This is a genomic window from Pseudoclavibacter sp. RFBI5, from assembly GCF_002931395.1.
Classification (GTDB): Bacteria; Actinomycetota; Actinomycetes; order Actinomycetales; family Microbacteriaceae; genus Pseudoclavibacter.
Genome location: NZ_PSYA01000006.1, coordinates 55,946 through 100,372, shown reverse-complemented (window position 1 = coordinate 100,372; position 44,427 = coordinate 55,946). Strand labels below are relative to the sequence as shown.

General features: G+C 70.3%; 40 protein-coding genes (1 of these 40 running past the window's edge). 24 read left to right on the top strand and 16 right to left on the bottom strand.

Translation table 11 applies throughout. The features are described 5' to 3' along the window. The first annotated feature begins 347 nt into the window (after positions 1-347). Together C5E06_RS19195 and C5E06_RS04970 are read left to right on the top strand one after the other, a co-directional pair. Positions 348-665, top strand: coding sequence for a hypothetical protein (locus C5E06_RS19195; RefSeq protein ID WP_104306183.1), 318 nt, complete (start codon positions 348-350; stop codon positions 663-665). Between the two features lie 6 nt (positions 666-671). After that, positions 672-953 (top strand): hypothetical protein, encoded by a 282-nt coding sequence (locus tag C5E06_RS04970; protein ID WP_104306182.1) that lies wholly within the window; start codon positions 672-674, stop codon positions 951-953. A gap of 115 nt (positions 954-1,068) precedes the next feature. Here C5E06_RS04970 and C5E06_RS19190 read toward each other — a convergent pair whose 3' ends face one another. Both C5E06_RS19190 and C5E06_RS04965 read right to left on the bottom strand, forming a co-directional pair. After that, positions 1,069-1,233: a hypothetical protein gene (locus C5E06_RS19190; protein ID WP_181057766.1), complete on the bottom strand. Its 165-nt coding sequence runs from the start codon at positions 1,231-1,233 to the stop codon at positions 1,069-1,071. 157 nt (positions 1,234-1,390) lie between these two features. After that, a complete protein-coding gene (locus tag C5E06_RS04965) occupies positions 1,391-1,678 on the bottom strand; it encodes a hypothetical protein (protein WP_104240589.1) in 288 nt (95 codons plus the stop codon). Positions 1,679-1,784: 106 nt separating this feature from the next. Between C5E06_RS04965 and C5E06_RS04960 the strand changes: the two genes are divergently transcribed. Next, positions 1,785-3,056 (top strand): DUF445 domain-containing protein, encoded by a 1,272-nt coding sequence (locus C5E06_RS04960; protein WP_104240588.1) that lies wholly within the window; start codon positions 1,785-1,787, stop codon positions 3,054-3,056. 38 nt (positions 3,057-3,094) lie between these two features. On the opposite strand, the gene C5E06_RS04955 is transcribed toward C5E06_RS04960, so the two are convergent. The 3 genes from C5E06_RS04955 to C5E06_RS04945 are packed head-to-tail and all read right to left on the bottom strand — an operon-like array spanning position 3,095 to position 6,191. Next, the gene (locus tag C5E06_RS04955; RefSeq protein ID WP_104306181.1) at positions 3,095-4,033 is read right to left on the bottom strand and encodes a TAXI family TRAP transporter solute-binding subunit; all 939 of its coding nucleotides are present in this window, start codon (positions 4,031-4,033) and stop codon (positions 3,095-3,097) included. Next, the gene (locus C5E06_RS04950; protein ID WP_104306180.1) at positions 4,027-5,532 is read right to left on the bottom strand and encodes a HAMP domain-containing sensor histidine kinase; all 1,506 of its coding nucleotides are present in this window, start codon (positions 5,530-5,532) and stop codon (positions 4,027-4,029) included. Before C5E06_RS04950 ends, C5E06_RS04955 begins: the two co-directional genes overlap by 7 nt. Next, positions 5,529-6,191: a response regulator transcription factor gene (locus tag C5E06_RS04945; protein ID WP_104306179.1), complete on the bottom strand. Its 663-nt coding sequence runs from the start codon at positions 6,189-6,191 to the stop codon at positions 5,529-5,531. The genes C5E06_RS04950 and C5E06_RS04945 overlap by 4 nt, the downstream gene beginning before the upstream one ends. 167 nt (positions 6,192-6,358) lie before the next feature. Here C5E06_RS04945 and C5E06_RS04940 point away from each other — a divergent pair, with 167 nt between their 5' ends. Together C5E06_RS04940 and C5E06_RS04935 are read left to right on the top strand one after the other, a co-directional pair. Beyond that, positions 6,359-7,735: an MFS transporter gene (locus C5E06_RS04940; RefSeq protein ID WP_236558539.1), complete on the top strand. Its 1,377-nt coding sequence runs from the start codon at positions 6,359-6,361 to the stop codon at positions 7,733-7,735. A 287-nt stretch (positions 7,736-8,022) separates the two neighbouring features. Beyond that, the gene (locus C5E06_RS04935; RefSeq protein ID WP_258067502.1) at positions 8,023-8,826 is read left to right on the top strand and encodes an SDR family oxidoreductase; all 804 of its coding nucleotides are present in this window, start codon (positions 8,023-8,025) and stop codon (positions 8,824-8,826) included. A gap of 20 nt (positions 8,827-8,846) precedes the next feature. Here the strand turns inward: C5E06_RS04935 and C5E06_RS04930 are convergent, their stop codons facing one another. Next, positions 8,847-10,205 carry a 6-phospho-beta-glucosidase gene (locus C5E06_RS04930; RefSeq protein WP_104240582.1) on the bottom strand — a complete coding sequence of 453 codons (1,359 nt, stop codon included), beginning with the start codon at positions 10,203-10,205 and terminating at the stop codon, positions 8,847-8,849. Continuing rightward, positions 10,202-10,951, bottom strand: coding sequence for a DeoR/GlpR family DNA-binding transcription regulator (locus C5E06_RS04925; protein WP_104240581.1), 750 nt, complete (start codon positions 10,949-10,951; stop codon positions 10,202-10,204). The genes C5E06_RS04930 and C5E06_RS04925 overlap by 4 nt, the downstream gene beginning before the upstream one ends. Before the next feature lie 123 nt (positions 10,952-11,074). On the opposite strand from C5E06_RS04925, the gene C5E06_RS04920 reads away from it, so the two are divergent. From C5E06_RS04920 to C5E06_RS04905, 4 genes are all read left to right on the top strand, one after another. Then, complete coding sequence (locus C5E06_RS04920; protein WP_104240580.1) at positions 11,075-12,166, top strand: PfkB family carbohydrate kinase; 1,092 nt, start codon at positions 11,075-11,077, stop codon at positions 12,164-12,166. Positions 12,167-12,276: 110 nt separating this feature from the next. Continuing rightward, the gene (locus tag C5E06_RS04915) at positions 12,277-13,635 is read left to right on the top strand and encodes an ABC transporter substrate-binding protein (protein WP_104306177.1); all 1,359 of its coding nucleotides are present in this window, start codon (positions 12,277-12,279) and stop codon (positions 13,633-13,635) included. Positions 13,636-13,677: 42 nt separating this feature from the next. Then, complete coding sequence (locus tag C5E06_RS04910) at positions 13,678-14,592, top strand: carbohydrate ABC transporter permease (RefSeq protein WP_104240578.1); 915 nt, start codon at positions 13,678-13,680, stop codon at positions 14,590-14,592. Further along, positions 14,589-15,407, top strand: a complete 819-nt coding sequence (locus tag C5E06_RS04905) for a carbohydrate ABC transporter permease (RefSeq protein WP_104306176.1) — start codon at positions 14,589-14,591, stop codon at positions 15,405-15,407. The genes C5E06_RS04910 and C5E06_RS04905 overlap by 4 nt, the downstream gene beginning before the upstream one ends. Here C5E06_RS04905 and C5E06_RS04900 read toward each other — a convergent pair. From C5E06_RS04900 to C5E06_RS04880, 5 genes are read right to left on the bottom strand one after another with little or no spacing between them, the layout of a single operon-like run. Further along, complete coding sequence (locus tag C5E06_RS04900; RefSeq protein ID WP_104240576.1) at positions 15,397-16,257, bottom strand: citryl-CoA lyase; 861 nt, start codon at positions 16,255-16,257, stop codon at positions 15,397-15,399. The two genes, C5E06_RS04905 and C5E06_RS04900, sit on opposite strands and share 11 nt — an antisense overlap. Beyond that, positions 16,254-17,468 (bottom strand): CaiB/BaiF CoA-transferase family protein, encoded by a 1,215-nt coding sequence (locus C5E06_RS04895; protein ID WP_258067501.1) that lies wholly within the window; start codon positions 17,466-17,468, stop codon positions 16,254-16,256. Before C5E06_RS04895 ends, C5E06_RS04900 begins: the two co-directional genes overlap by 4 nt. Then, complete coding sequence (locus C5E06_RS04890) at positions 17,465-18,982, bottom strand: tripartite tricarboxylate transporter permease (protein ID WP_104240575.1); 1,518 nt, start codon at positions 18,980-18,982, stop codon at positions 17,465-17,467. The genes C5E06_RS04895 and C5E06_RS04890 overlap by 4 nt, the downstream gene beginning before the upstream one ends. Then, complete coding sequence (locus tag C5E06_RS04885; protein ID WP_104240574.1) at positions 18,982-19,620, bottom strand: tripartite tricarboxylate transporter TctB family protein; 639 nt, start codon at positions 19,618-19,620, stop codon at positions 18,982-18,984. The genes C5E06_RS04890 and C5E06_RS04885 overlap by 1 nt, the downstream gene beginning before the upstream one ends. Next, a complete protein-coding gene (locus tag C5E06_RS04880; protein WP_258063047.1) occupies positions 19,617-20,603 on the bottom strand; it encodes a tripartite tricarboxylate transporter substrate binding protein in 987 nt (328 codons plus the stop codon). The genes C5E06_RS04885 and C5E06_RS04880 overlap by 4 nt, the downstream gene beginning before the upstream one ends. 103 nt (positions 20,604-20,706) lie before the next feature. On the opposite strand from C5E06_RS04880, the gene C5E06_RS04875 reads away from it, so the two are divergent. From C5E06_RS04875 to C5E06_RS04860, 4 genes are all read left to right on the top strand, one after another. After that, positions 20,707-21,507 (top strand): IclR family transcriptional regulator, encoded by an 801-nt coding sequence (locus tag C5E06_RS04875; RefSeq protein ID WP_104240572.1) that lies wholly within the window; start codon positions 20,707-20,709, stop codon positions 21,505-21,507. A 126-nt stretch (positions 21,508-21,633) separates the two neighbouring features. After that, the gene (locus C5E06_RS04870; RefSeq protein ID WP_104306175.1) at positions 21,634-22,623 is read left to right on the top strand and encodes a hydroxyacid dehydrogenase; all 990 of its coding nucleotides are present in this window, start codon (positions 21,634-21,636) and stop codon (positions 22,621-22,623) included. Beyond that, positions 22,620-23,321 carry an RraA family protein gene (locus C5E06_RS04865; RefSeq protein WP_104306174.1) on the top strand — a complete coding sequence of 234 codons (702 nt, stop codon included), beginning with the start codon at positions 22,620-22,622 and terminating at the stop codon, positions 23,319-23,321. Before C5E06_RS04870 ends, C5E06_RS04865 begins: the two co-directional genes overlap by 4 nt. Before the next feature lie 129 nt (positions 23,322-23,450). Continuing rightward, entirely contained in the window at positions 23,451-24,455 is a 1,005-nt protein-coding gene (locus C5E06_RS04860) for a putative zinc-binding metallopeptidase (RefSeq protein ID WP_104306173.1), read from the top strand. Between the two features lie 309 nt (positions 24,456-24,764). On the opposite strand, the gene C5E06_RS04855 is transcribed toward C5E06_RS04860, so the two are convergent. After that, the gene (locus C5E06_RS04855) at positions 24,765-25,427 is read right to left on the bottom strand and encodes a carbonic anhydrase (protein ID WP_104240568.1); all 663 of its coding nucleotides are present in this window, start codon (positions 25,425-25,427) and stop codon (positions 24,765-24,767) included. Positions 25,428-25,662: 235 nt separating this feature from the next. On the opposite strand from C5E06_RS04855, the gene C5E06_RS04850 reads away from it, so the two are divergent. From C5E06_RS04850 to C5E06_RS04825, 6 genes are all read left to right on the top strand, one after another. Further along, positions 25,663-26,898, top strand: coding sequence for an ROK family transcriptional regulator (locus tag C5E06_RS04850; protein WP_104240567.1), 1,236 nt, complete (start codon positions 25,663-25,665; stop codon positions 26,896-26,898). A gap of 252 nt (positions 26,899-27,150) precedes the next feature. Next, positions 27,151-28,512: an extracellular solute-binding protein gene (locus C5E06_RS04845; protein ID WP_104240566.1), complete on the top strand. Its 1,362-nt coding sequence runs from the start codon at positions 27,151-27,153 to the stop codon at positions 28,510-28,512. Next, complete coding sequence (locus C5E06_RS04840) at positions 28,512-29,456, top strand: carbohydrate ABC transporter permease (RefSeq protein ID WP_104306172.1); 945 nt, start codon at positions 28,512-28,514, stop codon at positions 29,454-29,456. The genes C5E06_RS04845 and C5E06_RS04840 overlap by 1 nt, the downstream gene beginning before the upstream one ends. Positions 29,457-29,545: 89 nt before the next feature. Further along, a complete protein-coding gene (locus C5E06_RS04835; RefSeq protein ID WP_104306190.1) occupies positions 29,546-30,376 on the top strand; it encodes a carbohydrate ABC transporter permease in 831 nt (276 codons plus the stop codon). Positions 30,377-30,418: 42 nt separating this feature from the next. Further along, positions 30,419-33,457, top strand: coding sequence for a glycoside hydrolase family 38 C-terminal domain-containing protein (locus C5E06_RS04830; protein WP_104306171.1), 3,039 nt, complete (start codon positions 30,419-30,421; stop codon positions 33,455-33,457). A 722-nt stretch (positions 33,458-34,179) separates the two neighbouring features. Further along, positions 34,180-34,581, top strand: a complete 402-nt coding sequence (locus C5E06_RS04825) for a VOC family protein (RefSeq protein ID WP_104240563.1) — start codon at positions 34,180-34,182, stop codon at positions 34,579-34,581. A gap of 776 nt (positions 34,582-35,357) precedes the next feature. On the opposite strand, the gene C5E06_RS04820 is transcribed toward C5E06_RS04825, so the two are convergent. Continuing rightward, positions 35,358-36,968: an L-lactate permease gene (locus C5E06_RS04820; protein ID WP_104306170.1), complete on the bottom strand. Its 1,611-nt coding sequence runs from the start codon at positions 36,966-36,968 to the stop codon at positions 35,358-35,360. A gap of 233 nt (positions 36,969-37,201) precedes the next feature. Between C5E06_RS04820 and C5E06_RS04815 the strand changes: the two genes are divergently transcribed. Continuing rightward, entirely contained in the window at positions 37,202-37,717 is a 516-nt protein-coding gene (locus C5E06_RS04815; protein ID WP_104306169.1) for an O-acetyl-ADP-ribose deacetylase, read from the top strand. Positions 37,718-37,738: 21 nt separating this feature from the next. On the opposite strand, the gene C5E06_RS04810 is transcribed toward C5E06_RS04815, so the two are convergent. Beyond that, the gene (locus C5E06_RS04810; protein ID WP_104306168.1) at positions 37,739-38,890 is read right to left on the bottom strand and encodes a glycerate kinase; all 1,152 of its coding nucleotides are present in this window, start codon (positions 38,888-38,890) and stop codon (positions 37,739-37,741) included. 101 nt (positions 38,891-38,991) lie between these two features. Between C5E06_RS04810 and C5E06_RS04805 the strand changes: the two genes are divergently transcribed. From C5E06_RS04805 to C5E06_RS04790, 4 genes are all read left to right on the top strand, one after another. Next, positions 38,992-40,029 (top strand): LacI family DNA-binding transcriptional regulator, encoded by a 1,038-nt coding sequence (locus tag C5E06_RS04805; protein ID WP_104298433.1) that lies wholly within the window; start codon positions 38,992-38,994, stop codon positions 40,027-40,029. Positions 40,030-40,227: 198 nt separating this feature from the next. Then, positions 40,228-41,385 carry a Gfo/Idh/MocA family protein gene (locus C5E06_RS04800; protein ID WP_104306167.1) on the top strand — a complete coding sequence of 386 codons (1,158 nt, stop codon included), beginning with the start codon at positions 40,228-40,230 and terminating at the stop codon, positions 41,383-41,385. Continuing rightward, the gene (locus C5E06_RS04795; RefSeq protein ID WP_374953222.1) at positions 41,382-42,605 is read left to right on the top strand and encodes a dihydrodipicolinate synthase family protein; all 1,224 of its coding nucleotides are present in this window, start codon (positions 41,382-41,384) and stop codon (positions 42,603-42,605) included. Before C5E06_RS04800 ends, C5E06_RS04795 begins: the two co-directional genes overlap by 4 nt. Next, the gene (locus C5E06_RS04790; protein WP_104306166.1) at positions 42,602-43,480 is read left to right on the top strand and encodes a sugar phosphate isomerase/epimerase; all 879 of its coding nucleotides are present in this window, start codon (positions 42,602-42,604) and stop codon (positions 43,478-43,480) included. The genes C5E06_RS04795 and C5E06_RS04790 overlap by 4 nt, the downstream gene beginning before the upstream one ends. 237 nt (positions 43,481-43,717) lie before the next feature. Here the strand turns inward: C5E06_RS04790 and C5E06_RS04785 are convergent, their stop codons facing one another. Then, a protein-coding gene (locus C5E06_RS04785) for an ABC transporter ATP-binding protein (protein WP_104240556.1) crosses the window boundary here: on the bottom strand, positions 43,718-44,427 show its 3' portion. 115 nt of this gene lie beyond the right edge of the window; only the last 710 of its 825 coding nucleotides appear in the window; the start codon falls outside the window, past its right edge — the gene reads right to left on this strand; it ends in the stop codon at positions 43,718-43,720.

Genomic DNA, 44,427 nt, shown 5'->3' with positions numbered 1-44,427 from the left:
ACCTCGAGGAGCGCGTCCACGACAGCCGTCTCGCCGGTGGACTGCATTAACGACTGTCCTGACGACTCTCCTGACGACTGACGATGCGCCTCCTGCTCAGCCTGCGATGCCACGATAACCTCCCCCAAGATCACCATCAGACTAGCACTAGACCGCACCAAAATCTATATCAGGACCAGGTTTTCTTCGAGAAAATAGAAGCTAGCTTCGAACGGAAGATCTGCCCCGGAATACCCCAGGTGAGCAGAGGAAATCCACCCGCACTTCGCCACGGGCCCCGCCCGAGCGAGCACGAGCCGCGCCGCTGCCGAGCGAGGAGGAGCACAGCAGCGTCCTACGCTGACGTGATGACCTACCTCCCCCGAGTGGTCGAGCACTCAGCCCTCACACCGGCCGAGCTCACGGCCCTGCGTGCACTCTTCGATCGCGAGTACCGCTCAGTGCACGGCGAGTGGGATCCCGAGCAGCCCTACGGCTACGCCCCGGCCTCCACGCACGCGATCGTCTTCGACGCAGCAGGTTCGGCCGTGGCGCACGTCGGGTTCCAGCGACGCGAGATCACGGTCGGCCGCGCCCAGGTCGTCGTGGCCGGCACGGGTGGCGTGCTCGTCGATGACGGGCTCCGAGGCCAAGGCCTTGGCGAGCTCGCGATGTCGCTCGCTTGAGGTGCGATGCGAGCCACCCACGACCTCGAGTACGGCTATCTGGGATGCCGGGAAGACGTCGTGCCCTTCTACGAGCGGACCGGGTGGCATCGCATCCGCGTCGTCGAGCGAAGCACTCCGCGCTCGCTCCCACCCGAGACGATGATGCCACCCGAGACAGTGATGCGAGCGGAGACGAGCGTCGAGGCAGTCGTCGAAGCGGGGTCTCCGGTGCTCATCTCGCCGATCCGGCAGAGCGTCGATTCCTGGCCTCCGGGTGTCGTCGACCTCCGGGGCAGACCCTGGTAGCGCGGGGCGCGTAGCCGGCAACGACCAGCGGCAGCAAGCAACAGGTAGCCGCGTCGGGCAGCCAGCAACGCGCGACGGACAGTCGGCAGCGAGTAGGAGGCAGCGACCGGCGGCGCTAGAGAGCTGGGGTCGGCCCCTCGCCGGCTCCCCCTGACTCGGGCCGGCCTGCGGCGTACCGCGCCTCGAGCTCGCGGAGGCGCTTGAGTCGCGCCCACGGGACGAATCCGATCCACATGACGGATGCCACTGCCGCTCCCATGATCATCGACGAGATATCCATGCGGCCCACGGTACGAGATCCGCCCCAGCCGGCGCATCGGCTGCACGACGGAGATCGCGGACGCCGACCGCCGGGCCGTGCCCGCGCGTCTGCCCGTCCCGCGGCCCCTGCCCTTGTCCCCTACCCGTGCGCTGTGCCTGTGCCCCTGCCCCTACCCCTACTCCCCGCTCCAGCGCCGGTCGCTGCGGTCGAGCAGCACGTAGATCGTGCGGATGAAGGCGACCAGGGCACCGATCGCGCAGATGCCGCTCACGACGAGGGACACCCAGAAGATCATCGTGAGCGCCTCCTGCTGCTGGGTGCCGACCGCGAGCTGGGCGGACGCCAGCGATGACACGACTCCGCTGAGCGCGCCGACGAGCACGAACACCATCCACCACATGAACGAGGTCGTGGACGCCCCGTCGGCCGCCGACCGGAACGAGCCCCTGGAGTGCGAAGTCATGCGTCCAGTCTGTCGATCTCGGCCCGCCGGGGAATCCCCGGAGACCCGAGGCAGACCTGGGGCACCCCGCAGTCGCCGTCCGGCTCAGGCGTGCAAAGATGACCGCATGTCGCGCACCCCGACCGAGCTTCTGAGCCCCGCAGACCAGGAGCGCCGGCGCAGCCTGCGAGTCATGAAGGCGGTGGCATTGGGGGCCCTCCTCTTCATGGCGGTGGTGTTCGTGGTCGCGTTCGCGCTGCAACGAGATGTGCCGGCGTTCGCGTACGTCCGCGCCGCCGCGGAGGGCGGCATGGTGGGCGCGCTCGCCGACTGGTTCGCCGTGACGGCGCTCTTCCGGCACCCGCTGGGCATCCCGATCCCGCACACGGCGATCATCCCGAAGCGGAAGGACGAGATCGGCCGCACGCTCGGCGAGTTCGTGGAGACCGAGTTCCTGCGCGGCGACGTGGTGCGGACGAAGCTGCAGGCCACCTCGATCGCGGCCCGCCTCGGCGAATGGATCGAGCAGCCGGAGCACGCCGAGCGAATCGCCTCCGAGGCCTCCATCATGGCGACGGGCGTGCTCGAGGCGCTCAGCGACGACGACGTCCAGGGCCTCATCGAGGACCTGGCTCGCGAGCACCTCGTCGAACCGCAGTGGGCTCCCCCGTTGGGCGAGTGGATGTCGCGCGTCGTCGCGACCGGCGCGCATCGGGGCGCCGTGGACCTGGCGGCCGACAGCGCCGCCGCGTGGCTCGCCGCCAACCAGAGCGCCTTCGATGGCCTCGTGTCGAGGCGTCTCCCCTCGTGGGTTCCGTCGGTCGCGACCAAGCTCGTCGACAACACCGCGTACAACGAGGCGGTCAAGTTCGTCGCGGCGGTGCGAGCGGACGACGCGCATCCCGCCAGGGCCGCCATCGACGGCTACCTGGCTCGCCTCTCGGACCAGCTGCAGCACGACCCGGAGCTCATCGCCCGCTTCGAGGGCGCCAAGGGCAACATCTTCGACAGCCCCCGCATGCGCGAGCTCGCCGCGGAGGCCTGGAACGCCGCGAAGACGGGCCTCCTGCGCTCGCTCGCCGACCCGGAGAGCGCGCTCCGCACCCGCGCCACGGCGGCGCTCGTCGACATCGGTCAGCGACTGACGACGGATGCGCAGCTCCAGCAGCGGGTGAACACGTGGGTCATCGACGCGGCGGTGTTCCTCGTCGACCGGTATCGGCACGAGATCTCGTCGATCATCTCGGACACCGTCGCCAGCTGGGACGCCGATGAGACGAGCGAGAAGATCGAGCTCATGGTGGGCCGCGACCTGCAGTACATCCGCCTGAACGGCACGATCGTGGGCGCCCTCGCGGGCGTGACGATCTTCACGGTCGCCCACGCCTTCCTCGGCTGAGGTCCCGCGGCCAGCATCCTTCACTGTCTCGACGGCGCTCAGCCGTAGAGCTCCCGGTAGCGTCTCTGGGCGGCGGGGTGCAGCGCGATGGGGAGGGTGTCGATGAGGTTCGACGCGGTCAGGTACTGCACGCCGAGCGACCCTTCCGGCACGAGCTGCGCGGCGTCTCGGATGAGGACGTCGACGAGCGCCCTCGCCACCTGGTCCGGGAGGTCGGGCCTGGCGAGCAGGTAGTTGGAGACCCCGATCGCGGGAACCGCTTCGGCGCTCCCGTAGGTGCTGGCAGGAACCGCCGTGAGCGTGTAGACGCCGGGATGCTCGAGCTCGAGGGCCGGGAGCGCATCGGTGAGGTCGACGAGCTCCACCGCGGTGTTGAGGTCCTGCACGGCGGGGAGCGGCAGTCCGCCCGACCAGAAGATCGCGTCGACGGTGCCGGCCTCGAGGGCGGAGACGGCCTCGTCGAGGTACAGCTCGGAGATGACGCTCGCGCCCGCGCCCTCGAGGAGGCCCAGCGTGCCGAGGAGCCGCCTGGCGGTGAGCGCCGCACCGGATTGGGGCGCCCCGACCGAGACGCGCCGCCCGGCGAGATCGCCGATGGCGCTGACGGGCCCGTCTGAGCGCACGAAGCACTGCAGGTAGTTCTGGTAGACGCGCCCGATCGCGACCTTGTTCTGCGCGTCGGTCGCCGCCGCGTCGGCGAGCACGATGGCGAGCTCGGCGTCGCGGGCCTGCAGCATGGCCAGGTTCTCGACGCTGCCACCCGTCGTGACCACGTCGAGCCCCGTCGTGCCGTCGCGGCGGAGCGCCTCGCGGAGCAGCTCGCCGAACTGCACGTAGGTGCCGCCCTGCTCGCCGCAGGCCATGCGGATGCGCGGGGACGGCTGCCCGAGAGAGCATCCGGCGAGCGCGAAGGTCGCGGCGGCGGCCGAGGCCGCACCGGCGCCGAACAGCAGGCCGCGCCTCGTGAGGATCACCACGTCCGCACCAAGCTGATGCGGGCGCGGAGCCCTCCTTCTGGGGCGCGGTCGTAGTCGACGGTGGCGCGGTTGGCGCGTGCCAGCTCCCCGACGATCGCGAGGCCGAGCCCGGTCCCCGGCAGGGATCGGTGGCTCGGCGAGCGCCAGAACCGCGTGCCGAGCTGGGCGAGCTCGTCCTCGTCGACGCCTGGTCCGTCATCGCTGATCTCGAGCACCGCGCGTGGGCCGTCGATCTCGAACGCTGCGAACGCCTCGAACGCCTCAGGCGGTTGGCTGCGGCCGTCGAGCGGGCCGTCAGGCTCTCCTTCGCCGGGCACCGCCGCGGACCACCCGGAGCTGGGCGCCGCGGCGAACCGGATCGTGACGCTCGCCCCCTCGCCCGCGTACTTCCGCGCGTTGTCGAGCATGGTCTCGACGATCTCCTCCAGGTCGCTCTTGCGGCACGCGACCCTGATCTCCTCGTCGCCGTCGAACCGCAGACGCATGCCCTCCTCGCGGAAGCGCTCCTCGTGGGGCGCCGTGAGCATGGCCGCCGAGGTGAGGTGCTCTCGCGCGGCGCCGTCGGCGAAGCCCGTGCGCCTGCCGCTCGCCTCTGCCGTGGCGCGGTGCTCGGCGTCGGCGAGCACCAGCATCCGGTCGACGACGTGCTCGAGACGGTCGAGGTCGCCGCCGACGGCCTCAAGCGCCGCCTCCTCCGCCTCGTCGCGCGGGAGGGCGTCGATGCGCAGGCGGATCGCGGCGAGCGGGTTGCGCAGCTGATGCGACGCCTCGGCGACGAACCCCCGCTGCTGCTCGAGCGCGTCCTCGACTCCCCTCGACATGCGCGCGAACGAGGAGGAGAGGCGCCTGAGCTCGAGGGGCCCCGTCGCGGCCGCGAGGTCGGGCTCCCGCTGCTCGGCGAGGGCGTTCGCGGCCGCGTCCAGGGCACGAACGGGACGCAGCACCCAGCTGGTCCAGAACTGCGACGCGGCGAAGAGCAGCAGCAGGAGCAGCAGGCCCGCGAGCGCGACGAGCGCCCACCAGCCGGTGATCTGCGCTTTCGCCTCCGTCTGGTTCACCTCGAGGACGACCGCCCCGGATGCGGCGCTCGCGCCGTTCGCGAACGGCTCGGCCACGAGGTGGGTGTCGTCGCTCCACGGGTAGATCGTCGAGATGGATCGCTGCGGCACCGTGCGCGACGCGGCGAGCACGAGCGACGCGACCTGCGGGTCCAGCTCGAGGCCGCCGACGGAGGACACGACCTGGCCCTCGCTGTCGACGACCATCGCCGCTTCGCCGTACGTCTCGGCGAAGCGCTCGAGGTAGCGCTCGAGCCCGGACGCGTCGTCGGCGGCCACCGCCGTCTCCGCGCGCTGCACGATCTGGTCCATCGAGGTGGCGCGCTGCAGGGTGAGCTGCTGGGTGCGGTTCACGGCGATGCCCTCGCTGGCCGGGACGATGATGGCGATGACCGTGAGCAGTCCGAAGAGCATGAGGGGCAGCAGCACCTGCAGCTTCATCGCGCCGGCTTCGTCTCGAGCCGGTAGCCGAAGCCGCGGATCGTGGTGATGGCGACGGCGGGCAGCTTCTGGCGGAGCTGCGCGAGGTGCACGTCGAAGGAGCGCGAGGTGGCGGCGTAGGCGTCGCCCCACACCTGGTCGAGGAGCTCCTGCCTGCTCACGGCCCTGCCGAGCCGTTTCGCGAGAATCGCGAGCAGCTCGAACTCGGTCGGCGTGAGCGAGACCTCGGCACCGCCGACGATGACTCGCCGCGAGAGCAGCTCGATCCTCGCGTCGCCGAGCTGCACCACCTCGGGCTCCGCGGCGGGCGCGCGACGACGGGCGACGGCGTCGATGCGGGCGAGCAGCTCGTGCATGCGAACGGGCTTCACGAGGTAGTCGTCGGCGCCGAGGCCGAGCGCTCGAACCGTCGAGCGTTCGTCGCCGCGGGCCGTGACGACGATGACGGGAACCTGGCTCACCTGGCGGAGCCGCCTGAGCACCTCCAGGCCGTCCATGTCCTCGAGTCCCAGGTCGAGGAGCACGAGCTCGGCGTCTCGGTGCTGGAGCAGCACGTCGCTGCCGCGGGCGACCTGCACGCAGGCGTGATCGGCGCGGCCGAGCACGGCCGCGAGGGCGGCGGAGACGGACGCGTCATCCTCGGCGACGAGCACACGCATACCCCCAATGGTAGGCGCGGGCAGAGATGCGAGGTCCACGTAAAGGGAATGTAAGGATCCGCTCGCGCCCCTTGCCCGGTGCAGAGAGTTGTCCAGTACACCCACACCGAGGTGGGGCCAGGGCTCCGCCTGCTGGCAGATGAAGATCGACGACGATGGAGAAGTCAATGACGACGACACAAGTGCCGGGCAGCCTGCGCCGCTCGGTTTCCAACACCCTGAAGGGCTCGGCAGGCAACCTCGTCGAGTGGTACGACGTCTACGTCTACTCGGTCTTCGCCTCGTACTTCGAGTTCCAGTTCTTCGACTCCGAGGACAAGAACTCGCAGATCTACATCTGGGCGATCTTCGCCGTCACGTTCCTCATGCGCCCCATCGGGGCCTGGTTCTTCGGCCGCTTCGCGGACCGCCACGGGCGTCGCCTCGCGCTCACCGTGTCGGTGTCGATCATGGCCGGATGCTCGTTTGTCATCGCCCTCACCCCCTCCGCTGCCGTCATCGGCGCCGGAGCAGCCATCATCCTCATCGTCTGCCGCCTCGTGCAGGGCTTCGCGACGGGCGGCGAGTACGGCACGAGCGCGACCTACATGTCGGAGGCGGCCATCCGCGGCCGCCGCGGCTTCCTCTCGTCGTTCCACTACGTGACCCTCGTCGGCGGCCACGTGCTCGCGCAGGCGACGCTCCTCATCATGGTGCTGGCCATGCCGACCGAGGCGATCTCAGAGTGGGGCTGGCGCATCGCGTTCGCGATCGGCGGCGTCGCCGCGATCGTCGTCTTCTACCTGCGACGCACCATGGACGAGTCGCTCAGCGAGTCTGCGCTCGAGTCGGTGAAGGACGGCAAGTCGCGCTCCTCCGGCTCGATGAAGGAGCTCATCCTGCACCAGTGGCGCCCGCTGCTGCTCTGCTTCCTCATCACGATGGGCGGCACCGTCGCCTTCTACACGTACTCGGTCACGGGCCCCGGCATCGTGAAGAAGGCGTTCGCGGGCGACGACGTCGTGTCCGGCACGATCCTGAACCTCATCGCGCTCACCGTGCTCATGCTGCTGCAGCCCATCGGCGGCTGGCTGTCCGACATCGTGGGCCGCAAGACGCTACTCGTGTTCTTCGGCGCAGGCGGCGTGCTCTACACGTGGTTCCTGCTCACCTACCTGCCGCAGCAGACCAACGAGTTCGCGGCGTTCGGCATCCTCGTGGGCGGCTTCGTGATCCTCACCGGCTACACGTCGATCAACGCCGTCGTGAAGGCCGAGCTGTTCCCGACGCACATCCGCGCCCTCGGCGTCGGTTTCGGCTACGCCATGGCGAACTCCATCTTCGGCGGCACGGCGCCGCTCCTCTACACGGCCGCCGGCGAAGCGCAGCAGGTGCCGCTGTTCATCGTCTACGTCACCATCGCGATCGCCGCGTCGCTCGTCGTCTACGTCTTCTTCCTCCACAACAAGGGCGCGAACTGGCTCGACGACGAGAAGGCGATGCGGGCGAGGGACACGGATCGGGACGAGAAGCGCGAGGCGCGTCAGACCGCCGGCGCACGCTGACCCGCGCTGACTCCGCTGCCCCCGCAGTCCGCCGCTGACCGCCGCTGAGGCGGAACGCATCCCCACGGCGAATGCAGGCTCGTTTCCGAACGAGCCTGCATTCCTCGTCTGGCTGCGCGACGCCGGAGAACTGGCCGCGCCGCGGCGGAGGTGGGACGGAGGCGGAGCGGAGCGGAGCGGAGCGGGGCGTGCCCGGGCGGGCAGCCCCCGAACCGCGTCCCGGCAGCTGCGGGGACGGCAGGGCCCACGCGCAGGCTTCCACCGTCACGCACCCGTACATTGACGGCATGACTTCCCGGATGCTCCCCCTTCGTTTCGGATCCCAGACAGTGCTCATCACGGGCGCGAGCTCTGGGCTCGGGGCGGAGTTCGCCCGCCAGCTCGCCTCTCGCGGCAGCGACCTGGTGCTCGTGGCCCGGCGCGAATCGAAGCTGGAGAGCCTCGCCGCCGAGCTGCGCGACCGGTTCGGCGTGACGGTGACGACGATCGCCGCCGACCTCGGTGAGCCGGGCGCCGCGGCCGCACTCGGGACCGAGCTCGAGGGCCGCGGAGTGAGCGTGACGAGCCTCATCAACAACGCGGGGTTCGGCACGAGCGGCGGCTTCCACGAGGAGGACCCCGAGCGGGTGCGCGCCGAGATCGCGCTCAACGTCGCGGCGCTCGTCGACCTCACGCACACCTTCATCGCGCAGCTGCGCGCGGGCGACGGCTTCCTCGTCAACGTCGCGAGCGTCGCCGGCTACCAGCCCACGCCGGGCTTCGCCGTCTACGGCGCGACCAAGGCGTTCGTCCGCAGCTTCACCGAGGCGCTGTGGGCCGAGTCGGCAGGCACCGGGCTGCGCGTTCTCGCGCTCTCCCCCGGCCCCACCGCAACCGAGTTCTTCGAGGTCGCCGGCGAGGACATCGGCTCCGGCCTGCCGAAGATGACGGCCCGCAAGGTCGTCGGCCTGACGCTCCGCGAACTCAAGAAGCCGAACCCTGGACCCTCCGTCGTCCCCGGCCCGATCAACACGTCCCTGACGATCGCCTCGAAACTCGTCCCGCGGAAGCTGCTGCTGCGCGCCATGAGCCGGGCCTCGCGCTCACGCTGACGACACGCGCCACGCTCGGCTTAGCGCAGCAGCGCACCGATCCCGGCGAAGTGCTGGCTGTACCTGTCGACGAGCTTCCGCGCCACCCCGACCGAGTCGACGAGCGGATGCGCCGCGAAGCCGCGCCAGGCGAGCTCGCGGGAGCCGCGCGTCGCGGCCTCGATGACCAGCCGCTCGGCGGACTTCACCTGCACCATCAACCCGAGCATCTCGCCCTCGACGGGCGCGACCGGCCACGGATGCACGCCATCGGCGTCGACGACGCAGCCGACCTCGACAACCGCGTCGTCGGGGAGCGCGGGCACGAGGGAGCCGTTGCGCACGTTCAGGATCATGGTGGCTGGCCGCCCGGAGGAGAGGGCCGCCATGAGGTCGAGCGCGACGCTCTCGTAGCCGCCGCCCGCGACATCCTCGACCTCGCGCTCCTCCCCCTCCTCGCGGCTCTCGGCCATGTAGCTCGCCTCGCGCTCGTGGCGGGTACGCATCCACGACTCGAAGGGGTCGGCGCCCGGGTTCGCGAAGAACTCGCCCTGCTGCGCGTCGAGGTACTCGCCCCTGGTCGCGTCCGCGGCGCGGATGCTGGCGTTGGCCTCACGCGTGAACGAGTAGTAGTACAGGTACTCGTTGGGCAGGGCGCCGAGCGCCCGCACCCAGTCGAAGCCGAGGAGGCGCGCCTCCTCGATGCGCTGCAGGGACGTGTCGGACGCGAGCAGCTCCGGCAGGCGCTCGACGCCGTCGACCCGCAGCGAGCGCAGCCAGCCGAGGTGGTTCAAGCCGACGTAGTCGAAGGCGACCACCGAGGGCTCTCCCCGACCCTCGGGGCCGGCGGAGACGCGGGCCCCCGCAACCGCCGCCGCTCGGCGCATGAGCCCGATCGGGGTGTCGCAGATGCCGACGACACGGTCGCCGAGCACGCCCCGCATCGCCTCGGTGACGATTCCGGCGGGGTTCGTGAAGTTGATCACCCAGGCATCGGGAGCGACCCGCTTGATGGTCTCGGCGAGCGAGACCATGATCGGGATCGTGCGCAGCGCATACGCGAGCCCGCCAGGCCCGACCGTCTCCTGGCCGAGCACCCCCAGCTCGAGGGCGATGCGCTCATCCGCGACCCTGCCGGCCGTGCCGCCCACGCGGACGGCGCTGAACACGAAGTCCGTCCCGCGCAGCGCCTCCTCGAGGTCGGTCGTGACGCTGATGCGCGGCGCGAAGCGCTTCTCGCTCGCGATGCGCTCGACGATGACGCGGATGATCGCCAGCCGCTCCGGCGAGACGTCGTAGAGGCTCAGCTCGTCGATGCGCACGGGCGCCTCGTCGGAGGCCACCGCCTCGAACACCTGGGGGACGCGGAACCCTCCGCCTCCGATGATCGTGAGCTTCACGAGAACATCACCTCGACTTTCGCTGTCCGCAGCACGGCGAGCGTCGCCGGGTCCGCATGGTCTTCCGTGACGATCGCGGAGATGGCGGATGCGCCGCACACGCTCAGCAGACCGACTCCAGGGAACTTCGTGGCATCCGCCAGCACGACCGTGCGCTGCGAGGAGGCGATCATCGCGAGCTTCACGGGCACCTCGGTGCCGGTCGTATCGGAGATCGTGCCGTCTGCTCTGATGCCGCTCGTGCCGAGGAAGCACACGGTCGCGCGGATCTGCGCGAGCGCCTGCTCGGTCAGCACCCCGACCATCGAGCTGTAGTTCTTCCGCACGACCCCGCCGAGCACGATGAGCTCGACGGCGTCGTCGTCGCGGAGCGCGTCCACCACGGCGAGGCTCGAGGTGATGACGGTGATACGTCGCCCACGCAGCTGCCTGGCGAGCAGCGCCGTCGTGGTGCCGATGTCGATGAGGACGACGTCGCCGTCCCGGACGAGCGTGGCTGCCCGCGCCGCGATGGCGGTCTTCTGCGCGCTCTGGTGGGTCGCGACCTCGGCGAACGGCACCCGGTCGGGCTCGACGCCGCCACCACCGCGGACGCGGCGCAGCAGCCCCTCGGCGCTGAGGGCGTTGAGGTCCCGCCGGACCGTCGACGGCGACACCCCGAACTCGACGGCGAGCTCCTCGACCGTGACCTGACCGTCCGCGCGCAGCGACTGCAGGATGCGAGCCTGACGCGTCGTGGTGAGCATGCGAGGCATCGTAGCAGTCACCAACGAGCACGTCGCAAGCACGAACGAGCGGGACTTGACGCACGAACGATCACCGCGCAGGATGTGTGAGCAACACCGCTGTTGCTACCGAGAGGAGCCGCGATGGCTTCGGCCCATCACGACACACCCCCGACCGACTCGGTCGATGGTGCGCGATTCGATGTGGTCCTCGCGGGCTCCGTCTTCTTCGACATCGTCTTCACCGATCTCCACGGCTCGCCGAGCGCGGGCACGGAGGTGTGGGCAGAGGGCATGGGGTCGACGCCGGGCGGCATCGCCAACCTCGCCGTCGCGGCCAGCCGCCTCGGGCTCACCACCTCGCTCGCCTCCGTCTTCGGCGACGACGTCTACGGGCGCTGGTGCTGGGAGCTGCTGGAGGAGCACGAGGGCATCGACCTCAGCCGTTCGCGGCGCTTCGAGAACTGGCACACCGCGGTCACGGTCTCCGTGGCGCAGGACGGCGACCGCAGCATGATCACGCACGGGCACCCGAGCCCCATCTCGAGCGACGCGCTCCTCAGCGACGGCGTCTCGAGCCGCACCGCGCTCGCCGAGCTCGGCACCATGACGAGCCTCGAGCAGGAGCCGTGGTGGCTGCGCGCGGCGGCCGACGGCACCCGGATCTTCGCCGACGTGGGCTGGGACGACACGGGCGTGTGGGACCGAGCCGTGCTCGAGCCCCTGTCGTCCTGCTACGCCTTCATGCCGAACGAGCGGGAGGCCGTCGAGTACACGCGCACCAGCTCACCCCTCGCCGCGGCCCGCGCCCTCGCCGAGCACGTGCCCATCGTCGTCGTGACCTGCGGCAAGGACGGCGCGATCGGCATCGACTCCGCGACGGGTGAAGAGGTCCGGGTTCCCGCCGTGCCCGTCCGCGCGCTCGACGCGACCGGCGCCGGGGACGTGTTCGGCGCATCCTTCGTGCTCGGCTCGCTGCGCGACTGGCCGCTCGAGCAACGCCTCCAGTTCTCGGCGCTCTGCTCGGCCCTCGCCGTGCAGCAGTTCGGCGGATCGCTCGCGGCCCCCGGCTGGGGCGACATCGCCGACTGGTGGGATGCGACGCGCGCCTCGGGAGACACCGAGCTCACCGAGCGGTACGGCTTCCTGCAGGACGTGCTGCCGTCGGAGCGCCCAGGCGCGGTCCGCCGCGCGGAGGCCACGTTCCGCCTCGTCGACCACTTCCCCGGAGTCTGACCGGCGCGCCAGAGCCGACCCAGCCGGGCTGTCGGCACCGCATCCGCGACAATTGACCGCTGGTCCCCCATCGCACGCAACGCACCCTCAGCGAAAGAAGGAAGCCGAACATGAACGAGAAGCATCGGAGAACCGCGGCGGTCGCCGGCGGGTTGGCACTCGCGCTCGCCCTCGCGGGATGCGCGCCCGGCACGGGCCAGCAGGCTGCCCCCGATGCCTCCACGGCGGAGATCAGCACCGACATCTCGCAGGTCGGCGACGTCACGCTGACCGTCTGGGACCAGGAGGTGCGCGGCGGGCAGAACGAGCAGATCGAGCAGCTGAACGCGGCGTTCGAGGAGAAGTACCCGAACGTCACCATCGAGCGGAACTCGCAGGCCTTCGACGACCTCGCGACGACGCTGCGCCTCGCCCTGACCGACGAGAACGCGCCGGACGTCGTGCAGGCCAACAACGGCCGCAACACGATGGGGGCGTTCGTCGAGGCCGGGCAGCTGCGCGCGCTCGACGACTACGCGGAGGCTTACGGCTGGTTCGACCGCTACCAGGAGTCGATCCTGCAGTACTCGACGTACAGCGAGGACGCGAAGGTCTTTGGGGACGGCAACCTCTACGGCCTGCCGCAGGTCGGCGAGGTCGTCGGCATCTTCTACTCGAAGGCGAAGCTCGCGTCGCTCGGCGTCGAGGTGCCGGGAACATGGCCCGAGTTCGAGGCCACGCTCGCGACGGCGAAGACTGCAGGCGAGACGCCCATGCAGCTCGGCAACATCGAGCAGTGGCCGGCGGGCCACGTGTTCGGCCCGCTCCAGGGCGAGTACGTGGATGCGGAGACCATCACGAACCTCGGGCTCGGCAACCCCGGCGCGAGCTGGACCACTCCGGAGAACGTGGAGGCGGCGACCGCGCTCAAGGGCTGGGTCGACGACGGCTACTTCAACACGGGCGTGAACGGCACCGACTACGACGCGGCCTGGCAGGCGCTCGCCGAGGGCAACGGCGTATTCCTCATCGGCGGCTCGTGGCTCGCGGCCGATCTCGAGGCGAGCATGGGCGACGACCTCGGCTTCTTCGTCCCGAAGACGAGCGAGGGGGCGCTCGCGACGACCGGAGGCACCGGACTCCCGTTCGCGATGACCTCCGCCGCAGACAACACGGACGTCGCGGCCGCCTACATCGACTTCCTGACGAGCGACGAGGCCATGCAGGTCCTGGCAGACACCGGCAACCTGCCCGTCAACAACTCGGCTGAGCTCGCACCGGAGTCCGGCGTCTTCGCCGACATCTACGGGGCCTTCGGCGAGGTCACCGAGTCGGGCAGCGTGCTCCCCTACCTGGACTACGCGACGCCGACCTTCGGCGACACCATCGGCCAGTCCCTGCAGGGGCTCATCGACGGGCAGCTCACCCCGGAGCAGTTCACCGAGACCCTCGAGACCGACTACGCCGACTTCATCGCGGCGAATGAGTAGCCTGCGCCCGGTGGCGCCCGCGCAGCCCGAGCGACGCCCCGAATGACGAGCTCGAGCGCGACGGCGCGCGAACGCCGCCCGGCGAAGGGCGCCCGCCGCGGCACCCCCGCCTGGGTGCCGTTCGCGTACCTCGCGCCCGCGTTCCTCCTCTACGGCACGTTCCTGCTGTTCCCGCTCGGCCGTGCCGTGCAGTTCTCGTTCTTCGAGTGGGACGGGCTGGGCGCATCCACCTTCGTCGGGTTCGACAACTACGTGCAGATCGTGCAGGACGAGCGGCTGCGGGAGGCGTTCGGGCACGCGTTCGTGCTGATCTTCTTCTACTCGATCCTGCCGCTCGCGGTGGGCCTCATGCTCGCGGCGATCCTCACGCGGGCGCGGGTGCGGGGCCTCGGCTTCTTCCGCACGCTCATCTTCCTGCCGCAGGTCATCGCGATGGTCGTCGTCGCGGTCACGTGGCGGCAGATCTACGCGCCGGACGGGCCCCTCAACGGGCTGCTGCGCCTCGTCGGGCTGGAGAGCTGGACGCGGGCGTGGCTCGGCGACTACACCTTCACGCTGCCGGCCGTCGGGCTCATCGGCTCGTGGGTGTCGCTCGGCCTCGTGACCGTGCTGCTCATGGCTGGGATGAGCCGCGTGCCGAAGGAGCTCTACGAGGCGGCCAGGCTCGACGGCGCGGGCCCGGTGCGCGAGTTCTTCTCGATCACGCTGCCCTCGGTGCGGGGCGAGATCACGGTGGCGCTGACGCTCACGATCGTCGCGGCGCTCAAGACCTTCGACCTCATCTACGTCACCACGAGCGGCGGTCCTGGCACGTCCACGACGGTGCCCAGCTTCGAGGTGTACCGACGCGCGTTCGAGCTCGGGGAGGTCGGGGCCGCGACGGCCGTGGGCGCCGTGCTCACCCTCATCGTGTTCGCCATCAACTTCGTCGTGAACCGGATCGGGGACCGCGCATGAACGTCTCCGTGTTCGAGAAGATCGCGAACTACCTGATCCTCGGCGTCTTCGGGCTGGTCATCCTCGGCCCGATCAGCGTCATCGTCACGCTCGCGTTCGGGCCAGAGAACGCGAGCGTCGCGCAGGAAGGGCGCGTCTTCCACTGGGAGAACTTCCCCACGGCGTGGGAGGTCGCGCGGTTCGGGCAGTACATGCTGACCTCGGTCGTCGTCGCGGTCATCGTGGTCGTCGTCGCGGTGCTCGCGTCGATCCTCGCGGGCTACGCGCTCGGCACCATGAAGTTCCGCGGCGCGACGCCCATCTTCTACCTCTTCCTGCTCGGCATCATGGTGCCGACCGAGGCGTTCATCGTGCCCCTCTACTTCGACCTGCGCACCGTCGGCCTCACGAACACGGTGTGGGGTGTCGCGTTCCCGCAGATCGCCATGTCGATCGCGTTCGGCACGTTCTGGATGCGCACCTACTTCCGCTCCTCCAGCCAGGCGCTCATCGACGCGGCCAAGCTCGACGGGGCTGGCTCCATGCGCATCCTGTGGCAGGTGCTCGTCCCCATCGGCCGGCCAGCCATCCTGACGCTCGTGCTGCTGACGTTCATGTGGACCTGGAACGAGTTCCTCATCCCCCTCGTCATGTCGCCGAACGGCAGCGTGCGCACCGCGCCCCTCGGCCTGGCCTTCTTCCAGGGGCAGTACACGCAGGGCACCGCGCTGCTCGCGGCGGGCGCCATCATGGTCGCGCTGCCCGTCGTCGTGCTCTACATCTTCCTGCAGCGGCACTTCATCCAGGGGATGCTCGAGGGGGCGGTCAGGGAGTAGCTGGGCGGCGTGCGCCTGGCACGTCCCGAGTCGGCTCGCCGGTGTAGTCGGCGAGGAGGGGCGGGGGCAGCGGCCCCTTGATGCGCTGGCCTGCCTGCTTCTCCTCCCACGCATGGGCGAGGATCCCCACGGAGCGGGAGAGCACGAACAGGCCCCTCGCGAGCTCCGGCTCGACGCCGAGTTCCGCGTAGACGATCGCGGAGATGCCGTCGATGTTCATGGGGATGCGCCGCTCCCCCCGTTCCAGGGCTCGCTCCACCGCGAGCCCGGCGGCAAGGTGCCTCCCGGAGATATCTCCCGCGGCAAGCGCGTCCTCCACGAGCGTCAGGAGCGGGTCCCGCCGCGGGTCGCGGGGGTGGAAGCGGTGCCCGAAGCCCGGCACGAACACGCCCCGGCTCTTGTGGTCGGCGATCGCCTCGCGGGCGAGCTGATCCAGCGGGACGCCCTCGGTCTCGTGCCGCTCGACGAGGTCGTTCAGCAGCTGCACGCACTGCTGGCCCGCGCCACCATGGGTATCCCCGAGGACGTTCACGCCGTTGGCGACGGCCGAGTTGAGGCCGACGCCGCACGTGGCGGCCATGCGTGCGCTCGCGATGGAGGGCGCCTGCGGGCCGTGATCGACGCTCGCGACGAGGGTCGCCTCGAGGAGGTTCGAGACCGTCGCGCTCGGCAGGCTCCCCGTCGTGAGCAGCCAGATCGTGCTCACGAAGCCGACGTTGCCGATGACCTGCTCGATCGGATACCCCCGCAGCTCGATCTCCCCCGGGGCGATCCGGGTCACGCTTGTGCTCCACCACGCCGTGGTGTCGGCGACGGTGGGCTGGTCGGCGGGACTGGCGCTGCTGGTCATACGGCTCGCTCCTCGTGGAATGCTCGGATCTGCGCGGCGTCGTAGCCGAGCTCGCCCAGGATCTCGTCGGTGTGCTGCCCGAGACCCGGAGGCGGCATGGTCGGTGCGCTCGGGCGGTCGTCGAGGCGGATGCCGTTGCCAAGCACCCGCAGCGTCTCCCCCTCTCGTCCCGGGAACGGGAGGTCGTGCACGAGCTCACGGTCGACGATCTGCGGGCTCTCGAGCATCTCGGGAACCGTGAGCACCGCCGCCGCCGGCACTCCCGCCGCCGAGAGCCGCTCCTCCCAGTAGGCCGTGTCCTCGGCGCCAAGGGCCGCTTCGATCTCGCTCGTGAGCTCGGCCCTGAATCGCTTGCGGTCCTCCCGGTCGCGGAAGCGGGCATCCGCCGCCAGCTCCGGGCGCCCGATGACCCGCGTCAGAGCTTCGAACTGCTCCTGCTTGTTCGCGGCGATGTTGAGCGCCCCGCTTGCCGTCTGGAAGGTGCCGGACGGCGCGGCAGTGCCGTTGTCGTTGCCGAGCGCTCGGGGCACCTGGCCGGCCACGAGGTGGTTGGAGACGACCCAGCCCATGGCGGTCACGGCGGTCTCCAGCATCGACACGTCGATGCTGGATCCCTCGCCCGTGCGCTCGCGCCCGTGCAGTGCCGAGGTGATGGCGAACGCGGCCGCGAGCCCGCCGAGCGTGTCGGCGATGGGGTAGCCGGCTCGGAGCGGGGAGGTCTCCGGCGTGCCGGTGACGCTCATCATGCCCGAGCCGCCCTGGATGATCTGGTCGTAGGCGGGCTTCGATCGGAGCGGCCCCGTCTGCCCGAATCCGGAGATCGCGCAGTACACGAGGCGTGGGTTGATGGCGCGCAGCTCCTCCCAGCCGAAGCCGAGACGCGCGAGCACCCCCGGTCGGAAGTTCTCGCAGAGCACGTCGGCCTCGGCGACCAGGCGGCGCATGACCTCCTTGCCCCCGTCCGACTTCAGGTCGAGGGTGATCGATCGCTTCTGGGCGTTCTGCGCCAGGAACGAGACCCCCATCAGCTCGCTGTTCAGCTCCGAGTCGGACCCGAGGGTCCGTGCGAGGTCTCCCCCCTTCGGCACCTCGACCTTGATGACCTCGGCCCCCATGAGGGCCAGCTGGTAGCACGCGTACGGCCCGGCGAGGACGTTGGTCATGTCGAGCACGCGCACTCCCGCGAGGGGTCCCGATGTCTTGTCCGTCAAACCGTGACTTCCTTTCTGGTGGCGAGCTTCGCGCGGATGACGCGCACGATGACGAACGCCACCGTGATCGCGAGAACGGAGTAGAGGGTGATGGTGATGGGGCTGTCGATCAGCACGCTCGGGTCGCCCTCGCTGACCGCCATCGCGCGGCGGAACTCCGTCTCGGCGAGCGGCCCGAGGATGATCGCGATGAGCATCGGAGCGACCGGCAGCCCGTAGCGCCGCATCGTGAAGCCGATGAGGCCGATGACGACGACGAGCACGAGGTCGAGGATCTTGCCGCTCGTGGCGTAGACGCCGAGCATCGCGAAGAGCGTGATGCTCGCGTAGAGGTAGTGACGCGGGATCTTGAGCAGCTTCGCCCAGAGCGGGGCAAAGGGCAGGTTCAGGATGAGGAGCACGACCATGCCGATGAAGAAGCTCGCGAGGAGCGCCCAGACGAGCTCGCTCGACCGCTCGAAGAGCAGCGGCCCTGGCTGCAGGCCGTACTGCCGGAAGGCGGCGAGCAGGATCGCGGCGGTCGCCGAGGTCGGCAGTCCGAGCGCGAGCAGCGCGCCCATCGCGGTTCCGGCGGTCGCGTTGCCAGCGGCCTCCGGGCCTGCGACGCCCTGGATGGCGCCGAGGCCGAACATGGGCTTCTTCCGGCGCTTGTCGAGCCTGCGCTCGGTCCCGTAGGCGAGGAACGTGGGCACCTCGGCGCCGCCGACGGGGATGATGCCGAACGGAATCCCGATCGCGGTGCCGCGGAGCCATGCGGGCATCGCCTGGCGAAGCTCGCGGAGGGACAGCCAGAGGCGCCCCTTCGACTGGATGAGCCCCGTGTCGTCGGAGTAGCCGCGTCGGCCGGCGACCGCGAAGACCTCGCCGAGGGCCAGGAGTCCGACGGTGATGACGACGATGTCGATGCCGTCGAACAGCTCCGGGATGCCGGCCGTGTAGCGCGAGGCGCCCGAGATGGAGTCGATGCCGACGACCGAGATCGCGAGGCCGAGCACGAGGGCGGCGAGGCCGCGGATGATCGACTGCGTCACGACGGCGGAGATGGCGATGAAGGCGAACACGGCGAGCGCGAGGTACTCGGCGGGGCCGAACAGGGTCGCGAGCTCGGCGAGGCGGGGCGCGAAGAAGACCACGAGGATCGACGCCAGGATGCCGCCGATGAACGCGCCGATGGCCGACGTCGCCAGCGCCTGCGCCGCTCGACCGTTCTTGGCCATGATGTGGCCCTCGATGGAGCCCGCGATGGCCGTGCTGTTGCCCGGGGTGTTCATGAGGATACCGGCGATGGAGTCGCCGAAGAGTCCGCCGAAGAGGACACCCGCGAACATGATGAACGCACCGATGGGGTCGAGGGAGAAGGTGACGGGGAGCAGGAGGGCGACGGCCATCGCGGACCCGAGGCCGGGCAGGACGCCGACGGCGGTGCCGAGCACGGCGCCGATGAGCACCCACAGCATGTTGATGGGGGTGAGGACCGTCAGGAACCCCTCCCCGAGATTGGCGAGCGTATCCATCAGAGGACTCCTACGAAGATGCCGGGGGGCAGGTTGAGGCCCAGCCCGATCGAGAACGCGATCTGCACGATGGAGGACATCGCGAGGGCGAGGAAGATGTCGAAGAACGGACGCCGGCTTCCGAGCGCCCGGGAGATGCCCCAGAAGAGGAAGGCTCCGGAGAGCAGCCAGCCGAGCGGGGTGAGCGCCGCGATGAACACGATGGTCGTGCCGAGGGCGCCGAGGAGCGAGCGCACGTTGGTGCGGGGGCGGATGTGCTCGGCCTGCAGCTCGCGGTCCTGGGCGACGGCGAGCTCGTCGAGGTCGTAGTCGGGATCCTCCTCGATCACTCGCCGCTCTCCGCGCAGCTCGGCCTGGTCGGGTTCGGCGACGCGCTCCGGCTCCGGGTTGCGGATCACGTCGATGGCCAGCAGCACCGCGATCACGAAGACCGCGACCGTGACGATGGCCGGGAAGACCTGCGGCCCTGGCTGCGAGACGTTGCCGGGAACGTCCATGGTGATCGTGCCGATGGTGAGGCCGATGCCGGTCAGCGTGAGGATGCCGGGCACGACGAGGCCCGTTCGGCGACGCCACCAGCCTGGCCTGGAGGTGGTGTCGTGCTGCGTCCACGCGGAGGTGGGGATGACGCCGGTCATAGTCCGAGCTCCTCGATGATCTGGTCGACTCTCGCCTGGTCTTCCTCGATGAACGCGGCGAAGTCGTCTCCCGTGAGGAGGGCCGGCTCCCAGCTGTTGCGCTCGAGGGTGTCCTGCCACTCCGGCGTCGCGGCCATCTCCTCGAAGATGGCGACGAGCTGGTCTCGTTCGGCCTCCGTGATGCCGGGAGGCGCGACGATGCCTCGCCAGTTCGGGAGGTGCACGTCCACGCCCTGGTCGATGAGCGTCGGGACGTCGATGCCGTCGATAGGCTCCTCGGCGGAGACGGCGAGGGCACGGAGGTTGCCCGCCTCGATCTGGTCGCTGAACTCGTTGTAGCCGCTGACCCCGATCGCGACGGTGTTGGAGAGCAGCGACGTGAGCACCTCTCCGCCGCCCGCGTAGGAGACGTAGTTGATGTCGCCCGGGTCGATGCCGGCTTCCTCGGCGACGAGTCCGGCGAGGAGGTGGTCGGTCCCGCCGACGCCTCCCCCGCCGATCGCGACGGAGTGCGGGTTCTGCTTCCAGTCGGCGATGAAGTCGTCGAGCGTCTCGTACGGCGAGTTCGCGGGGACGATGAAGACCTCGTAGTCCTCGGCGAGGCGCGCGATGGGGGTCGTGTCCGACAGGTCGACGGTCGACTTGTTGACGTTGATGGCGCCCATCATGACCGTGCCGGTCATCATGAGGTTGGTCGGGTCGGCGCCGAGGCCGACGAACTGGGAGAGGCCGATCGTGCCGCCAGCTCCTGGCACGTTGACGACCTGCACGTTGTTCACGATGCCGCCGGCCCGGAGCGCCTGCTGCGATTCCCTGGCCGCGAGGTCCCAGCCGCCGCCCGGGGCGGAGGGCGACATGAAGGTCAGTTTGGTGCTGGGGTCGGTCCCCGTCGTCGACTGGCTCGCGTCGAACGCGGCCACTCCGACGAGCACCATGGTCGCGGCGATGCCCACCGCGCCCATGAGCTTCCGTTTTGCTGTCACGATCACTCCCTTGTGATTGACTGTCCACACAGCGGACATATCTGTCCACCAGATGGTACGCTAGTGTGACCGGGCAAGCAAACGATCCGAAGCCGGAGACCCCATGACAAGCGCCGACGACGCACCAGCCCAGCGGTCAGAACCGGGCGGCATCCGCGCCGTGAGCCGAGCCCTCGATGTCCTCGACTGCTTCGAGAACGAAGGCCAGTCGCTCGCCATCGCCGACATCGTCCGCCGCTGCGAGCTCCCGCGAACGACCGTGCTGCGCCTCGTCGACACCCTGGTGGGCGAGCGGATGCTGCAGCTCCTCCCCGACGGACGCGTGAGCGTGGGCCCCCGCATGATCCGCTGGGGAGCATTCGCGAAGGCAGCCTGGTCGGCTCCGGCCCCAACACTGGAGCGCCTCCGCGAGCTCGCCGAGCAGACGGGCGAGACGGTGAGCCTCTACGTCCGCCGCGACCTCAAGCGCGTCGCCATCGCCCAGGCCCCCGGGCGACACACCATCCGCCACGTGGTCCAGGTCGGCGACGAGCTCCCGATCTGGCGGGGCGCCGCATCCACGACGCTCCTCAGCGGCGAGCGCCCGGAGATGCTCGACGCCGTGCTCGCGAAGCTCGACGCAGACCCGGTTATCGACGTCGACACCGCCGCCCTCCGACACCGGGTCGACGAGATCCGCGAGCGGGGCTGGGGACTCAGCCACGGCGAGCGGGAGTCCGGCAACAGCGGCCTGGCGATGCTCGTCCCCGAGAACCCCGAGCGACCGCACCTGCAACCCGTCGTCGTCGTGCTCGGCGGGCCCACCGCGAGATTCGTCGACGCGCGCATCCCCGAGTTCGTCGACGCGCTGCGCGCCTGCGTGCGCGACGTGCCGCGCACCGGACTGCCCCCGGCACTCGAGTGAAGAGGGGCGCGGCCGAAGACGGCCAGCGCCGCGAGCGGAGCAGGACCAGGACCAGGACCAGGACCGAGAGCAAGACTCTGAGCAGGACCTCGAGCAGGACTGTGAACCGACGAAGGAGACGGTGCGATGAGCGCAACGGTGTTCGTGACGGCCCCTCGCCTCGGCGAGTCGGGGGTGCATGCCCTCGCCGAGTCCGGCAGCAGGGTGATCTACCTGCCTGAAGGTGGCGGGCGGGCTGAGGTCGAGGAGATCCTGGCGCGCGAAGCGGTCGACGCCGTGATCTCCCGCACCGTCGAGCTGTCGGCAAAGGCGATCGAGTCGTGCCCGTCGCTTCGAGTCATCACGAAGCACGGCGTCGGCGTCGGCAACATCGACGTCGAAGCCGCGACTCGGCGCGGCATCCCGGTGCTCACCACACCGGGCGCGAACGCCCAGTCCGTCGCCGAGCTCACGATCGCGCTCATGTTCACCGCCGCCCGCAGAGTGTCCTGGATGGACGCGGAGATCCGGCAGGGCCGCTGGAGCCGAGCGCAGGACGGGCGGCAGCTGGCCGGCGCAACGCTTGGCCTCGTCGGGGCAGGACAGATCGGGCAGCGGGTCGCCCGCACCGCGACGGCGACGGGCATGCGCGTACTGGCCTTCGATCCCGGGCTCGGCCTCGACGCGCCCATCCCCGAGCTCACGATGGTCGGCACCCTCGAGGAACTGCTCGGCCAGGCCGACGTGCTGAGCCTCCATGTGCCACTCAACGAGCGCACGCGCGGCCTCATCGGGGCCGCCCAGCTCGCCCTGCTGCCGGCAGACGCCATCGTGCTGAACACGGCGCGGGGCGAGATCGTCGACGAGCCAGCCCTCGTCGACGCGCTCCGCAGCGGACGGCTCTTCGCCGCGGGCCTCGACACCACCTGGTCTGAGCCCATCGAGCAGGACAACCCGCTGCTCGCCTGCCCGAACGTCGTCATCACGCCGCATGTCGGCGGCTCGACCCCTGCGGCACTCGAGGCGATGGCGCTGGCGGCCGCCCACAACGTGCTCGACTACCTCGACGGCGCCATCCCGGACGCGCGCTCCTGCGCGAACCCCACCACCCTCTCGCCCGAACGGAGCACCGCATGACCCAGCAGGAACCCACCGAAGCACCCGCCTGGCCGACCGGCTACTTCATCGGCGAGCGCGCGCCAGAGCTGCCGGCTGCGCTGATCGACGCGTTCCGCGCCATCCCGGTCGCCGTCGCCGGCGACTGCCTCGGACGCTCCGTGGGAGCGCTCGGCCTCACCGCCTACCACGGCGACGCCCCCCTCTCGGGGCAGGCCGTGACCGTGAAGATCCGACCGGGCGACAACCTCATGATCCACAAAGCCATGATGGACGCCCACCCCGGCGATGTCATCGTGATCGAGGGCGGCGGCGACCTCAGCCAGGCGGTCATCGGCGGGCTCATCCGCACGACAGCGCTCGCGAAGGGCCTCGGCGGCTTCGTCCTCGACGGAGCCCTGCGCGACGTCGCCGAGTGGCGGGAAGGCGGCATGCCAGCCTACGCACTCGGGCACACGCACCGCGGCCCCACGAAGGACGGCCCCGGCCAGATCAACGTGCCCGTCTCGATCGCGGGCCTCGTCGTGAACCCGGGCGACCTCATCCTCGGCGACCTCGACGGGGTGCTCGCCGTCCCGGCGCAGCGGGCGGAGTCGCTGCTGCACGACGCGCGTCGGCACCTGGAGCGGGAGGCCCGCATCCGCAAGCACAACGAGGACGGCACCTCCGACCCAGAGCGGTTCAACGCGCTCCTGCGCCAGAAGGGCCTCCCCGTCTGACCCGGTGCGCCCCCGACTGCCCCGCGAGGGGGCTTGTCAAGCGCCGCGGCCTCCCATGTGCGCCCGCGTACAGTGATCCGTCGGTCGCCGCGGCACCCCTGAGCCGCGGCAGAAGAGAGGCTCCCCCCCGTGCGACGGTTCGACTGTGATGTGTGCGAGAACGAGGTCTTCTTCGACTCGGTGACCTGCGAGCGATGCTCGTCCAAGCTGGGCTACGTGCTCGGTCTCGACGACGTGCTCGTCGAAGGGAGCACAGCCGCGACGGACGCCGGCCTGCGGCGCTGCAGCAACGCCGAGCTCGCCGGATGCACGTGGTTGACCGCGCAGGCCGGCGGGCTCTGCGAGAGCTGCCAGCTCACCCGCACCCGCCCCAGCGACGCCGACGCGAAGGGCCTGCGCCTCTTCCCGATCGCGGAGGAGTCGAAGCGGCACCTGGTGCGCGACCTCACCCGCCTCGGGTTCGCGACGCGCCCCAAGGAGAGCGGCGAGCCCGCCACGGTCGGCCAGACGCCCGTCTTCGACCTGCTGTCGAGCGTGTCGGAGAGCGTCACGATCGGCCACGCCAACGGCGTCATCACGATCGACCTCGCGGAGGGCGACGACAGCTACCGCGAGCAGGTCCGGCAGCGCCTCGCCGAGCCGTACCGCACCATGCTGGGGCACTTCCGCCACGAGAGCGGCCACTACTACGAGTGGCAGCTCGTCGAGCAGACGTCCCGCATCGACGAGGCCAGGGAGCTGTTCGGCGACGAGCGCGCGGACTACCAGGCCGAGATCGACCGCCACTACGAGGAGGGCCCGCCGGAGAACTGGCGCAGCGACTACCTCAGCAGCTACGCGACGATGCACCCGTACGAGGACTTCGCGGAGACCTGGGCGCACTACCTGCACATCCAGGACACCCTCGAGACGGCCGTCGCGTTCGAGCTGCTGCCCGCGCCGGAGGCGGGCGCGTCCGCCCGCGACGTGGTCGTCAACAGCTGGATGCCGTTCGCGACCGCCATGAACGTCGTCAACCGCTCGCTCGGGCAGCGCGACCTCTACCCGTTCGTCCTGCCGGACAAGGTCATCGAGAAGCTCGCGTTCGTGCACTCGCTGCGCGACCCCGCGAGCACGTCGGGCTCGGCCGGCTGACGCATCCGCCCCGCCGCCGCCGCCACCGCCGCCACCGCCACCGCCGAGAGCGCCGACGCCGATAGCGCCGTCGCCGAATGGGTCACTTTCACCCCATTTCGGCGGCCCTTACGGGGTGAAAGCGACCCATTCGGCGACGATCGCGGCGAGCGGGCGGGCCTTCGAAGCCCCTGCCGAGCAGGTCCGTGTCCTCGCGAGCGCGACGAACGGAGGCCCGGACGGTCTCATCGGCGCTCATCGACGGTCATCGAGGCATTTCGGCGCACCTCGATGTAAGCGCCGAGTCGTGTCGGCGCAGCGACGCGGCGCTCAGCGGGTGATGGCGAGCTGGCCGATCGCGGTCACGGGGGCGACGCGGCCGTCGGACAGCTCGTACTGGCAGCCGACGATGCTCAGCGCGCCGCTCGCGACGGCGTCGCTGATGACACGCGAGCTGCGCACGAGCGAGTTGATGGTCGAGTACAGGTGGCGGCGGCCGACGGCTTCCACGTCGATCTGCGCCTCGTCGACGTACGGGGTCGACTGGTCGCTCGTGAACCACTCCTCCTGCACGGAGGGCTGGATGCGCGCGAGCTCGTCCTTGATGGCGGGCGTCACGTCGCGCGGGTGCGCCGTGGTCTGGTTGATGGCGGCCTTCACCGCGCCGCAGGAGCCGTGCGCGAGCACCACGATGAGGGCCACGCCGAGCTCGGCGACGGCGAACTCCATGGTCGCGGTCGTGTTCTCGTTCGCGATCTGCCCCATGTTGCGGGCGACGAAGAGGTCACCGAGGCCGCAGTCGAAGAGGATCTCGGCGGCGACACGCGAGTCGGAGCAGCCGAGGAACGCGGCGTTCGGCGCCTGGCTGCCCGAGATCTCGGTGCGGCGCGCCGCGCTCTGCTGCGGGTGGAGGAGATCGCCCTTGATGAAGCGCTCGTTGCCCTGGACGAGGTCGTCCCACGCTTCCTGGGGAGTGACTCTTGCTGCCGTCATCGTTGCTCCTTCGTGCTGAAACCTGTGACTGCCGACGCGCATCCGGTGCCGGATGCGCGTGCCCCGTTCAAGGGCGCGGCGCCGTCCAAGCGTACTCACCCCCGAGACGTCCCTCTGCGCCGACTGGGACGCCCGGAGTCGACGCGCCACAGCGGATTCGATCGCGAACGTCCGCGGCCGGCCGGAAAATGTGAGAACGTCAGTTCCCAAGATCAGGGTTGATGGGAGGTGGCGCATGCGACGAGGGCACAACCTGCTGGCCGTCGGCGACTACAACCAGGCCGTCATCCTCGACTTCATCCGCCGGGCCCCGGACGGGGTGAGCCGCGTCGAGGTCGCCCAGGCCAGCGGCCTCTCGGCCCAGACCGTGTCGAACGTCACCCGCCGCCTCATCGACGGGGGCCTCGTCCGGGAGGGCGAGCGCCTCATCACCGGGCCGGGCAAACCCCGCACCAGGCTGCGCCTCGACGCGACGAGCCGCTACGCCGTCGGCGTGCACCTCGACCCGACCGTCATCACCTACGCGGTCCTCGACCTCGCGGGTGCCGTCGTCGTCGACCACCGCACGCGCACCCCCACCGAGCCGGACCCCGGCGTCGTCATCGCCGACATGACGAGGGAGATCGCCGCGATCCTCGAGCGCGCCGGGATCCCCCGCGACCGGGTGCTCGGCGTTGGCATCGCGGCCCCCGGCCCGCTCGACTCGGCGCGCGGCGTGGTGCTCGACCCGCCCATGCTCGACGGCTGGGAGTCGGTGCCGCTGCGCGACGCCCTCAGCGAGGCCACCGGGTTCCCCGTGGTGCTCGAGAAGGACGTCACCGCCGCGGCCGTCGCCGAGCTCTGGCTCGACTCCGGCCCCCGCCGCGACAACTTCGCGTTCCTCTACTACGGCACCGGCATCGGCATCGGTCTCGTCGTCAACCACGAGGTGCTCCGCGGCGCGAGCGACAACGCCGGCGACCTCGGACACATCATGGTGCAGGCGGATGGCCCCGTCTGCTCGTGCGGTCGCCGCGGCTGCGTCGGCGAGCTCGTCGTCCCGCACCGCCTCGTGAAGCACGCCATCCGCATCGGCGCGCTCCCGGGCGAGGAGAGCGTCGACCGGTCCGACTTCGACGAGGTCGACCGGCTCTTCACGGAGTTCGCGGCGGCCGCCGTCCGCGGCGAGCCCCGCTCGATGGAGGTCATCGAGGCCGCGGCGACGCAGATCGCGCGCGCCCTCGTGAGCCTCATCAACCTGCTCGACATCGACACCGTCGTCTGCGGCGGGCCGTTCTGGCGCCGCATCGAGCCAGCGCTGCGCTCGCGCATCGAGGAGCTCGTCAACGCTGACGCGGCCCTCATCCCCCACCACCCGATCTTCGTCCCGAACTCCACGATCGGCGAGGACGTCGCCGCCGTCGGCGCCGGCTGCCTCGTGCTCGACCAGACCCTCGCGCCCCACACGTCGGCGCTCCTGATCTCGCGCTGAGCGCTGCCGGGTCGCACTCAGCTCGCACGTCCAGCTCACGCACCGGCCGCACGTCCCGAGGCCGTTCACCCGTGCCGTCGTCCGTGCGGTCAGCCTGCCGCCAGCCTGCCGTGAACCCTCCCAGCCCCGGCCGCCGCGTGGTGGCAAGAAGCTCTTGACATGAGTTAGTCCAATCGGTTTACTTATGGCAGGCCGAAGGCGCGACACCGATGTCGAGCCGCACGGAGAACGGTCGTGGAGCAAGGGAGCACCATGAAAAATCGCACACTCGGGGTCGTGGCACTCGCCGCCGCCTCTGTGCTCGCACTGTCCGCCTGCGCGGGCGGCGACTCGGGCGGAGGCGACTCGAACACCATCAAGGTCGCCTACCAGAAGTTCGGGCAGTTCACCCAGATGGACGACCACATGCAGAAGGTCAAGGCCGAGTACGAAGCGGCCAACGAGGGAATGACCGTCGAGCTCATCCCGATCGAGGCGCAGGAAGCCGACTACTTCGCGAAGCTCGCCCTCATGAACCGCTCCCCCGCCACCGCGCCGGACGTCATGTACGAGGACACCTTCATGGTCAAGACCGACGTCGAGGCCGGATACCTCGCCCCGCTCGACGACTACGTCGCGAACTGGGCCGACTGGGAGCAGTTCCCCGAGAACGCCCGCCAGGCCGGACTCGGCGACGACGGCAAGGTGTACGGCATCCCGATGGGCACCGACACGCGCGCCCTCTGGTACAACCAGGACATCCTGAAGGCCGCCGGCGTGCAGGTGCCGTGGGAGCCGAAGACCTGGGACGACATCATCGCGGCCGCGGAAGCCGTGAAGGCACACGACCCCAACATCCGCCCCTTCAACATCTACTCGGGCAAGGCCATGTCAGAAGGCGCCTCGATGCAGGGCTTCCAGATGCTCCTCACCGGCACCGAGGACGAGCTCTTCAACACCGACGAGCAGAAGTGGGTCACGGGCTCGCAGGGCTTCATCGACTCGCTCTCCTTCGTCGGCGACATCTACCAGGGCGGCCTCGGACCGACCCCGCAGGAGGCGCTCGACAAGAACGTCGGCACCAGCATCAACACCGAATGGATCCCGAACGGGCAGCTCGCGATGAGCCTCGACGGCTCCTGGGTGAGCGGCACCTGGCTCGACTCCGGCTCGAAGCCGTGGCCGGAATGGTCGGACGTCATGCAGGTCACGCCGATGCCGACGCAGGACGGCCAGGACCCGGGCGTCACGAGCATGTCCGGTGGATGGACCCTCGCCATGGGCGCAGGGACCAAGAACCCGGACGCGGCCTGGGACTTCATCAGCCTCGCCCTTAACCAGGAGAACGCGCTGAGCTACGACGTGGCAGCAAGCCAGGTGCCGGTGCGCACCGACGTCGCCGAAGCCCCCGAGTACACGGACGCCAACCCGACGTTCGGCTTCTTCGCGGACCTCGTGCCCGACACGAACTTCCGCCCAGCGAACTCCGACTACTCGCAGGTCTCCGCCGCGATCACGGTCGCCATGGAAGCCGTCATGACGGGTCAGCAGACACCAGAGGAAGCCGCCGCCGCCTACGACAAGGCCGTCATCGGCATCGTCGGCGAAGAGAACACGACGTCGGCGTCGAGCTGATGACCGCCACCCTCTCCCCCGTCTCGGGAGCGCCCCGCGCTCCCGAGACGGGGCGGCCCGCCCCCAGGAAGCGGAAGGCGCTGCAGCGGGTCACCCGCGGCGTGCCGCTGATCCCAGCGGTCGGCCTCCTCGCCGTCTTCCTCCTCGGGCCCGTCATCTCGTCGTTCTACGGCTCGTTCACCAACTCCACGCTGAGCGGCGTCGGCGCCTCGAGCGCGGAGTTCGTCGGGTTCCAGAACTACCTCGACCTCTTCGCGAGCCCCGACTTCCCGAAGTCCGTGCTCATCACGCTCATCTTCCTCGTCGCCTCCGCGATCCTGGGGCAGAACGTGCTCGGTCTCGGCCTCGCCGTGCTCATGCAGTCGTCGAACAGGTTCGTGCGCAGCACCGTGAGCACCATCGTCGTGACCGCCTGGGTGCTGCCGGAGATCGTCGCCGCGTTCGCGGCCTACGCGTTCTTCAGCGATGCGGGCACGCTCAACACGATGCTCGCCGCGATCGGCATCACCGGCCCCAACTGGCTCTACACGCTCCCCCTGCTGAGCGTGATCCTCGCCAACACGTGGCGCGGCACCGCCTTCTCGATGCTCGTCTACCGGGCAGCCCTCAACGACGTCCCGCCTGAGATCACCGAGGCGGCCGAGGTCGACGGCGCGAGAGGCTGGCAGCGCTTCACGCTCATCACGCTGCCCATGATCCGCCGCAGCATCTCGACGAACCTCATGCTCACGACCCTGCAGACGCTCTCGGTCTTCGCGCTCATCTTCGTGATGACCAATGGCGGACCGGGCACCGACAGCACGACCCTGCCGCTGCTCGCCTACCAGGAGGCGTTCCGCTTCGGCCAGCTCGGCTTCGGCACCGCCATCGCCACGATGCTGCTGCTTGTCGGCGCGCTGTTCTCGGTCGCCTACATCAGGGCGCTCAAACCGGAGGTGGACTGATCATGTCAACCAACACGTCCGTGTCCGCGGCTGACCCCGCCGTCACGACCAGGTCCATCGCGACGGGCAGCCACCACGTCGAGACGAGCATGGCGGCCCCTCGGGGTCGCGCGATGCGCTGGTTCGCGAACATCGTGCTCAGCGTCATCGGCGTCATCTTCCTGCTCCCCCTCGTCTGGCTCCTCCTGGCGTCGTTCGACTCGACCGCGACCCTGTCCGTGAAGTGGCCCGAAGCCCCGTCGCTCGACAACTTCCTCGCCGTCCTCACCCCGGAGATCTCCCTCGTCCCGCTCTGGAACAGCCTCGTGCTGTCCGGCGGATGCGCGATCGTCACGGTGCTCGCGGCGATCCTCGCCGCGTATCCGCTCTCCCGCTACAAGTCGCGCATCAACAAGCCGTTCCTGTACGGGGTGCTGTTCGGGACCTGCCTGCCGATCACCGCGATGATGGTGCCCGTCTACGCCCTGTTCGTGGCGTTCAACCTCATCGACAACATGTTCGGCACCATCCTGTTCCTCGCCGCGACCTCGCTGCCCATGGCGATCTGGATGATGAAGAACTTCATGGACTCGGTGCCCGTCTCCCTCGAGGAGGCGGCCTGGACGGACGGCGCCTCGGCCATGGCGACCCTGCGGCTCATCGTCGTGCCGCTCATGCGCCCCGGCATCGCCGTCGTGTTCATCTTCGTGTTCATCCAGACGTGGGGGAACTTCTTCATCCCCTTCATCCTGCTGCTGAGCCCCGACAAGCTGCCCGCCGCGGTGAGCATCTTCTCGTTCTTCGGCCAGTACGGCGCGGTCGCCTACGGCCAGCTCGCCGCGTTCTCGCTCCTCTACTCCCTGCCGGTCCTGGCGCTGTACGTGCTCGTGTCCCGCCTCGGCGGCGGCTCGTTCGCGCTCGCCGGCGCCGTCAAGGGCTGACCTACGACTTCCACCTCTTCCTCCAACGCAGAAAGGCGCTCCATGCCTGACCCCACGCAGTTCGTCGACCTCCGCATCCGCCGGTTCGTGTCCGAACGACTCACCCCGGCCATCTACCGCGAGCGCGAGCAGCTCACCGTCACCTCCTGGGACGTTCCGGGCGAGCCCGTGCCGTTCGCAGAGGCGGTCACCCAGCAGTTCACGCCCTTCCGGGTCGGTGACGAGTGGAGCCGGCCATGGGGAACCACGTGGTTCCACATCACCGGCACCGTCCCAGCCGACTGGGAGATGACGGATGCACGCGTCGAGGTGCTCGTCGACCTCGGCTTCGTGAGCGGCCACCCGGGCTTCCAGGCCGAGGGCCTCGTCTGGACCCCAGAAGGCCACATCCTGAAGGCCATCGAGCCCCGCAACACGGCGGTGCCGCTGAAGATCGGTCCAGGCGACCGCATCGACCTCTACATCGAGGCGGCGTCGAACCCGGACGTGCAGGGCGAGTCGGTCTACGCGCCCACCCCCATGGGCGACCTCGCCACCTCCGGCGATGCCCCCATCTACCGCACCCGGGTGCTCGACATCGGTCTGCGCGACGTGCCCGTGTGGGAGCTGGCGCAGGACGTGTGGACCCTCGACGGTCTGTGGCGCGAGCTCGGCGAGGAGACGCCAAGGCGTGCGGAGATCCTCCGCGGGCTCGAGCGCCTCATCGATACCCTCGACCCCGACGACATCTCCGGCACGGCGAAGGCCGGCCGCGAGGTGCTCGCTCCCCTGCTCGCCTCCCCCGCCTACGCGAGCGCCCACCACGTGGTCGCCGTCGGCCACGCGCACATCGACTCGGCCTGGCTGTGGCCGGTGCGCGAGACGATCCGCAAGTGCGCGCGCACCTTCTCCAACGTGCTCTCGCTCATGGACGAGAACGACGACTTCCTCTTCGCCTGCTCGTCGGCGCAGCAGTTCGCGTGGATGAAGGAGTACTACCCAGACCTGTTCGAGCGCATCAAGGTGCGAGTCCTCGAGGGGCGCTTCGTGCCCGTCGGCGGCATGTGGGTGGAGTCGGACACGAACCTGCCGGGCGGCGAGGCCATGGCCCGCCAGTTCGTGGCGGGCAAGGGCTTCTTCATCCGCGAGTTCGGCATCGAGCCGCCCGAGGTGTGGCTGCCCGACTCCTTCGGCTACTCGGCCGCGCTCCCCCAGATCGTCAAGGCCGCCGGCTCGAAGTACTTCCTCACGCAGAAGCCGTCGTGGAACGAGACGAACGTCATGCCGCACCACACCTTCAACTGGGAGGGCATCGACGGCTCGCAGGTGTTCACGCATTTCCCGCCCGTCGCCACCTACAACTCGGTGCTCTCGCAGGAGGAGCTGCACAAGGCGCAGCGCGACTACAAGGAGAAGGGCGAAGCCAACTCCTCGCTCGTGCCGTTCGGCTACGGCAACGGCGGCGGCGGCCCGACCCGCGAGATGATCGCGGCGGCCGAGCGCACCCGCGACCTCGAGGGCTCGCCGACGGTCGAGATGACGAGCCCGCAGGCGTTCTTCGAGCAGGCCGAGGCCGAGCTCGAGCAGCCGCCCGTCTGGTCCGGCGAGATCTACCTCGAGTTCCACCGTGGCACCTACACGTCGCAGGCGCGCACGAAGCGCGGCAACCGCCGCAGCGAGCACCTGCTGCGCGAGGCGGAGCTGTGGGCGACCGCGGCGGCGATCCGCACGGGCGCTGCGTACCCGTACGCGGAGCTCGAGTCGGCCTGGCAGACGGTGCTCCTGCAGCAGTTCCACGACATCCTTCCCGGCTCCTCCATCGCCTGGGTGCACCAGGTCGCCGAGGAGCACTACGAGCGGGTCGCGGGCGAGCTCGAGACGCTCATCTCGTCGGCGCTCGGCTCGCTGACGGGCGCCGGAGAGACGGCGCTTTTCGCGAACGCCGGACCGTACGCGGTGGACGGCGTGCCGGCGCTCGGTGGTGGCGCATCCGGTGCCGCCTCGCACGGTGCCCCGGTGACACTCACGCGCTCCGGCGACACCCTGGTGCTCGACAACTCGCTGGTGCGCGTGACGATCGACGCCGACGGTCTCGTGTCGTCGCTCTTCGACATCGCCGCGGATCGCGAGCTGGTTCCGGCCGGCGAGCGCGCCGCCGAGCTGTGGATCTACCGCGACACCCCAGCCCAGTGGGATGCGTGGGACATCGACGTGCACTACCAGCGCCACGGCCGCCCGATCCGCTCGGTCGACTCGATCGAGGTCGTCTCGGAGGACGCGGACCGGGTCGTCGTGCGTGTGTCGCGCTCGCACGGCTCGAGCACCTTCGTGCAGGAGCTGTCGCTGAGCGCCGGGCGTCCGACGCTCGACCTGACGACGGATGTCGACTGGCACGAGCGCCAGAAGCTCCTCAAGCTGGCGTTCCCCCTGGATGTGCACGCGGAGCGGTCGTCGTCCGAGATCCAGTTCGGGCACGTCAACCGCCCCATCCACCGCAACACGTCGTGGGACGTCGCACGGTTCGAGACGAGCGCACACCGTTGGGTGCACGTCGGGGAGACCGGCTACGGGGTCGCCGTCGCGAATGACTCGACGTACGGGCACGACGTGACCCGCACGACCCGCGAATCCGGTGGCACGACCACCCTCGTGCGGGAGTCGCTGCTGCGGGCTCCCACCTTCCCGGACCCGCACGCCGACCAGGGCCGGCACGTGCTCCGCACCTCGGTGCGAGTGGGTGCGGATGTGCTGGACGCGGCCGCCGAGGGCTACCGGCTCAACGTCGCACCGCGCGCCGTGACCGGAGCCGCTGCGATCGAGCCGCTGCTGACGGTCGACGACCCGGCCGTCGTGGTGGAGGCCGTGAAGCTGGCGGAAGACCAGAGCGGCGACGTCGTCGTCCGCCTGTATGAGGCTCGCGGTGCGAAGGCTCGGGCGACGGTGACGCCCGGGTTCGCGTTCGAGTCGGTCGCTGAGACCGATCTGCTCGAACGTGACGTCGACCAGACGGCGATCGTGGATGCCGAGGGGGCCCTGGCCCTGTCGGTGCGCCCGTTCCAGCTGGTCACGCTCCGCTTCCGTGGGGTGTCGGCGCTGCGCTGACAACTGGGGAGACCGGGCGGGCAGACTGCGCTGCCTGCCCGGTCGGACGCTGTGGCGAACCGCACCCGCGGACTCCTGGGTGCCGGTTCGCCACAGCTGTGTCTGCGGGTACCTGCGTCTGCGGGCGCCTGCGTCTGCGGGCGCCCCCGCGCTCCTCGGGCTCTCTCGCGCTGTCGGCCTTCCTCTCGCGCTGTCGGCCTTCCTCTCGCTTCCTTTCGCGCTCCCCCACTGTCCCGGCGCCAAGGTTGTGGGTAAGTGCGCTCGCGAAGCACCGCAACCGCACTTGGCCACACCGCTGCTGTCAAAGGCGGCCGCTCGGATTCCCGTGCCGCTCGGGACCCTCCGCTCGGGCTCCTGGCGTCTCGGGCCCCTGCCGATCGGCTCCCGGCGTCTCGGGCCCCTACCGATCGGCTCCCGGCTTCTCGGGCCCCCTGCCGATCGGCTCCCGGCTTCTCGCCCCTCGAGCTCTCCCGCTCAGTCTCTCTCAGCCCCTCCCTCGCAGCCTCCTTCGCGGCCCCTCGCTCGCTGTCCCGGCGCCAAGGTTGTGGGTAAGTGCGCTCGCGAAGCACCGCAACCGCACTTCGCCACACCGCTGCCGCCAAAGCCGGCCGCTCGGATTCCCGTGCCGCTCGGAGCCCGCAGCATCCCGGTTCTTCCCAGCGGGACCGGCGTTAGATGGATGGCGGAGCGCGCAGCCCCGACGCGCGCAGGAATGAGCGACGATGCCCACCTTCACGAACATCCATCACCTCGCGGTGACCGTCCGCGACCTCGAGACGAGCGTCGCCTTCTACGAGCAGGTCTTCGGCTTCGCCCCGGCGACCGAGATCGACGACGAATCGCTGCACCGCAAGCTGTTCGCGCTGCCGGGCGGCACGAACCTCGGACTCACGCAGCACGACGGCGGCACCGACGGGGCGAGTGGCGGAGGGTTCTCGCCGTTCTCGCCGGGACTCGATCACATCGGGCTCACCGTCGAGAGCCGCGATGAGCTCGAGGCGTGGGCAAGCCACCTGAGCGAGCACGGTATCGAACACAGCGGCATCGTCGAGGCGGCGTATGGCTACGCGCTGAGCTTCAAGGACCCCGACCAGATCGCGCTGGAGTTCTTCGTCTCGAAGTAGGTGCCGCGCTAGCGCCTCCGGCCACAGCTCCCCCGCACAGAGTTGTGGCTTGGTGCACCTGCTGAGCACCGCAACCGCACCCAGCCACAACGCTGCGAGCATCCTGCACCACTGCGCGCCGGGCACCACCGCAGAGTTGTGGCAAAACGCGCCTTGGGGGCTCCGCGACCGCACCAAGCCACAACGCTGCGCACGGGGACACGCACTCGCCCGCGCAACGCGCGCCCGAGCAGGCATCGAAGCCGACTCACCCCGCGCCGCCCCCAAAGTTGTGGCAAAACGCTCCTTGGGAGCTCCGCAACCGCACCCAGCCACAACCCTGCACACCTCCTGCACCACTGCGCGCCGGACACCACCGCAGAATTGTGGGCAAACGCTCCTCGCAAGCACCGCAACAGCACCAAGCCACAACCCTGCGCACGGGGACACGCACTCGCCCGCCCAACGCGTGCCCGCACCGCCGCGCCCCGGCGCCATCGCAGAGTTGTGGGGAAGTGCTCCTTGGGGGCTCCGCGACCGCACCAAGCCACAACACTGTGTACGTCCCGGCACGCGCCGACCGACACGCACCGGACCAGGCATCGGACCAGGCGCCGAGGCCGGCTCACCCCGCGCGGTCGCGCACCAGACCGGACGCCACACCCGCTCACCCCGCTCACCCAGTGGCACCGCAGAGTTGTGGCAAAACGCTCCTTGGGGGCTCCGCGACCGCACCAAGCCACAACCCTGCGCGCGTCCCGGCGCGTCCCGGCTTGCACCAGCGGGCGCCAGCGCACTCAGGAGGGCAGCAACATCGAGAGGGTGAGGCTCCAGACGCAGATGAAGGCGAGCATCCCGAGGCTGTAGCCGATGGAGCTGCGGAGGATCTCTCCCTCGCGGCCCGAGAGACCGACTGCGCCCGCGGCGATGGCGATCGACTGCGGCGAGATGACCTTCGCCGTCGTGCCGCCTGCCGTGTTGGCGGCGACGAGCAGCGAGGGCGCGACGCCGATGCGTCCGGCCGTCGCGACCTGCAGGGGCCCGAAGAGCGTGTTGTTGTTGACGACCGATCCGGTGAGGAACACGCCGAGCCACCCGATGATGGGCGCGAGGAGCGGGAAGACGGGGCCGACGGCGGCGAGCGCGCTCCCGATGCTCGCGGAGCCGCCCGAGTAGTTCGCGATGTTCGCGAGCACGAGGATGAGCGCGATGAGCACCAGCGCCTGCCAGAGCTCGCGGAACGTGGCGGCGAGCTGCCCCCACAGGTCTGCGGCCTTGAGGCTCGGCGTCGTGAGGAACGACACGACGACGGCGAGCAGGATGGCGGTGCCGGTGGCGCTGATGGGGGCGAAGTCCCAGGTGGTCGCGACGGGGTCACCGCTCGAGAGCGCGATCTCGCCGGTGAGGCCCGGAATCGGGAACTTGATGACCGCGGCGGCAAGCGGCCCGTCGACGGCGAAGAGCTGCTTGAACGCGGGGATGCTCCACACGAGGATGAGGCCCGTGAGGATGTAGAAGGGGCTCCAGGCGACCGCGATCTCGCGCACGCTGTGACGTTCCACGGCCGGCGCCTCCCCTCCGCCTTCGCGGAAGATGCGTTTCGGCTGCCAGACGCGGCCGAACACGAAGAGCGCGAGCATCGCCGCGAGGCCCGACCCGAGGTCGGCGAGTTCCGGCCCGAGGAACCACAGCACGGACGCCTGCACGCCGCTGAAGACGACGCTCACGACGAGGGTCGCCGGCCAGGTCTCGCGGAGGCCGCGCCAGCCGTCGAGGATCATGACGAGCAGGAACGGCACGAGGAATGTGAGGGGCTGCAGGAGCAGCGTCATCATGCGGGACATCTCGAGCACCTCGACGCCGGCCACCTGCGCGCCGACGATCACGGGGATGCCGATCGCGCCGTATGCTCCCGCCGCGACGTTCGCGACGAGGGACAGCATGGCGGCCTTCACCGGCTTGAAGCCGAGCTGCACGAGGAGGGCCGCGCAGATCGCGATCGGCACCCCGAAGCCCGCCGCGCCCTCGAGGAACGCGCCGAACGCGAAGCTGATGAGCAGCACCTGGATGCGCTGGTCCGGCGAGATGCCCGAGATGGAGGCGCGGATCACGTCGAAGCGTCCGCTCGCGACGGCGAGGCGATACAGCCAGACGGCCATGACGATGATGTATGCGATGGGCCAGATGGCGGTGAGGACGCCGAGGAGCCCCGACCCTGCGACGGCGGTCCCCGGCATCCCGAACGCGACGAGCGCCACGAGGATCTCGGCGACGACGGCGATGCTGGCGGCGAGGATGCCCTTCATCTTGAGCGCCGTGAGGCAGATGAAGAAGATGGCGATCGGGATCACGGCGACGAGCGCCGACAACCAGGGATTTCCGAACGGGTCGATGTCCTGCATCCACATGAGAAGCTCCGTCCATCGTGAGCTCGAGAGCGCTGGGGAGCGTGCGCTGAGCTCTGCTCGTCACAGTAGCGGGCATGGGTCTCGCGGGGCGAGCGTTTCACCGGCGAAGTGCCGCCCGATCTGCTGCCGCCGCCTCGGCCCCGGCCTCTGCGTTCGCCGGATTCGCCGCGCCCCGCGCTGAGCTGTCACCGCATCCGCCGTTTCGCTCGGCGCCACTGCGACAGACTGCTCTCATGACGCGAATCGTGGCAGTTCTCGGAGACATCACCGAGCAGGCCGTCGACGCGGTCGTGAACGCGGCGAACAACGGGATGCGCGGGGGCGGCGGGGTCGACGGCGCCATCCACCGTGCGGGCGGGCCCGCGGTACTGCGCGACTGCGTAGCCAGGTTCCCGGACGGCCTTGCGACCGGGGATGCCGGATATACGACCGCCGGGGAGCTGCCAGCACGATGGGTCATCCACACCGTCGGGCCCGACTACGGCTCGGGCCAGCGCGACCGCACGCTGCTCACCTCCTGCTACCGGCGCTCGCTCGAGGTCGCCGACGAGCTCGGCGCCACCTCTGTCGCCTTCCCTCTCGTCAGCGCCGGCATCTACGCCTGGCCGCTCGAGGACGCGATCGCCGCCGCCATCGACACCATCTCGGGCTCGGGGTCGCAGGTCGAGGAAGCGCGCATCGTCGTGCGCGACCCCGAGGTCCTCGCCCGAGTGGAGCGCGAGCTTCGCGATCGCGCCGCTGACGCCTGACGCCCTTCCCGGCCAGGCGGGTCAGAACTCGAGCGTGCCCGCCATCCGCTCCCCCGCGACCTCGACCCAGTCGAGGGTCTCGTCCATGGCGCGCTGGCCGGAGCCGGCGAGCTCCGACAAGGACACGATGCTGACCCCGTCCCGCGCAAGCACCGCCCGCTCCTCGGCGCCAAGGCCCACACGGCCAGCGATCACCCCGAAGCGTGCGCCTTCCTCCTGCGCGAGCCTGCGCACGAGCGAGGGGACCTTGCCTGCCTCGGACTGCGCGTCGAAGCTGCCCTCCCCGGTGATGACGAGGTCGGCCCCGCGCAGCAGCTCCCGCAGGCCGACCGCCTCGGCGACCGCCACGGCGCCCGCCGAGACTTCCGCGCCGACCGCGAGCAGGCCGAATCCCGTGCCGCCAGCCGCACCGGCACCCGGATGCGCCGCGAGCGCGAGGACATCGCCGCTCGCCTCCGGCGCCCCGTCGAGCACCTGCGCGAGCCGCGTGAGCCCGGCCTCGAGCAGGGGAACATCGTCGGCGGATGCGCCCTTCTGCGGCCCGAACACGGCGGCGGCCCCGGCCACCCCGAAGAGCGGATTCACGACATCGGTCAGCGCGACAAGGCCGTCGGCGGGGAGCCGGACGAGCCCGGAGATATCGACGCTCTCGAGCGAGTGCAGTCCGCGATTCCCGAGCGGGATGTCAGCGCCAGCGGCGTCGAGGAACCGCACGCCGAGCGCCGACAGCATCCCCGCGCCGCCGTCGGTCGACGCACTGCTTCCCAGCCCGACGAGCACCCGCCTCGCGCCGTGCTCCGCCGCGAACCTGATCGCCTGACCGAGCCCGATGGTCGACGCTCGGGCGCACGACTCGCGGTCCACCCCGTCGAGCAGCGCGATGCCGCTCGTCTCCGCCAGCTCGACGACCCAGGTGCCGTCCGGGAGCTCCACGAGCTCAGCGTCAACGGGGGCGCCGAGCGGCCCCTCGACGCGCACCGATGCCACTCGCGCGCCTGGAACCGAGCCGGCGATGGCCGCGGTCGTCCCCTCGCCGCCATCGGCCATCGGCACCTCCACGCACTCGTCCCCGGGCCTGGCGCGAAGCCAGCCCCGCCTGATCGCCGCGGCGACCTCGGCCGCCGAAGCGGTGCCCTTGAACGAATCCGGTGCGATGACGGTGCGGCGCTGCATGCCCCCAACCTACCGACCGGAACGCGCCCGAGGAAAGCGTTTCCCGCTAGGCTCCAGATATTCAGGGCGGCGCGCACCGTCGCGCGCCGGGGAGGAGACACGTGAGTCGACACGGAAACCACGTCACGCTCGGCGAGGTCGCGCAGGCGGCCGGCGTCTCGATCGCAACCGCCTCGCGCGCCATCAACGGCAGCGCTGGCAGGCGCGTGAACGAGGAGATCAAGAAGCGCGTCCAGGAGACCGCCGACCGGCTCGGCTACTCACCCAACCTGAGCGCGCAGGCCGTCGCGAGGGGCGCTTCCTCGACCATCGCCGTGGTCGTGAGCGACATCGCCGACCCGTACTTCAGCGCCATCGCGGCGGGCGTCATGCGCGGCGCCGAGGAAGCCAACCTCATCGTGACCATCGCCGCGGCAGAGCGGAGCGTCACGAACGAGCTCGAGATCGTGCGCACCCTGCGCGGGCAGCGCCCCCGCGCCATCATCCTCACCGGGTCCCGGCGCATCGACGACCCGCAGCAGGCGGCCCTCGAAGAGCAGCTGCTCGCGTACGACGCCTCCGGCGGGCGAGTCGTGCTCGTCGCCCAGGCCCCTTCCCCCTTCGACGTCGTCGAGCTCCGCAACCGCGACGGCGCGCAGGAGCTCGCTCGTCAGCTCGTGAACCAGGGCGGCCGGAGGTTCGGGATCATCACGGGGCCCCTGGAGCTGCTCACCAACCGAGACCGAGTGGATGGCTTCACCGAGGGGCTCGCGGAGTCGGACCTCGGCATCGACGACGACGCCGTCATCTCCACCTCCTTCACCCGCGACGGCGGCTACGAGGCGCTGCGCACGCTCCTCTCCCGCTTCCCGGACACCGACACCATCTTCGCGACCAGCGACCTCATGGCCACGGGCGTCCTCACCGCCCTCCGGGACCTCGGCAAGGAACCCGGCCGCGACGTGTCCGTCGCCGGCTTCGACGACATCGCGCTCGTGCGCGACGTGACCCCTCCCCTCACGACCGTCGTCGCACCCCTGAGCGACATGGGCTACCGCGCCGTGCGCCTCGCCCTCGCGGAGCGCGGCAAGGACGGCCCCGTCGTGCTGCCCGTCAACACGGCCGTCGTCATCCGCGAGAGCACTCCGCGCCGCGGCTGACCCGTTCGCCAAGGCGTCCGCGACGCCACCGGTGACACCACCCGCGAGATCTCCCGCGAAACTCCCCGCGAGACCTCCCTCGACTAGGCCCGCAGACCAGGCCCAGGCACCCCGCTTCGATCTCGCGCTTGTTTCGGTAAGCGCTTTCCAATACGCTGGTCGAAGTCTCAACGCCGAGACTCAGACGAGAGGATGGATATGACCACGGACAAGCTCGGGATCATCGTCAACGGCGCGACGGGGCGCATGGGCTACCGCCAGCACCTCGTCCGCTCACTGCTCGCCCTCCGCGACGAGGGCGGCATCCCGCTGTCGGACGGCACGCGTCGCCCGATCGAGCTCTACCTCGTCGCCCGCAACGAGGAGCGCCTCCGCGAGCTGGCCGCGAAGCACGGCATCGACAAGTACACGACCGACCTCGACGTCGCCCTCGCCGACGAGGACTTCCCCGTCTACTTCGACGCCCTCATCACGCGGCTGCGCGTCCCGGCGATCCGCAAGGCCATCGCCGCCGGCAAGGCCATCTACACCGAGAAGCCCACGGCGGAGAGCTACGCCGACGCGCTGGCCCTCGCCGAGGAGGCGGAGGCGGCCGGCGTCAAGAACGGCGTCGTCCACGACAAGCTCTACCTGCCGGGCCTCATCAAGCTGCGCCGCCTCATCGAGAGCGGCTTCTTCGGCGAGATCCTCTCCGTGCGCGGCGAGTTCGGCTACTGGGTCTTCGAAGGCGACTGGCAGCCGTCGCAGCGCCCGAGCTGGAACTACCGTTCCGAGGACGGCGGCGGCATCGTCGTCGACATGTTCCCGCACTGGAACTACGTCATCGAGAACCTCTTCGGCGAGATCTCCTCCGTCTACGCCGAGACGCGCACCCACATCCCTGAGCGCGTCGACGAGGCGGGAAAGCGCTACACGGCGACCGCCGACGACGCGGCGTACGCGATCTTCGACCTCGCCGACGGACCGATCGTGCAGTTCAACTCGAGCTGGACCGTGCGCGTCAACCGCGACGAGCTCGTCGAGATCCACGTCGACGGCACGCACGGGAGCGCCGTCGTCGGCCTCTTCGGCGCCAAGGTGCAGCCCCGCAACGTCACCCCGAAGCCCACCTGGAACCCCGACCTGCGCGACGAGCACGACTACTCTGCGGACTGGATCGAGGTGCCGCAGAACGACGCCGTCGACAACGGCTTCAAGCTGCAGTGGATCGAGTTCCTCCGCTACGTGCTCGAGGACGGCACCCACGACTACGACTTCCGCTCGGGGGCCAAGGGCATGCTGCTCGCCGAGGCCGCACTCGAGTCGAATGCGTCTGGCCGCCGCGTGTCGCTGGCAGATCAGGCGGGTGCGAAGTGACGGCGACGCAGGTGATCGACAGCACGCGGACGGTGACCGGCACTCGGCTCGCCCTGCTCTCCCCCGCTGGCGAGTCGTCGCGGGTCGAGCTGCTCGAGGCCCCCGCCTTCCAGCGCCCGACGGGCGCGCTCCGCTCCCGCGAGCTGTACGCGGCGGCGCACGTCATCCCCCGCGCGACGGCCGACAACGTGCCTGGCGCACCTGCCGACATCGACTGGGATGCGACGCTCGGCTACCGGCGGCAGCTCTGGTCGTGGGGGCTCGGCGTCGCCGACGCCATGGACACGGCTCAGCGCAACATGGGACTCGACGCTCGTGCGACGCGCGAGCTCATCGCCCGCAGCTCCGCGGCCGCGCGCGAGGAGGGCGGCAGTATCGCCGTCGGCGTCAACACCGACTCCCGCACGGAGGAGGTGCTGACCCTCGACGAGATCGAGCACGCCTACCTCGAGCAGCTGAAGTTCGCGGAGGAGCAAGGCGCGCTTCCCGTCATCATGGCGAGCCGACACCTGGCCCGCGCGGCGCAGTCCCCCGCCGACTACGCCCGCGTCTACACGCGCGTGCTCGGCGCCGTCTCGTCGAAGGCGGTGCTGCACTGGCTCGGCACCGCGTTCGACCCTGCTCTGCGCGGCTACTTCGGCGCCGACGCCTGGCAGCAGGCGTCCGACCTTGTCATCACCCTCATCGAGGAGCACGCCGACAAGGTCAGCGGCATCAAGATGAGCCTCCTGGATGCGGACGCCGAACGGGCCGTTCGCGCACGCCTCCCCGAGGGCGTCACGATGTTCACGGGCGACGACTTCAACTACGTCGAGCTGATCGAGGACGACGCGGACGGCATCCACTCCGACGCCCTCCTCGGCGCGTTCAGCGTGCTCGCGCCGAGCGCATCCGCCGCCGTGCAGGCCCTCGACGCGGGCGACCCCGCTGGGTTCCGGCGCATCCTCGAGCCGACGCAGGAGCTGTCGCGGCAGGTCTTCGCCGCCCCCACCTTCTACTACAAGACGGGCGTCGCGTTCCTCAGCTGGCTGAACGGCCACCAGGATGCGTTCCAGATGGTGGGCGGGCTGCACGCGGCCCGCAGCCTCCCGCACCTCTCGCGCATCGTGGAGCTCGCGAACACGTCCGGGGCGCTCGAGCGGCCCGAGCTCGCGGCTGAACGCTGGCACGCGATGCTGCGCCTCAACGGCGTCGACGCCACCTCGGGGGTGCTCACATGAGCGCGCACCCCCGCCTGTCGATCAACCAGGCGACGATCAAGCACGCCTCGCTGCGGCAGGCCGTCGATGCGACCGTGCGTCAGGGCGTGCAGAGCATCGGGCTGTGGCGGGAGCCGGTCGCGGATGTCGGCCTCGCGGAGGCGGCGCGCATGCTCGCCGACTCCGGGCTGCGGTTCTCCAGCCACTGCCGCGGCGGGTTCGTGACGATGCCGGAGGGCGCTGAGCGTCGGTCGGCCATCGACGACAACCGCAGGGCCATCGAGGAGGCGGCGACGCTCGCCGCGGCCGGCGCTCCCGGGTCGTCGGCGTCGCTCATCATCGTCGCGGGAGGCATCCCGGAGGGAAGCCGCGACCTCGCGGGGGCCCGCGGCCGCCTCGAGGAGGCCATCGCCGAGCTCGCGCCCGAGGCGCAGGCGGCGGGCGTCACGCTTGTGCTCGAGCCCCTGCACCCCATGTACGCGTCCGACCGGGCGGTGCTCTCGACCCTCAAGCAGGCGCTCGACCTCGCCGATCGTGTCGGGAGCCCCGCCGTCGGCGTGGTCATCGACTCGTTCCACGTCTGGTGGGATCCGGATGCCCAGGAGCAGATCGCCAGGGCCGGGAGAGACGGCCGAATCGCCTCTTACCAGGTGTGCGATTGGGCAACTCCCCTCCCCGCCGACGTGCTGCTGAGCCGCCACCTCCCCGGCGCCGGGATCATCGACTTCGCCGAGCTCACGAGCTGGGTCACCGACGCCGGCTACGCGGGCGACGTCGAGGTCGAGGTGTTCAACGCCGAGCTGTGGGCGAAGGACTTCGACGAGGCGCTCGCCGACACGGTCGAGGCATTCAGAACGCACGTCGGCACCCACCTCGCGCTGCCGGTGCGCGGCTGAGGCCAGCCCCCGCACGAGCGAGCAGAGCGCCTGCCCCGATCCGGGGCAGGCGCTCTGCTGTGTGCCCGCGCTGTTCTGCCGGAGCACGGGATGGGCGTGCCGGGCGCGGGCGTGCCGGCGCACGGTGCCCGCGCTGCTCTGCCGGGACCCGGGGCGGGCGTGCCGTCGCACGAAGAGGCCCGCCCACCTTGCGGTGAGCGGGCCAGGTGCTTCGATGGTCGCGGTTCGGCGGGGCGTTCAGTCGCCGCCGAGAGGGCTGCCGAGGAGTTCGCGGATGCGCCCGGCGACCTTGTGAAAGCGCGGGTCCTCGAGCGTCGGCTCGTACTCGCGTTCGCGCGGCAGGTCGACGTCGAACTCCTGGATGATCGTGCCGGGGCGCGGCCCCATGAGCACCACCCTGCTCGCCAGGTAGACGGCCTCGGGCACGGAGTGCGTCACGAGGAGCACGGTCAGGTCGGTCTGCGCCCAGAGGCGCTGGAGCTCGACGTTGAGGTGCTCCCTCGTGAGCGCATCCAGGGCCCCGAACGGCTCGTCCATGAGGAGGACATCGGGGTCATGCAGGAGGGCCCGGCACAGCGAGACGCGCTGCTGCATGCCGCCGGACAGCTCGTGCGGGAGGGCCTTCGCGAAGTCGGTGAGGCTCGTGAGCTCGAGGAGCTCGTCGCACCGTTTCGACGCTGCCGCCTTGTCGAGGCCTCGCATCTCGGCCTGCAGCAGGATGTTGCCGCGCACGTCTCGCCACGGCAGCAGGGCCGGTCGCTGGAAGACGAACCCGACGTCCTGCCGCGGCGAGGTGACTCGGGAGCCGCGCAGCTCGATGGTTCCCTCGGTCGGCACGGTGAGGCCGGCGACCGCCCGCAGCAGGGTCGACTTCCCGCATCCCGACGGCCCCACGATGGAGACGAACTCCCCTTTGCGGACGTGCAGGTCGACGTCGCGCAGCGCCT

Excerpts from the sequence above, each read along its gene's own strand:
- C5E06_RS19195 (WP_104306183.1), top strand. The coding sequence starts at position 348 with ATGACCTACCTCCCCCGAGTGGTCGAGCACTCAGCCCTCACACCGGCC.
- C5E06_RS04970 (WP_104306182.1), top strand. The coding sequence starts at position 672 with ATGCGAGCCACCCACGACCTCGAGTACGGCTATCTGGGATGCCGGGAA.
- C5E06_RS19190 (WP_181057766.1), bottom strand. The coding sequence starts at position 1,233 with ATGGATATCTCGTCGATGATCATGGGAGCGGCAGTGGCATCCGTCATG.
- C5E06_RS04965 (WP_104240589.1), bottom strand. The coding sequence starts at position 1,678 with ATGACTTCGCACTCCAGGGGCTCGTTCCGGTCGGCGGCCGACGGGGCG.
- C5E06_RS04960 (WP_104240588.1), top strand. The coding sequence starts at position 1,785 with ATGTCGCGCACCCCGACCGAGCTTCTGAGCCCCGCAGACCAGGAGCGC.
- C5E06_RS04950 (WP_104306180.1), bottom strand. The coding sequence starts at position 5,532 with ATGAAGCTGCAGGTGCTGCTGCCCCTCATGCTCTTCGGACTGCTCACG.
- C5E06_RS04945 (WP_104306179.1), bottom strand. The coding sequence starts at position 6,191 with ATGCGTGTGCTCGTCGCCGAGGATGACGCGTCCGTCTCCGCCGCCCTC.
- C5E06_RS04940 (WP_236558539.1), top strand. The coding sequence starts at position 6,359 with ATGACGACGACACAAGTGCCGGGCAGCCTGCGCCGCTCGGTTTCCAAC.
- C5E06_RS04935 (WP_258067502.1), top strand. The coding sequence starts at position 8,023 with ATGACTTCCCGGATGCTCCCCCTTCGTTTCGGATCCCAGACAGTGCTC.
- C5E06_RS04925 (WP_104240581.1), bottom strand. The coding sequence starts at position 10,951 with ATGCTCACCACGACGCGTCAGGCTCGCATCCTGCAGTCGCTGCGCGCG.
- C5E06_RS04920 (WP_104240580.1), top strand. The coding sequence starts at position 11,075 with ATGGCTTCGGCCCATCACGACACACCCCCGACCGACTCGGTCGATGGT.
- C5E06_RS04915 (WP_104306177.1), top strand. The coding sequence starts at position 12,277 with ATGAACGAGAAGCATCGGAGAACCGCGGCGGTCGCCGGCGGGTTGGCA.
- C5E06_RS04910 (WP_104240578.1), top strand. The coding sequence starts at position 13,678 with ATGACGAGCTCGAGCGCGACGGCGCGCGAACGCCGCCCGGCGAAGGGC.
- C5E06_RS04905 (WP_104306176.1), top strand. The coding sequence starts at position 14,589 with ATGAACGTCTCCGTGTTCGAGAAGATCGCGAACTACCTGATCCTCGGC.
- C5E06_RS04900 (WP_104240576.1), bottom strand. The coding sequence starts at position 16,257 with ATGACCAGCAGCGCCAGTCCCGCCGACCAGCCCACCGTCGCCGACACC.
- C5E06_RS04890 (WP_104240575.1), bottom strand. The coding sequence starts at position 18,982 with ATGGATACGCTCGCCAATCTCGGGGAGGGGTTCCTGACGGTCCTCACC.
- C5E06_RS04885 (WP_104240574.1), bottom strand. The coding sequence starts at position 19,620 with ATGACCGGCGTCATCCCCACCTCCGCGTGGACGCAGCACGACACCACC.
- C5E06_RS04875 (WP_104240572.1), top strand. The coding sequence starts at position 20,707 with ATGACAAGCGCCGACGACGCACCAGCCCAGCGGTCAGAACCGGGCGGC.
- C5E06_RS04870 (WP_104306175.1), top strand. The coding sequence starts at position 21,634 with ATGAGCGCAACGGTGTTCGTGACGGCCCCTCGCCTCGGCGAGTCGGGG.
- C5E06_RS04865 (WP_104306174.1), top strand. The coding sequence starts at position 22,620 with ATGACCCAGCAGGAACCCACCGAAGCACCCGCCTGGCCGACCGGCTAC.
- C5E06_RS04855 (WP_104240568.1), bottom strand. The coding sequence starts at position 25,427 with ATGACGGCAGCAAGAGTCACTCCCCAGGAAGCGTGGGACGACCTCGTC.
- C5E06_RS04850 (WP_104240567.1), top strand. The coding sequence starts at position 25,663 with ATGCGACGAGGGCACAACCTGCTGGCCGTCGGCGACTACAACCAGGCC.
- C5E06_RS04845 (WP_104240566.1), top strand. The coding sequence starts at position 27,151 with ATGAAAAATCGCACACTCGGGGTCGTGGCACTCGCCGCCGCCTCTGTG.
- C5E06_RS04840 (WP_104306172.1), top strand. The coding sequence starts at position 28,512 with ATGACCGCCACCCTCTCCCCCGTCTCGGGAGCGCCCCGCGCTCCCGAG.
- C5E06_RS04835 (WP_104306190.1), top strand. The coding sequence starts at position 29,546 with ATGGCGGCCCCTCGGGGTCGCGCGATGCGCTGGTTCGCGAACATCGTG.
- C5E06_RS04830 (WP_104306171.1), top strand. The coding sequence starts at position 30,419 with ATGCCTGACCCCACGCAGTTCGTCGACCTCCGCATCCGCCGGTTCGTG.
- C5E06_RS04825 (WP_104240563.1), top strand. The coding sequence starts at position 34,180 with ATGCCCACCTTCACGAACATCCATCACCTCGCGGTGACCGTCCGCGAC.
- C5E06_RS04820 (WP_104306170.1), bottom strand. The coding sequence starts at position 36,968 with ATGTGGATGCAGGACATCGACCCGTTCGGAAATCCCTGGTTGTCGGCG.
- C5E06_RS04815 (WP_104306169.1), top strand. The coding sequence starts at position 37,202 with ATGACGCGAATCGTGGCAGTTCTCGGAGACATCACCGAGCAGGCCGTC.
- C5E06_RS04810 (WP_104306168.1), bottom strand. The coding sequence starts at position 38,890 with ATGCAGCGCCGCACCGTCATCGCACCGGATTCGTTCAAGGGCACCGCT.
- C5E06_RS04800 (WP_104306167.1), top strand. The coding sequence starts at position 40,228 with ATGACCACGGACAAGCTCGGGATCATCGTCAACGGCGCGACGGGGCGC.
- C5E06_RS04790 (WP_104306166.1), top strand. The coding sequence starts at position 42,602 with ATGAGCGCGCACCCCCGCCTGTCGATCAACCAGGCGACGATCAAGCAC.